Annotated in this window: 47 protein-coding genes and 1 riboswitch (2 of these 48 running past the window's edge); of the genes, 26 read left to right on the plus strand and 21 right to left on the minus strand. The window is 70.8% G+C overall.

The annotated features are described in order from the left end of the window. On the plus strand, positions 1-852 hold the 3' portion of the coding sequence (sucD, locus tag SK224_RS14035) for a succinate--CoA ligase subunit alpha (protein ID WP_320435281.1). Its footprint begins 51 nt before the window's first position; only the last 852 of its 903 coding nucleotides appear in the window; the start codon falls outside the window, past its left edge; it ends in the stop codon at positions 850-852. An 83-nt stretch (positions 853-935) separates the two neighbouring features. Then, positions 936-1,376, plus strand: coding sequence for a nitroreductase family deazaflavin-dependent oxidoreductase (locus SK224_RS14040; RefSeq protein WP_320435282.1), 441 nt, complete (start codon positions 936-938; stop codon positions 1,374-1,376). A gap of 95 nt (positions 1,377-1,471) precedes the next feature. On the opposite strand, the gene SK224_RS14045 is transcribed toward SK224_RS14040, so the two are convergent. Beyond that, positions 1,472-2,920, minus strand: a complete 1,449-nt coding sequence (locus SK224_RS14045) for an NCS2 family permease (protein ID WP_320435283.1) — start codon at positions 2,918-2,920, stop codon at positions 1,472-1,474. A gap of 111 nt (positions 2,921-3,031) precedes the next feature. On the opposite strand from SK224_RS14045, the gene SK224_RS14050 reads away from it, so the two are divergent. The 3 genes from SK224_RS14050 to purH are packed head-to-tail and all read left to right on the plus strand — an operon-like array spanning position 3,032 to position 6,588. Then, a complete protein-coding gene (locus SK224_RS14050; RefSeq protein WP_320435284.1) occupies positions 3,032-4,348 on the plus strand; it encodes a DUF6350 family protein in 1,317 nt (438 codons plus the stop codon). Between the two features lie 9 nt (positions 4,349-4,357). Next, positions 4,358-4,948 carry a phosphoribosylglycinamide formyltransferase gene (purN, locus tag SK224_RS14055; protein WP_320435285.1) on the plus strand — a complete coding sequence of 197 codons (591 nt, stop codon included), beginning with the start codon at positions 4,358-4,360 and terminating at the stop codon, positions 4,946-4,948. A 32-nt stretch (positions 4,949-4,980) separates the two neighbouring features. Further along, positions 4,981-6,588, plus strand: a complete 1,608-nt coding sequence (purH, locus tag SK224_RS14060; protein ID WP_234073492.1) for a bifunctional phosphoribosylaminoimidazolecarboxamide formyltransferase/IMP cyclohydrolase — start codon at positions 4,981-4,983, stop codon at positions 6,586-6,588. A gap of 90 nt (positions 6,589-6,678) precedes the next feature. Here purH and SK224_RS14065 read toward each other — a convergent pair whose 3' ends face one another. After that, positions 6,679-8,103 (minus strand): NAD(P)/FAD-dependent oxidoreductase, encoded by a 1,425-nt coding sequence (locus tag SK224_RS14065; protein ID WP_320435286.1) that lies wholly within the window; start codon positions 8,101-8,103, stop codon positions 6,679-6,681. A 249-nt stretch (positions 8,104-8,352) separates the two neighbouring features. Here SK224_RS14065 and SK224_RS14070 point away from each other — a divergent pair, with 249 nt between their 5' ends. The 4 genes from SK224_RS14070 to SK224_RS14085 all read left to right on the plus strand — a co-directional run bounded on the left by SK224_RS14070 (position 8,353) and on the right by SK224_RS14085 (position 14,241). Beyond that, entirely contained in the window at positions 8,353-9,843 is a 1,491-nt protein-coding gene (locus SK224_RS14070; protein ID WP_320435646.1) for an AlkA N-terminal domain-containing protein, read from the plus strand. Further along, positions 9,840-10,331, plus strand: coding sequence for a methylated-DNA--[protein]-cysteine S-methyltransferase (locus SK224_RS14075; RefSeq protein ID WP_320435287.1), 492 nt, complete (start codon positions 9,840-9,842; stop codon positions 10,329-10,331). Before SK224_RS14070 ends, SK224_RS14075 begins: the two co-directional genes overlap by 4 nt. Before the next feature lie 293 nt (positions 10,332-10,624). Beyond that, positions 10,625-12,433 carry an ABC transporter ATP-binding protein gene (locus tag SK224_RS14080; RefSeq protein WP_320435288.1) on the plus strand — a complete coding sequence of 603 codons (1,809 nt, stop codon included), beginning with the start codon at positions 10,625-10,627 and terminating at the stop codon, positions 12,431-12,433. Further along, on the plus strand, positions 12,430-14,241 hold the full coding sequence (locus SK224_RS14085; protein WP_320435289.1) for an ABC transporter ATP-binding protein: 1,812 nt from the start codon (positions 12,430-12,432) through the stop codon (positions 14,239-14,241). The genes SK224_RS14080 and SK224_RS14085 overlap by 4 nt, the downstream gene beginning before the upstream one ends. A 34-nt stretch (positions 14,242-14,275) precedes the next feature. On the opposite strand, the gene SK224_RS14090 is transcribed toward SK224_RS14085, so the two are convergent. After that, positions 14,276-15,241 (minus strand): acetylxylan esterase, encoded by a 966-nt coding sequence (locus SK224_RS14090; protein ID WP_320435290.1) that lies wholly within the window; start codon positions 15,239-15,241, stop codon positions 14,276-14,278. A gap of 131 nt (positions 15,242-15,372) precedes the next feature. On the opposite strand from SK224_RS14090, the gene SK224_RS14095 reads away from it, so the two are divergent. After that, positions 15,373-18,087 (plus strand): cation-translocating P-type ATPase, encoded by a 2,715-nt coding sequence (locus SK224_RS14095; RefSeq protein WP_320435291.1) that lies wholly within the window; start codon positions 15,373-15,375, stop codon positions 18,085-18,087. A gap of 106 nt (positions 18,088-18,193) precedes the next feature. Here the strand turns inward: SK224_RS14095 and SK224_RS14100 are convergent, their stop codons facing one another. Both SK224_RS14100 and SK224_RS14105 read right to left on the minus strand, forming a co-directional pair. Next, positions 18,194-19,036 carry an endonuclease domain-containing protein gene (locus SK224_RS14100; protein WP_320435292.1) on the minus strand — a complete coding sequence of 281 codons (843 nt, stop codon included), beginning with the start codon at positions 19,034-19,036 and terminating at the stop codon, positions 18,194-18,196. A 247-nt stretch (positions 19,037-19,283) separates the two neighbouring features. Next, positions 19,284-19,736, minus strand: coding sequence for a GNAT family N-acetyltransferase (locus tag SK224_RS14105; protein ID WP_320435293.1), 453 nt, complete (start codon positions 19,734-19,736; stop codon positions 19,284-19,286). 181 nt (positions 19,737-19,917) lie between these two features. On the opposite strand from SK224_RS14105, the gene SK224_RS14110 reads away from it, so the two are divergent. After that, positions 19,918-22,134 (plus strand): NADP-dependent isocitrate dehydrogenase, encoded by a 2,217-nt coding sequence (locus tag SK224_RS14110; protein WP_320435294.1) that lies wholly within the window; start codon positions 19,918-19,920, stop codon positions 22,132-22,134. Between the two features lie 59 nt (positions 22,135-22,193). On the opposite strand, the gene SK224_RS14115 is transcribed toward SK224_RS14110, so the two are convergent. Continuing rightward, positions 22,194-23,645 carry a L,D-transpeptidase family protein gene (locus tag SK224_RS14115; protein ID WP_320435295.1) on the minus strand — a complete coding sequence of 484 codons (1,452 nt, stop codon included), beginning with the start codon at positions 23,643-23,645 and terminating at the stop codon, positions 22,194-22,196. Between the two features lie 176 nt (positions 23,646-23,821). Here SK224_RS14115 and SK224_RS14120 point away from each other — a divergent pair, with 176 nt between their 5' ends. The 6 genes from SK224_RS14120 to nagB all read left to right on the plus strand — a co-directional run bounded on the left by SK224_RS14120 (position 23,822) and on the right by nagB (position 29,970). Then, positions 23,822-25,021 carry an ROK family transcriptional regulator gene (locus tag SK224_RS14120; RefSeq protein ID WP_320435296.1) on the plus strand — a complete coding sequence of 400 codons (1,200 nt, stop codon included), beginning with the start codon at positions 23,822-23,824 and terminating at the stop codon, positions 25,019-25,021. Between the two features lie 63 nt (positions 25,022-25,084). Further along, the gene (locus SK224_RS14125; protein ID WP_320435297.1) at positions 25,085-26,353 is read left to right on the plus strand and encodes an extracellular solute-binding protein; all 1,269 of its coding nucleotides are present in this window, start codon (positions 25,085-25,087) and stop codon (positions 26,351-26,353) included. Positions 26,354-26,476: 123 nt separating this feature from the next. After that, positions 26,477-27,436 (plus strand): sugar ABC transporter permease, encoded by a 960-nt coding sequence (locus SK224_RS14130; protein ID WP_320435298.1) that lies wholly within the window; start codon positions 26,477-26,479, stop codon positions 27,434-27,436. Beyond that, on the plus strand, positions 27,433-28,275 hold the full coding sequence (locus SK224_RS14135) for a carbohydrate ABC transporter permease (RefSeq protein WP_320435299.1): 843 nt from the start codon (positions 27,433-27,435) through the stop codon (positions 28,273-28,275). The genes SK224_RS14130 and SK224_RS14135 overlap by 4 nt, the downstream gene beginning before the upstream one ends. Beyond that, positions 28,272-29,198, plus strand: a complete 927-nt coding sequence (locus SK224_RS14140; protein ID WP_320435300.1) for an ROK family protein — start codon at positions 28,272-28,274, stop codon at positions 29,196-29,198. Before SK224_RS14135 ends, SK224_RS14140 begins: the two co-directional genes overlap by 4 nt. Continuing rightward, entirely contained in the window at positions 29,191-29,970 is a 780-nt protein-coding gene (nagB, locus tag SK224_RS14145; RefSeq protein WP_320435301.1) for a glucosamine-6-phosphate deaminase, read from the plus strand. Before SK224_RS14140 ends, nagB begins: the two co-directional genes overlap by 8 nt. A gap of 108 nt (positions 29,971-30,078) precedes the next feature. Here the strand turns inward: nagB and SK224_RS14150 are convergent, their stop codons facing one another. From SK224_RS14150 to SK224_RS14165, 4 genes are all read right to left on the minus strand, one after another. Beyond that, positions 30,079-31,443: an FAD-binding oxidoreductase gene (locus SK224_RS14150; RefSeq protein ID WP_320435302.1), complete on the minus strand. Its 1,365-nt coding sequence runs from the start codon at positions 31,441-31,443 to the stop codon at positions 30,079-30,081. Then, positions 31,440-31,814, minus strand: a complete 375-nt coding sequence (locus tag SK224_RS14155) for a YrdB family protein (protein ID WP_274287462.1) — start codon at positions 31,812-31,814, stop codon at positions 31,440-31,442. The genes SK224_RS14150 and SK224_RS14155 overlap by 4 nt, the downstream gene beginning before the upstream one ends. Before the next feature lie 75 nt (positions 31,815-31,889). Next, positions 31,890-33,038, minus strand: coding sequence for an N-acetylglucosamine-6-phosphate deacetylase (gene nagA, locus SK224_RS14160; protein ID WP_320435303.1), 1,149 nt, complete (start codon positions 33,036-33,038; stop codon positions 31,890-31,892). Continuing rightward, the gene (locus SK224_RS14165) at positions 33,035-34,528 is read right to left on the minus strand and encodes a beta-N-acetylhexosaminidase (protein ID WP_320435304.1); all 1,494 of its coding nucleotides are present in this window, start codon (positions 34,526-34,528) and stop codon (positions 33,035-33,037) included. Before SK224_RS14165 ends, nagA begins: the two co-directional genes overlap by 4 nt. 96 nt (positions 34,529-34,624) lie before the next feature. Further along, positions 34,625-34,708, plus strand: a riboswitch (ZMP/ZTP riboswitch). Between the two features lie 36 nt (positions 34,709-34,744). Here SK224_RS14165 and glyA point away from each other — a divergent pair. From glyA to SK224_RS14180, 3 genes are all read left to right on the plus strand, one after another. Further along, entirely contained in the window at positions 34,745-36,019 is a 1,275-nt protein-coding gene (glyA, locus tag SK224_RS14170; protein ID WP_320435305.1) for a serine hydroxymethyltransferase, read from the plus strand. 138 nt (positions 36,020-36,157) lie between these two features. Continuing rightward, the gene (locus SK224_RS14175; protein WP_320435306.1) at positions 36,158-37,042 is read left to right on the plus strand and encodes a bifunctional methylenetetrahydrofolate dehydrogenase/methenyltetrahydrofolate cyclohydrolase; all 885 of its coding nucleotides are present in this window, start codon (positions 36,158-36,160) and stop codon (positions 37,040-37,042) included. A gap of 52 nt (positions 37,043-37,094) precedes the next feature. Further along, positions 37,095-38,405, plus strand: a complete 1,311-nt coding sequence (locus SK224_RS14180) for an amidohydrolase family protein (RefSeq protein WP_320435307.1) — start codon at positions 37,095-37,097, stop codon at positions 38,403-38,405. A 15-nt stretch (positions 38,406-38,420) separates the two neighbouring features. Here SK224_RS14180 and SK224_RS14185 read toward each other — a convergent pair whose 3' ends face one another. Then, on the minus strand, positions 38,421-39,398 hold the full coding sequence (locus SK224_RS14185; protein WP_320435308.1) for a PDR/VanB family oxidoreductase: 978 nt from the start codon (positions 39,396-39,398) through the stop codon (positions 38,421-38,423). A 118-nt stretch (positions 39,399-39,516) separates the two neighbouring features. Here SK224_RS14185 and SK224_RS14190 point away from each other — a divergent pair, with 118 nt between their 5' ends. The 4 genes from SK224_RS14190 to SK224_RS14205 all read left to right on the plus strand — a co-directional run bounded on the left by SK224_RS14190 (position 39,517) and on the right by SK224_RS14205 (position 43,616). Continuing rightward, positions 39,517-40,731, plus strand: a complete 1,215-nt coding sequence (locus SK224_RS14190; RefSeq protein WP_320435309.1) for an amidohydrolase family protein — start codon at positions 39,517-39,519, stop codon at positions 40,729-40,731. Positions 40,732-40,867: 136 nt separating this feature from the next. Further along, a complete protein-coding gene (locus SK224_RS14195; protein WP_320435310.1) occupies positions 40,868-42,190 on the plus strand; it encodes an FAD-binding oxidoreductase in 1,323 nt (440 codons plus the stop codon). After that, positions 42,187-42,972 (plus strand): creatininase family protein, encoded by a 786-nt coding sequence (locus SK224_RS14200; RefSeq protein WP_320435311.1) that lies wholly within the window; start codon positions 42,187-42,189, stop codon positions 42,970-42,972. The genes SK224_RS14195 and SK224_RS14200 overlap by 4 nt, the downstream gene beginning before the upstream one ends. Further along, positions 42,969-43,616, plus strand: a complete 648-nt coding sequence (locus SK224_RS14205) for a pyridoxamine 5'-phosphate oxidase family protein (protein WP_320435312.1) — start codon at positions 42,969-42,971, stop codon at positions 43,614-43,616. The genes SK224_RS14200 and SK224_RS14205 overlap by 4 nt, the downstream gene beginning before the upstream one ends. 12 nt (positions 43,617-43,628) lie before the next feature. Here the strand turns inward: SK224_RS14205 and SK224_RS14210 are convergent, their stop codons facing one another. Both SK224_RS14210 and SK224_RS14215 read right to left on the minus strand, forming a co-directional pair. Continuing rightward, the gene (locus SK224_RS14210) at positions 43,629-44,309 is read right to left on the minus strand and encodes an NAD(P)H-dependent oxidoreductase (RefSeq protein WP_320435313.1); all 681 of its coding nucleotides are present in this window, start codon (positions 44,307-44,309) and stop codon (positions 43,629-43,631) included. Then, entirely contained in the window at positions 44,306-44,743 is a 438-nt protein-coding gene (locus SK224_RS14215) for a MarR family winged helix-turn-helix transcriptional regulator (protein WP_320435314.1), read from the minus strand. Before SK224_RS14215 ends, SK224_RS14210 begins: the two co-directional genes overlap by 4 nt. 289 nt (positions 44,744-45,032) lie before the next feature. On the opposite strand from SK224_RS14215, the gene SK224_RS14220 reads away from it, so the two are divergent. Further along, positions 45,033-46,505, plus strand: coding sequence for an NAD-dependent succinate-semialdehyde dehydrogenase (locus SK224_RS14220; protein ID WP_320435315.1), 1,473 nt, complete (start codon positions 45,033-45,035; stop codon positions 46,503-46,505). A gap of 34 nt (positions 46,506-46,539) precedes the next feature. On the opposite strand, the gene SK224_RS14225 is transcribed toward SK224_RS14220, so the two are convergent. Beyond that, on the minus strand, positions 46,540-47,976 hold the full coding sequence (locus SK224_RS14225) for a helix-turn-helix domain-containing protein (RefSeq protein ID WP_320435316.1): 1,437 nt from the start codon (positions 47,974-47,976) through the stop codon (positions 46,540-46,542). A gap of 124 nt (positions 47,977-48,100) precedes the next feature. Between SK224_RS14225 and SK224_RS14230 the strand changes: the two genes are divergently transcribed. Continuing rightward, positions 48,101-49,981: a phosphoenolpyruvate carboxykinase (GTP) gene (locus SK224_RS14230; protein ID WP_320435317.1), complete on the plus strand. Its 1,881-nt coding sequence runs from the start codon at positions 48,101-48,103 to the stop codon at positions 49,979-49,981. A gap of 253 nt (positions 49,982-50,234) precedes the next feature. Here SK224_RS14230 and SK224_RS14235 read toward each other — a convergent pair whose 3' ends face one another. The 7 genes from SK224_RS14235 to ribD form a co-directional block, all read right to left on the minus strand. Beyond that, positions 50,235-52,130 carry an ABC transporter ATP-binding protein gene (locus tag SK224_RS14235; RefSeq protein WP_320435318.1) on the minus strand — a complete coding sequence of 632 codons (1,896 nt, stop codon included), beginning with the start codon at positions 52,128-52,130 and terminating at the stop codon, positions 50,235-50,237. Positions 52,131-52,313: 183 nt separating this feature from the next. Continuing rightward, entirely contained in the window at positions 52,314-53,753 is a 1,440-nt protein-coding gene (locus tag SK224_RS14240; protein WP_320435319.1) for an MFS transporter, read from the minus strand. 196 nt (positions 53,754-53,949) lie between these two features. After that, entirely contained in the window at positions 53,950-54,303 is a 354-nt protein-coding gene (locus SK224_RS14245) for a Fe-S protein (RefSeq protein ID WP_320435320.1), read from the minus strand. A gap of 50 nt (positions 54,304-54,353) precedes the next feature. Continuing rightward, entirely contained in the window at positions 54,354-54,827 is a 474-nt protein-coding gene (gene ribH, locus SK224_RS14250; protein ID WP_320435321.1) for a 6,7-dimethyl-8-ribityllumazine synthase, read from the minus strand. Next, a complete protein-coding gene (gene ribA, locus SK224_RS14255; protein WP_320435322.1) occupies positions 54,824-56,095 on the minus strand; it encodes a GTP cyclohydrolase II in 1,272 nt (423 codons plus the stop codon). Before ribA ends, ribH begins: the two co-directional genes overlap by 4 nt. Continuing rightward, a complete protein-coding gene (locus tag SK224_RS14260) occupies positions 56,092-56,721 on the minus strand; it encodes a riboflavin synthase (RefSeq protein WP_320435323.1) in 630 nt (209 codons plus the stop codon). Before SK224_RS14260 ends, ribA begins: the two co-directional genes overlap by 4 nt. After that, on the minus strand, positions 56,721-57,362 hold the 3' portion of the coding sequence (gene ribD, locus SK224_RS14265; RefSeq protein WP_320435324.1) for a bifunctional diaminohydroxyphosphoribosylaminopyrimidine deaminase/5-amino-6-(5-phosphoribosylamino)uracil reductase RibD. Its footprint extends 414 nt past the window's final position; only the last 642 of its 1,056 coding nucleotides appear in the window; its start codon lies off the right edge, out of view — the gene reads right to left on this strand; its stop codon occupies positions 56,721-56,723. Before ribD ends, SK224_RS14260 begins: the two co-directional genes overlap by 1 nt.

Consider the following 57,362-nt stretch of genomic DNA (forward strand, 5'->3'; position numbering starts at 1 on the left):
GGCGGCGAGGGCACCAAGCACACCGCGTTGATGCTCAAGGCGGGCACCCAGGTCGTCGGCGGCGTCAACGCGCGCAAGGCCGGCACGACCGTCTCGCACACCGACAAGGACGGCAACCCCGTCGAGCTGCCGGTCTTCGCGAGCGTCGCCGAGGCCATCGAGGCGACGGGCGCCGACGTCTCCATCGCCTTCGTGCCGCCGGCGTTCACGAAGGACGCCATGATCGAAGCCATCGACAGCGAGATCCCGCTGCTCGTGGTCATCACCGAGGGCGTGCCGGTCGGCGACTCCGCCGAGGCCTGGGCCTACGCGATCCAGAAGGGCAACAAGACCCGCATCATCGGTCCGAACTGCCCCGGCATCATCACCCCCGGTGAGTCGCTCGTGGGTATCACGCCCGCCAACATCACCGGCAAGGGCCCGATCGGTCTCGTGTCGAAGTCGGGCACGCTGACCTACCAGATGATGTTCGAGCTGCGCGACCTGGGCTTCTCGACCGCCATCGGCATCGGCGGCGACCCGATCATCGGCACGACGCACATCGACGCCCTCGAGGCGTTCGAAGCCGACCCCGAGACCAAGGCGATCGTGATGATCGGCGAGATCGGCGGCGACGCCGAAGAGCGTGCGGCCGACTACATCCGCGCGAACGTGACGAAGCCGGTCGTCGGCTACGTCGCCGGTTTCACCGCGCCCGAGGGCAAGACGATGGGCCACGCCGGCGCCATCGTCTCGGGCTCCGCGGGAACCGCGCAGGCCAAGAAGGAAGCGCTGGAGGCCGCGGGGGTGAAGGTCGGCAAGACGCCGTCCGAGACCGCCGCGCTCATGCGCGAGATCATCCAGGGCCTGTAGGACAACCTCGCGAAGGGCGGATGCGGGCGGCCGGGGCTCCCGCATCCGCCCTTCGTCGTATCTTGCCGCAGTAGCCTGGACGCATGCCGCTGACAGGGGAGTACAAGCCGAGCACGTCCGAGTGGGCCCGGTCGCAAGCCGAGCTCTACGAAGCCACCAACGGAGCCGAGGGCGGTGAGCTGCGCGGGGTGCCGATCATCGTGCTGACCACGGTCGGCGCCAAGAGCGGCGGCCTGCGCAAGACCGCTCTCATGCGTGTCGAGCACGACGGGGACTACCTCGTCGTGGCCTCCAAGGGCGGGGCGCCCGAGGAACCCGCCTGGGGCAACAACATCCGCAAGCATCCGCACGTCGAGCTGCAAGACGGCGCCGTCAAGCGCGACTACACCGCGCGCGAGCTCGAGGGCGACGAACGCCGGCTGTGGTGGGAGCGCGCGGTGGCCGTATGGCCCGACTACGCCGTCTACCAGACCAAGACCGACCGTCAGATCGCGATCTTCGTGCTGGAGCCGCGCGAGGCCTGAGCGCCCGCACACACGCGAACGAGCATCCGTCCGTCGAGCGAGCACGGCATTGCGTGCGCGCCGGATGAACGGATGCTCGTTCGGCGAGCGGTGGATCAGCCGCCGAGGGCCGCCTCGATCGGACCGCGCACGAAGAACACGACGAAGCCGGCCGCGACGATCCACAGCAGCGGGCTGATGCGCCGCGTATGGCCCGACAGCGAGCGGATGACGACCCAGCTGACGAAGCCCGCGCCGATGCCGTTGGCGATCGAGTATGTGAGCGGCATGACCGTGATCGTCAGGAACACCGGGATCAGCACCGAGACGTCGGTGAGATCGACGTGGCGGATCTGGCTCATCATCAGCGCGCCGACGGCGACCAGGGCGGCCGAGGCGACTTCGCTCGGCACGATGGTGGTCAAGGGCGTCACGAACATGGCCAGCAGGAAGAGCCCACCGGTCACGAGGTTCGCGAGGCCCGTGCGAGCGCCCTCGCCGATGCCCGTGCCGGACTCGATGAACACCGTGTTGGACGACGAGGAGGTCAGTCCGCCCGCGACGGCGCCGATGCCCTCGACCACGAGCGCGGAGCGCAGGCGCGGGAAGTTGCCTCGCTCATCGGCGAGGTTCGCTTCGCGCGAGAGGCCCGTCATCGTGCCCATCGCGTCGAAGAAGTTCGTGAACAACAGCGTGAACACGAGCATCGCGGCCGCGAGCACTCCGATGCGGTCGAAGGCGCCGAAGCTGACCTGACCCACGAGGCTCAGGTCGGGCAGGCTGAAGATGGATGCCGGGATCTCCGGCACGCTGAGTCCCCATCCGCCGGCATTGCCGTCGGCGCGCGCGCCGAGGTGCCAGATCGCCTCGACGATGACCGCGACGACGGTGCCGCCCGCGAGGCCGATGAGGATCGCGCCCTTGACCTTGCGGGCGAGAAGGATCGCGATGGTCACGAGCGTCAGGACGAACAGGAGCGTCGGGACGGTGGCGATCGAGCCGTTCACGCCGAGACCCACGGGAGGCGACGCGAGGCCCGTGCTCTGTACGAGTCCGCCGTCGACGAAGCCGATGAAGGCGATGAACAGACCGATGCCTACCGTGATGGCGGTCTTCAGCGCCATCGGCACGGCATCGAAGATGAGCCGTCGCAGGCCGGTCACGGCCAGCAGCACGATGAGCAGGCCGTTGATGAGCACCAGGCCCATGGCTTCGGGCCAGGTGACCTCGCCCACCACGCTGACGGCGAGGAACGAGTTGATGCCGAGGCCCGCCGCGAACGCGAACGGCAGCCGGGCGATCAGCCCGAAGAGGATGGTCATGGCGCCGGCGGTGAGCGCGGTGGTCGCGGCGACCTGGGCGAAGCCGAGGGCGTTGCCGGCCACATCCGTTCCGCCGGACAGGATGATCGGGTTCAGCAGGACGATGTAGGCCATCGCCACGAAGGTGACGACGCCGCCGCGGATCTCGCCGCCGACCGAGGCGCCGCGCGCCGTGATGCCGAAGAAGCGGTCGAGACGGCCGGGGGAGGAGGACGAGACACTGGTGGTACGGGGGTGGTGCACCCGACGAGAGTAGTCGGATGCGGCCCGCTGCGCGACGTGGGGGAGCCGTGGCAGATGCGGGCGGCGTGGGGAACGGCCGTGCAGAGGTCCGCTGGGTAGGGTCAGGAGGCCATGCAACGCGTCCTCGTCCTTCTCCTCTCCGCCCTCGACGCCCTCGTGGCGGCGGCCGTCGGCCTCGCCGTCGCAGGCGCCCCGCTGACGGTGTTCTGGTTCGTCGCGTTCGGCTCAGGGGATCTCTCCGCGATCTGGCAGAGCGCTGCGACCATCTGGCAGTTCGGGCACTCGGTTCCCGTCGCGATCACACTCCCCGACGTCTACGTCGCCGAGTTGGGCGTCGATCCCACCCTCGCGAGCTTCACGCTCTCGCTCGCCCCGCTGGCCTTCGCCGCGTTCACTCTCCTCTTCGGGGGGCGCTCCGGAGCGCGCGCCGGGCGCGCCGGGGCGCCGTGGAGCGGCGCACTCACGGGAACGCTCGTGTTCGCCGCGCTCGCGGCCGGCATCGCCGTCACCTCGCAGGCGCCGTTGGCAGGCACCGATCTGTGGCGCGCCATCTGCTATCCCACCGCCTACTACGCCGCCGGTGTGCTCGCGGGCGCTCTCCACCGTGCCTGGGTCGACGGTGACGACGGACCCGTCGACGCCGTCCGGGCCCGGCTCGATCGCGCCCGAGGCGCCTGGCCCGAGGTACCCGAGCTCGCGGTGCGGGGCGGCGTGATCGCCGTGACGGGGCTGGTCGCCGTGGGCGCAGCCGTGCTCGGGGTCGGCCTCATCGTGCGAGCTCCGAACATCGTCGCGCTCTCGCAGGCGGGCAACCTGGATGCGGGCGGCGCCGCGGTCCTCGCGCTCGCCCAACTGCTGTACCTGCCGACTCTGCTGGTCTGGGCGCTGTCGTTCGTCGCAGGTCCCGGCGTCGGGCTCGGCGCGGGCAGCGTCGTCTCGCCCGCGGGCACGCAGCTCGGCGTCCTGCCGGGCGTTCCCATCCTGGGTGTGCTGCCGGAGGGGGCGAGCAGCTGGTACCTGCTGTTCGCCCTGCTCCCGATCGCGGTCGGAGCCGTCGCGGGGTGGGCGACCCGATCCCGCCTCAGCCCGCGCGGCTCGACGGCGGATGCGGAGAGCACCGGCATCCTCGTGACGCTGACGCTGTCCATCGCCGCCCTGGCCGGGCTCGCCACGGCCCTGATGGCGGTCCTGGCCAGCGGCAGCATGGGGCCCGGCCGGCTGTCGGCCGTCGGGCCGGACGCTGTCGCGGTGGGTGTGGCCGTCGGCGTCGAGGTGGGGCTGGGTGCGGCGATCCTGCTGCTCTCGCCGCGTCGGCGCAGCGACGGGGCCGCCGCGATCGCGTCCGAGTCGGGCGTGTTCGCGCGTCTGACGGGTGCGCGCGGAGGCGCGGATGAGGGCGCCGAGCGGGCGGATGCGGCGCGCGACTAGACTGTGCGGGTGCTCAGGGTCGCCGTTCTCATCTCCGGCACCGGCTCGAATCTCCGAGCCCTGCTCGAGGCCGCGGCGGAAGCCGATTTTCCGGCCCGTGTGATCGTGGTGGGCGCCGACCGCGAAGCCTCCGGTCTCGCACACGCCGAGGAGTTCGGCATCCCGAGCTTCGTCATCCCCTGGCAGGGGGTCGACCAGCGCGAGGCCTGGGGGGAGGAGCTCGATCGGCAGTTGCGCGTCTGGCAGCCCGACCTCGTCGTGCTCTCGGGGCTCATGCGCCTGCTGCCGCCGTCGGTCGTCGCCGCATGGAGTCCGCGCCTGATCAACACACACCCCGCCTACCTGCCGGAGTTCCCCGGCGCCCACGCCGTGCGCGACGCGGTCGCAGCGGGTGTCGCCGAGACCGGAGCGAGCGTCATCGTCGTCGACGACGGCGTCGACACCGGTCCGGTCCTCGCCCAGGAGCGCATCGTGGTGCACCCGGGCGACGACGAGTCGGCGCTTCACGAACGCATCAAGCCCGTCGAACGACGTCTGCTCATCGACGTCGTGCGCCGCATCGCCACCGGCGAGCTCGACCTCGCCGCATCCGCCGTCTGACCCACCGCAACCGCCCCACCCCGAGGAGTCCCATGGCCGGGCCCAGCCACGATCCGTCCCTCTACCGCGACCGCGATGTCGTTCCCGTGCGCCGCGCGCTCGTCTCGGTCAGCGACAAAACCGACCTGCTGCGGCTGGCCGAAGCGCTTGTCGCTGCCGGCGTCGAGATCGTCTCGACCGGGTCCACCGCGCAGACCATCCGCGACGCCGGACACGACGTCGTCGACGTCTCGAGCGTGACCGGGTTCCCCGAGTCGCTCGACGGTCGCGTGAAGACTCTGCATCCGGGCGTCCACGCGGGCCTGCTCGCCGACCTCCGCCTCGCGCACCACGAGGAGCAGCTGACCGATCTCGGCATCTCCCCCTTCGAGCTCGTGGTCGTGAACCTGTACCCGTTCGTCGAGACAGTGGCATCCGGCGCATCCGGCGACGCCGTGGTGGAGCAGATCGACATCGGCGGGCCCGCGATGGTGCGCGCGTCGGCGAAGAACTACGCGAACGTGGCGATCGTCGTCTCGCCCGAGTCGTACCCTGCGATCATCGACGCGATCGCCGCCGGCGGCACCTCGCTCGCCCAGCGCAAGGAGCTCGCGGCGCGCGCGTTCGCACACACCGCGAACTACGACCGCGCGGTGGCGACCTGGTTCGCCGACGAGACCCTCGCCGAGGGCGAGCAGCTGCCCGCGCACCTGACGATCAAGGCCGAGCGGCTCGCGACGCTGCGCTACGGCGAGAACTCCCACCAGCGCGCGGCGATCTACACCCGCACCGGCGGACACGGCATCGCGCAGGCTCTGCAGCTGCAGGGCAAGGAGATGTCGTACAACAACTACGTCGACGCGGATGCGGCGCTGCGCGCCGCCTTCGACATGGTCAAGCCGGCGGTGGCGATCATCAAGCACGCCAATCCGTGCGGCATCGCCGTGTCGGCGCCCAACGCGCTCGACGAGATCGCGAGCGCGCACCTGCGGGCGCACGAGTGCGATCCCGTCTCGGCCTTCGGCGGTGTGATCGCGGCCAACCGCACGGTCACGCTGAAGATGGCGGAGAACCTGCGCGACATCTTCACCGAGGTGATCGTCGCCCCGGCCTTCGAGCCGGAGGCGCTCGAGCTGTTCCGGCTGAAGAAGAACCTGCGCGTGCTGCAGCTGCCGGCCGACTGGCAGCAGGAGCGCATGGACGTGCGCCTCGTCTCGGGCGGTCTGCTGCTCCAGGACGCCGACCGCTTCCCGGACGACATCGAGTCCGTCGCGACCGACTGGGAGCTCGTCGCCGGCGAGCGCCCGGCCGGCGAGGAGATGACGAACCTCATCTTCGCGTGGAAGGCATGCCGCGCCGTCAAGTCCAACGCGATCGTGCTGGCCAAGAACTCCGCCACCGTCGGCATCGGGATGGGCCAGGTCAACCGCGTCGACTCGTGCCGCCTGGCCGTCGAGCGGGCGGGCGACCGGGCGGTCGGCTCCGTCGCCGCATCCGATGCCTTCTTCCCGTTCTCGGACGGACCGCAGGTGCTGCTGGATGCGGGAGTCTCAGCCATCGTGCAGCCCGGCGGCTCCGTGCGCGACGACGAGACGATCGCCCTCGCCCGCGAGCGCGGCGTGACGATGTTCTTCACGGGCGAGCGCCACTTCTACCACTGAGTCCCGGCGCTTCTGCAGGAGATCACCGCCCCGCACGACGATTCCGACCGGATCGTCCTGCGGGGCGGTTGTCCACCTGCGGGAGGGGGCTCAGGCGCTCGGGCGGCCGTACCCTTCGAGCAACCGCAGCCACACCTCGCTGAGCGTCGGGTACGACGGCACGGCGTGCCAGAGGCGCGTGATCGGCACCTGGCCCACGACGGCGATCGTCGCCGAGTGGAGGAGCTCGGCCGCATCCTCGCCGACGAACGTGGCGCCGATGATCGTGCCCGCATCCTCATCGACGATGGCGCGCGCCTGACCCCGGTAGTCGTCGGCGCGGGTGGCGGCGCCGGCGATCCACGAGAGGTCATAGTCGAGGACCCGGATGCGGCGGCCCGCCGCCACCGCCGATGCCTCGGTGAACCCGATCGAGGCGACCTCCGGGTCGGTGAAGGTGACCTGGGGAACGGCCTCGTGGTCGGCCGTTGCGACGTGCGCGCCCCAAGGGGCGTCGTCGACGGCGCTGCCGGTCGCGCGGGCGGCGATGACGTCGCCCGCGGCGCGCGCCTGGTACTTGCCCTGGTGGGTGAGCAGAGCGCGATGGTTGACGTCGCCGACCCCGTACAGCCACTCGGTCCCGGTCACGAGCATCGTGTCGTCGACGGAGAGCCAGTCGCCCGGGGCCAGACCCACCGTGTCCAGCCCGAGATCCGCGGTACGCGGCACGCGTCCGGTCGCGACCAGCACCTCGGCCGCGCGGATGCGGGTGCCGTCCGAGAGCTCCAGCTCTTTCTCGTCGCCGACACGCTGCGCCGACACGACATTCGTGTGGCGGAGGATGCGCACCCCCCGCTCCTCGAGGGCGCGGCCGACGAGCTCACCCGCGAAGGGCTCGTTCGCCGCCAGCAGCGTGCCCCGCACGACGAGCGTGACCTCGGCGCCGAGATCCGCGTAGGCGGTGGCCATCTCCGCGGCGACCACGCCGCCGCCGATGATGGCGAGGGATGCGGGGACCTCCTGCGCGCTGGTCGCCTCGCGGCTTGTCCACGGCGCGATGTCGGCGAGGCCAGGGGTGTCGGGGAGGAGAGCGGCGGTGCCCGTGCAGACGGCGACGGCGTGGCGGGCGGTCAGTCGGGTGACGGCGCCGTCCGCATCCGTGACCTCGACCTGCTTGACTCCGACGAGGCGGCCGTGGCCGCGCACGAGGTCGATGCCCGCGCCCGTGAGCCACTGCACCTGCGAGGAGTCGTTCCAGTCGTGCGTGAGAGTGTCGCGGCGCCTGAGGACTCCGCCGACGTCGAGGGAGCCCGACACGGCCTGCTTCGCGCCGTCGACGTCGCGGGCCTCGCGCAGCACGGCGCCCGCGCGCAGGAGCCCCTTCGACGGCATGCACGCCCAGTATGAGCATTCACCTCCGACGAGTTCGCTTTCGACGATGACGGCGGTGAGGCCGCCCTGCACGGCACGGTCGGCGACGTTCTCGCCCACGGGGCCGGCGCCGATGACGATGAGGTCGTAGGTCTGCTCGCTCATGCTGCGACGCTACTCCGTCATGTCCGACCCGGGCCGCCGCTTGCGCTCCCGGCGCGGGTGGGGTGCGTGTTCGCGTGACCCCGCCCTCTTACGCAGGTGCGCCAGGGAATGACTGGCGCATGTGCGCAACAGTGTGGCACCAACGGGCGGGGCGGGGAGGAGGGGCGTCGACGTGCACGCTGCGGTGTCCGAAACCCGCGAGCCGGCGTCCGGGAGGCGTGACAGGCTGGGGATGTGCCCACCTCCACGATGACCTTCGACGAGCGCTACCGTGCGATCGACGCGCGAGACGCACGCTTCGACGGCCAGTTCGTCACCGCGGTGCACACGACCGGCATCTACTGCCGTCCCAGCTGCCCCGCCCGCACGCCGCGGCCTGAGAATGTCACGTTCTACCCCACGAGCGCCGCCGCCCATGAGGCGGGTTATCGCGCCTGCAAGCGCTGCCTGCCCGAGGCTGCGCCCGGCTCACCGGAGTGGGACCTCCGTGGCGACGTCGCCGGGCGCGCCATGCGCCTCATCGCCGACGGCGTCATCGAGCGCGAGGGCGTGCCTGGGCTCGCCCACCGTCTCGGTTACTCCTCGCGGCAGCTCGGCCGCATCCTCACCGCCGAGCTCGGCGCATCGCCGCTCGCGCTCGCCCGGGCGCATCGCGCGCACACGGCGCGGATGCTCCTCGTCGGAACGGACCTGGCCGCCGCGGACGTCGCCTTCTCCGCGGGTTTCGCGAGCGTGCGGCAGTTCAACGACACGGTCCGCGAGGTGTTCGGGATGACGCCGCTCGCGCTGCGCGCGCGCCGGAAGTCCGAGAATCACGCGACGCCCGGTGAGATCGATCTGCTTCTCGCGCACCGGCGACCGATCGACGACGACGGCATCTTCGCGTGGATGACGGCGCGCGCGCTCCCGGGAGTGGAGACCGTCACGGCGACGACCTTCGCGCGCACCCTGCGCCTGGCCGGCGGCTCCACCTGGTTCGAGGTGCGCCGCGACGGCGACGCGCTCCGCCTGCGCGCCCGCCTCTCGCAGCTGGCCGACCTGCCGCAGCTGGTCACGCGGGTGCGTCGGCTGTTCGATCTGGATGCCGATCCGCTCGCCGTCGATCAGGCGCTCGCAGCGCATCCCGAGCTCGCCGAGCGTGTTGCCGCGCTCCCCGGCATCCGAGTCCCCGGCGCCGCCGACCCGCACGAGATGCTCATCCGTGCGATGGTCGGCCAGCAGATCACTGTCGCCGCGGCGCGCACGGCGCTCGCCGCTCTCGCGCAGCACCTGGGGGAGCGGTTGCCCGCCCACGAAGGCACCGACCTGCTGTTTCCGACGATGGCGGCGATCGCCGAGCGCGGCGCCGAGGTGCTGCGCGGACCCGCCGCCCGCATCCGGGCCATCGTCGGCGCCGCCGCGGCCCTCGCCGACGGCTCGCTCGTGCTCGACGCCGGCGGCGACGCCCGCGAGCAGCGCGCCGCCCTGCTGGCGATGCCCGGGATCGGGCCCTGGACGGCCGACTACGTGCGGATGCGGGTCACGGGTGATCCCGACGTGTTCCTGCCCGGCGACGTCGCCGTGCGCACGGGCGCTGCCCGACTCGGGCTCCCTGCGGAGCCCCGTGCCCTCACGGCGTGGTCGGTCCGCGCCGCACCCTGGCGCAGCTACCTGACCGCACACCTCTGGGCCGCCGTCGCGGCCGTGCCCGCGCAGATCCCCCGTCCCTCCCACGTCCCGAACGAGAGCCGCATCGCATGACCGCGCACATCGCCACCATCGCCACCCCCGACGGGGCCTTCACCGCTCTCGTCGATGATCGGCAGCGCGTCCTCGCGTCCGGCTGGAGCGCGGACCACGAGGTGATCGTCGCCCGCGTGCGTGCCGCGGACCGACCCGCCGAGATCGTCGAGGGGGTGGTCGATGCCCTGGATGCGGTGACGGCCTACTACGGCGGAGATGTCCGGGCCATCGACGAGGTCGAGGTGCACCAGACGGGTACTGCCGGGCAGCTCGCCGGCTGGCGGATGCTGCGACGTATCGAGCCGGGGCAGCCTCTCACGTATGCGGAATTCGCTGCGGCACTGGGGAGTCCCCGCGCGGTGCGCGCCGCGGCATCCGTCTGCGCGCGCAACGCGCCGGCGCTGTTCGTCCCCTGCCACCGCGTGCTCCGCACCGGCGGCGGACTGGGCGGCTTCGCGTGGGGCGTCGAGGTCAAGCGCAGCCTGCTCGCCCGCGAAGCCGCCTGATCGGCACGCGGCGGGAATGCCCGCGCGGAACTGATCGTTGCACTCAGCGAACACACAGCATAAGCTGGAGGGCTGTCGCGTGCACTCGCCGCGGCATCCGTGCACTCGAGGAGGACGATATGACTCAGGCATTCGCCATTGCGGAAACCCCCGCCGTCCTCGCGGTGCCCGCGCGCTTCGCGTAGCTGCCGCCCGCCGCCTCCGCGCGGCCTTCTCCCTCTTCGGGCCGCCGCACCTGCGCGTGCGACCTCATCCTTCTGCGGCACAGCTGTCGCACGCTCTTCTCGAGGATCATGAGTTCCACACCCTCTCGTTCGTCCACCGAACCGTCCACGCTTCGCGCCCTCGCGAGGCTCCTGCCGTTCGTGCGCCCCGTGTTGCGGCCGCTCGTGCTCGGCGCCGTCAGCGCGCTCGCCGCCAGCGTCGTCGCCCTGATGATCCCGCTCGTGCTCGAGGGCGTCGTCGCGGGGCCGATCGCATCCGCGGACCCGACGCAGATCCTCTGGGGCACGCTCGCCGTCATCGGACTCGGGCTCGCCGAGGCCGCCCTCGTCTGGGGCCGGCGCTGGTTCGTGCTCGCGCCCTCGACCAGGGTCGAGTACGCCTTGCGCACCGGCTTCGCCGCGCGCCTGCAGCGGCTGCCTGTCGCCTTCCACGACCGGTGGCAGTCGGGTCAGTTGCTCAGCCGCATGATGCAGGACATCAGCCTCATCCGGCGCTGGCTCGCCTTCGGCGTCATCCTGCTCGTCGTCAACGTGCTGACGATCGCGCTGGGTTCGGTGCTGCTGTTCCAATGGCACTGGGTGCTGGGCACGATCTTCCTGCTATGTTCGGCACCCCTCTGGTACGCCGGGTACCGCTTCGAGAAGCAGTACGGGGTGCTCGCGCGCCAGAGCCAGGACCAGGCGGGCGATCTCGCGACCGCCGTCGAGGAGAGCGTGCACGGCATCCGCGTTCTGAAAGCCTTCGGGCGTGGATCCCACGCGCTGGCGAAGTTCGCGCGTCAGGCCGAGACGCTGCGCCAGACGGAGCTGCGTAAGGCCACGGCGATCGGTGTGATCTGGTTCTGGCTGGTGCTGCTGCCCGAGATCGCCTTCGCGCTGTGTCTGGCGGCGGGGATCGTCCTCGCTCAGCTCGGCCAGCTCTCGGTGGCCCAGCTGTTCGCCTTCTTCGCGATGGCGACGGTGCTGCGTTGGCCCATGGAGTCGATCGGCTTCCTGTTCTCGTTCCTTCTGGATGCGCGCACCGCCACCGACCGCGTGTTCGAGGTGTTCGACGAGCAGGTCACGATCGACGACCCTGCCACGCCGGTCTCGATCGAGAACCCGCGGGGCCGGCTCGTCTTCGAGAACGTCCACTTCCGCTATCAGGACGCACCGGACGCGCAGCGCGACCTGCTGGACGGCATCGACCTGGCCCTGGAGCCGGGCGAGACGATGGCGCTCGTCGGACTCACCGGCTCGGGCAAGACGACCCTGACCACCCTGCCGACCCGTCTCTACGACGTGACCGGCGGACGCGTGACGCTGGACGGCGTCGATGTCAGGGACCTCACCCTGGCCGAGCTGCGCACGCACATCTCGATGGCGTTCGAGGACGCGACGCTGTTCTCCTCCTCCGTGCGGGAGAACGTGCTGCTCGGGCGAGACGACCTGGATGCGGCGTCGCCGGAGGGTGAGCGCGTGCTGCGCGAAGCGCTGAACGTCGCGCAGGCCGAGTTCGTCGAGCATCTGCCCGCCGGCGTCGACACGGTCATCGGGGAGGAGGGACTGAGTCTTTCCGGAGGCCAACGCCAGCGTCTCGCCCTGGCCCGTGCCGTCGCCGCGCGGCCGTCGGTGCTCGTGCTCGACGACCCGCTGTCGGCTCTCGACGTCGACACGGAGGCGCGCGTGGAGGAGGGGCTGCGGCGGGTGCTGGCCGACACGACCGCCCTCATCGTCGCCCACCGGCCCTCGACCGTCGCCCTCGCGGATCGCGTCGCCCTGCTGGAGGACGGCCGCGTCACCGCGGTGGGCACGCACAGCGAGCTGATGCGATCCTCTGCGCACTACCGGCACGTGATCTCGAGTCTGGACGAGCAGGAGAAGGAGGAGGTGCGATGAGTACCGTCACGGGCACCAGCGGCGAAGACCGCTCCGATTACACCCGCGCCGAGAGCCGGGAGATCCGGCGCCGCTCGATGCGGCTGCTCGGCTCGCTCATCGCGCCGCTGCGCGGCAAGCTCATCCTCGCCGCGGTCGTGCTCGTCGTGTCGACGGCGTTGCGGGTGGTCGGTCCCGCGCTCATCGCATTCGGTATCGACAACGCGCTGCCGGCGGTGCTGAACGAGCTGGACTGGCTGCCCACGATCGGTGTCGTGGCCGTCTATCTCGCGTCCGGGCTGTTGGGTGCCGCCCTCATCGGGTGGTATGCGGTGGTCGCGGCACGCCTCACGCAGGCAGTCATGCTGGACCTTCGCACCCGCATCTTCCGCCACACGCAGCGGCTGAGCCTCGAGTTCCACGAGTCGTACACGTCGGGGCGCATCATCTCCCGGCAGACGAGCGACCTCGACACGATCCGGGAGCTCCTCGACGGCGGCCTCAACGAGCTCGTCTCGGGAGTGCTGTTCGGCGCTTTCACGCTCATCGCACTGCTGCTGCTGGACTGGCAGAGCGGGGTCGTGCTCATCGTCATGGGCATCCCGCTCGGCCTGCTCATGCGCTGGTTCTACCGCCGCTCGCAGATGGTCTACCGCGAGTCGCGCGTGATCAGTGCGAAGGTCATCGTGCACTTCGTGGAGACCATGACCGGCATCCGTGCGGTCAAGGCCTTCCGCAAGGAGAAGCGCGGCGACGTCGAGTTCGGCGAGCTGAGCGAGCAGTACCGCGACGTGAACATGCGCTCCATCCGGCTGTTCGGTACGTTCGAGCCCGGGCTGATGGCGATCTCGACACTGAGCCTCGGAGCGGTTCTGCTCCTGGGTGGCATCCGCGTCGCCGGCGGAGCGCTGGAGATCGGTGTGCTGCTGGCCGCCGTGCTGTACGTGCGCAACTTCTTCTCCCCGCTGCAGGAGGTGGCGATGTTCTTGAACTCCTACCAGTCGGCGGCAGCGGCACTGGAGAAGGTGTCGGGCGTCCTGGAGGAGGAGCCCACGGTTCCCGAGCCGGCGCATCCGGTCGCACTCCAGCGCCCGCGCGGGGCCATCCGTTTCGACGACGTGGCGTTCGGTTACGGCGACGGGCGCGTGGTGCTGCCCGACTTCTCGCTCGACGTGCCCGCGGGGCAGACGATCGCGCTGGTCGGCACGACGGGCGCGGGTAAGTCGACGCTGGCCAAGCTGGTCTCGCGCTTCTACGACCCGACCCGCGGTGCCGTGACGCTCGACGGCGTGGACCTGCGGACGCTCGGCTCGGCGGATCTGCGCCGAGCGATCGTCATGGTCACGCAGGAGGCGTACCTGTTCAGCGGCACGGTCGCCGACAACATCGCGCTCGGAAAGCCGGACGCGACCCTCGCCGAGGTGCGGGATGCGGCGATGGCCGTCGGTGCGCACGCGTTCATCGAGGCGCTCCCCGACGGCTACGACACCGACGTGAACAAGCGCGGCGGGCGCGTGTCGGCGGGTCAGCGTCAGCTGATCTCGTTCGCGCGCGCCTTCCTGGCGAACCCGGCGGTGCTGATCCTGGACGAGGCGACGGCCTCGCTCGACATCCCGAGCGAGCGTCAGATCCAATCGGCTCTCGGGACCCTGCTCGCGGACCGCACGGCCATCATCATCGCCCACCGCCTCTCGACGGTCGCGATCGCGGATCGCGTGCTGGTCATGGAGCACGGCCGTATCGTCGAAGACGACGCTCCCGAGGTGCTCATCGGCGGCACCGGCACGTTCGCGCGCCTGCACGCCGCCTGGCGCGACTCGCTCGTGTGACGGTTCGGGATGCGGCGACCGCCGCATCCCGAACTCACACGCGTGCGGCGAGGAACTCCGTCTGAGCGAACCACTGGTACATGAGACCGCCCTCGTGCTGGTTGTGGGGGTAGACCTCGATCTCCGCTTCGCCCGCGTAGTGGTTGCGGGCGGCGAAGACCGTCGAGGGCGGGCATGTCTGATCGTGCAGCGCGGTCGAGAACAGGGCGGGTGCCTCGGACCGGCGCGCCATGTTGACGCCGTCGAAATAGGACAGCGTGGTGAACACCCGCTCCTCGGTGTGGCGGTGCACCGCGAGGTAGCGCACGATCTCCTGGTACGGATCCGCGTCCGTGAGTCCCACAGCCCGTTCGAAGTGGCAGAGGAACGGTACGTCGGGCATGACCGCGACGAGTCCCTCGGACAACGCGCCGGCCGCCAACGCGATCCCGCCGCCCTGGCTGCCGCCGCAGACCGCGACGCGGTCGGCGTCGACGACGTCCAGCGTGCGCGCCGCATCCACCAGGCGCACCGCATCCGTGAACACGCGACGGTAGTAGTACTGGGCGGGATCCTCGATGCCGCGCGTCATGAAGCCGCTGACCGACGGTCCGGTGCCGTGCGGGTCGGGGGTGTCGCCGCCGTTTCCCCACATCGAACCCTGGCCTCGGGTGTCCATCAACAGGTGCGCGTAGCCCGCGTTGGCCCAGCCGAGTCGCTCGCCCGCGAGCCCTCGGCCGCCGCCGTAGCCGTTGTACTCGACGACGGTCGGCAGCGGCTCGTCGGCACCGGCCGGCACGGTCAACCAGGCGCGCACCGGCTCGCCCGCGAAGCCGCTGAAGGTGACGTCGTAGACGTCGACCAGGGTGAACGGCGACGCGACGCGCTGGTAGCGCACCTCCTCGCCCGCGGCACGGGAGGAGGCGATCGTCTCGGCCCAGAAGGCGTCGAAGTCGGCGGGCTCGCGCACCTCGGGCCGGTACTCGCGGAGGGCGTGCGGATCCATGTCGAAGCGCGGCATGAGCATCACGATAGGGGCATCGGGGTTGTCGCCGCGGCATCGTGGCCGGAGAATCGGGTGCTCATCCATCGAGAGCGATGCGGCGGCGGCATCCCGCCCCGTCGCTATGATCGCGATCGGGGAGGTGGGCCATGAGCGGCACACAGGCACCGATGGACGCGCAACCCGAGGCTGCGGCCTGGTGGGCGATGGATGCCGACCGTGTGGCGGCCGAGCTCGGCGCGGACGCCGCCCAGGGGCTGTCGGACGAGCAGGCCGCCAGACGACGGGCCGAGAACGGACCCAACGCGATCGCCGCGCCGCCCTCGCCCCGCGCGGTGACCATCGCGCTGCGTCAGCTCGCCGATCCGATGAACCTCATGCTCATCGGCGTCGTCGTGGTCAGCATCCTCATCGCGCAACCCTCCGTCGCCGTTGTGGTGGCGCTGCTCGTGGGTCTGAACGTGGTGCTCGGCACGCGGCAGGAACTCGCCGCGCGTCGCAGCGTCGACGCCCTCGCCCAGTTGCAGATCCCCCAGGTGCGGGTGATCCGCCAGGGCACGCTGCGTCAGATCGATGCGACAGACGTCGTCGTCGGCGATGTCGTCCAGTTGGAGGCCGGTGACCTCGTCCCGGCGGACGGTCGTCTCCTGCGCAGCGCGACCTGCGAGACGCAGGAGTCGGCGCTGACGGGGGAGAGCGCGCCGGTGCCGAAGGATGCGGTAACGCTCGCCGAGGACGACGTCGCGCTGGGCGACCGCGAGAACATGCTCTTCCAGAACACGAGCCTCACGCGCGGCACCGCCGTGATGGTCGTGACCGAGACCGGTATGCAGACCCAGATGGGCCGCATCGCGGGGATGCTCACGGCGGTCGTCGGCACGCGGAGCCCTCTGCAACGGGAGCTGGACGGGCTCACGAAGGTTCTGGGACTCATCGCGTGGGGCGCCGTCGCGATCATGATCGTGCTGGGATTCGCCCGCGGCGAGTCGGTTCAGACGGTCCTGCTCGTGGGGATCGCCATGGCGGTCTCCGCCATCCCGTCCGGGCTCCCGACCTTCGTGCAGGTGATGCTCTCGTACGGCGCCAAGCAGCTCGCCGAGCACCGGGCGGTCGTCAAGAACCTGAGCGATGTCGAGACGCTCGGCGCCACCTCCGCGATCAACTCCGACAAGACCGGAACGCTGACGCTCAATCAGATGACCGCTCGCCGGCTCTACGCCCGCGGCCAATGGTTCTCGGTCGAGGGTGAGGGCTACCGCAAGGCGGGCGCACTGCGTCATGCCGCCGGCCTCGACGTGCCCGACTTCACGGCGCTCGCGTACGGGCTGTGTCTCAACAGTGACGCGACCGTCTCGGATGCGGGCGCGGTGGTGGGGGACCCGACCGAGGCGGCACTGGTGGTGCTCGCGGCGAAGCTCGGCGCCGATGCGGAGGAGACGCGGCGGCTGTACCCGCGCGTGGCGGAGGTGCCCTTCGACTCGGCGTACAAGTTCATGGTGACCTGCCACGACGTACCGTGGGACGGCGCCAGCGCGTTCGTGGCGACGATCAAGGGCGGACCGGATGTGGTGCTCGAGCGCTGCACGCACGCGCTGAACGCCGACGGCGTCGTGCCCATCGCCGATGCCCGTGATGAGATCCTCGCGGCCAACGCCCGGCTCTCGGGCGAGGGGCTGCGCGTGCTGGCATTCGGCTACCGCATCCTGAACGACGAGCGGGAGGAGGCGATCGCCGATCCGATGGCCTTCGCGGACGGCTTCGTGTTCGTGGCTCTCGTCGGCATCGTCGATCCCCTGCGTCCCGAGGCGATCGAGGCCGTGCGGATCGCTGCGGGCGCCGGCATCGAGGTGCGCATGATCACGGGCGACCACGCCGTCACGGCGGCCGCGATCGGCGACGAGCTGGGCCTCGGTCCCGGCGCCATCAGCGGCCCGGAGCTGCGCGAACTGAGCGATGTGGAGCTGTCGGCCCGTCTGCCCGAGCTGCACGTGTTCGGGCGCGTGACACCGGAGGACAAGCTGCGAGTGGCTCGCCTTCTACAGGAGCGCGGCGAGATCGTCGCGATGACCGGCGACGCGGTGAACGACGCCGCGGCCCTCAAACAGGCCGACATCGGTGTCGCCATGGGCTCCGGGAGCGAGGTGACGAAGCAGGCGGCGCGCATGATTCTGACCGACGACGACTTCGGCACCCTCGTCGAAGCGATCCGGCTGGGCCGCGGGATCTACGAGAAGATCGTCGGCTACGTCCGCTACCAGATGTCGACGCTGTTCTCGCTCGTGCTGCTCTTCCTCGCCGCCAGCGTCTTCGACATCAACAACGGCGTGCCCCTCACGCCGCTCATGGTCATCTTCCTCAGCACCTTCATCACGTTCTTCCCCGTTCTGACCATCACGTTCGGGCCCGACCCGGATGGCATCATGTCGAGGCCGCCCCGCGACGTGCGTCAGACGCTCGCGAATCGAGGCTCCATCACGCAGTGGCTCGTGTACGGCGGCGCCATCTTCGCCACCGCACTCGCGGCGCTGCTGCTCGCGCCCGGCGAGGCGCGCACGACGGAGGCGTCGGTGCCGGTCACGATGGCGTTCGTCGTCATCAGTCTGGGATCCGTGCTGGCGGGGATGGGGATGCGGCGGGACCCCGCATCCGGATTCACGGCGCCGTGGGCGGACGCGCTCAAATGGCTGTGGATCCCTGTCGCGCTGACCGTCGTCTGCGTCGAGGTCGGGTTCGCCCAGAACCTGCTGATGACCACGAGCCTCAGCGGAGGGGAGTGGTTGCTGGCGCTTGCGCTGTCGGTGATCCCCGCGCTCGTGGTGGAGACGGACAAGGCCCTGCGTCGCGCCCGCGCGCGGCGCTCCTGACGCGCCGCGCGGTTACCATGCACCTTTCTCGGAGATCGGCGCGTGTCTCGGAGGATGCGGCTGTAAACCTCCGAGATTCGCGCGCATTTCCGAGATCAGGATGCTGTCAACGGGCGAGGTGGAGGCCGGCGGCGATGGCGCGCGCGATCGTGCGCTCGACGCTCGGCCAGTCGTACACGACCTGCGCATAGTCGAAGCGCAGCACGGTGAACCCGCGCAGGCGCAGTTCGGCATCGTGGGCGATGTCCTTGCCCCGCTGCGCGGACGTACGGTGATGGGTGTAGCCGTCGATCTGCACGACCAGGCGCTCGCCGATCAGGATGTCGACGCGGCGGCCCGCCACGACCGCCTGCTGCGTCATGGGCACGCCCCAAGGACTCAGCCGCACGACGACCTGCGTTTCGAGGCCGGAGTCGGAAAGACCGCGGACCTCGAGCGCGAGCGCGACGGCCTCGGGGGAACGCCAGCGCACCCGTCGCAGCGTGTCCAGGGAGATTCCTTCCGTGCGGACCGCCGACTCCCATACGACCCGCGCGGCCTCGGGGGACAGGCAGCGTGCGATATGGCGCAGCGCGTCCTCGGTCGACTCGAGCAGACTATGCGCCGCCGGTGGGGCGAGTGGAATGCTCCAGTGGGCGACCGCATCCGCGGGCACGCCGTCGGATGCGGCGTGGGGCCGTAGATGCAGGTGGGGCCGATCGACGAGCAGGGGCGGCAGCCACCAGCCGCGATGCCGAGCGACCGACACGCACGCCAGTCGTGCTCCCGCCTGCGCTGCAGCCAACAGGTCCGGCGGTGCGGACGATGTGGCGATCCAGGACCTCCGGACGATGCGGATGCGGCCGGAGGCCGCCTCGGCGCGGACGGCGCGCACGCCGAATCCGGCCTCGGCGGCGACCGCGCGATGGGCGAGCCCGCCCTGTGCGGCGAGCCAGGGAGTGAGGGACATCCCGCCATGCTGCGTCGACGTCCGCATCCCTGCTGTGCCGTGGAGCGACGTCTGTGGCAGACCCGCCGCGCTGCTCGGGCGGGGGAGGAGGTGCCACTGTTCTCGGAGATCGGCGCCGAACTCGGAGGCTTCGGGCCGAAACCTCCGAGAAGTGCGCGGAGCTCCGAGAACCGCGCGACGCGCGTGCAGCGCCCACCAGCAGCGCCGACGCGCGTGCAGCGGCGACCCGGATGCGGCGGCTGCCGCGTCAGAGCGCGATGCGGGCGACGACCTCGCCGAATTCGGTCTCGCCGACGGGCTCGAAGCCGACGCGGCGGAAGAACGCCTCGGGGCCGCCTTCGCCCGCCTCGTAGATGACGTCGACGTGGTCCATGCCGCGCTCGCGGGCCTCGTTCACGAGACTCTCGATGGCGAAGCGTCCGATGCCCTGGCCCTGATCGTCCGCGTCGACGTTGATGCGCCACAGGACGGAGCGGAACCACTCCTGCGTCTCGTGCTCGTCGAAGTTCGCGCTGACGAACCCGACGACGTCCTCGCCCGAGAGGACGACACGCTGCCAGCTGGTGCGCGGGTCGATCACGGTCGCCGCGACTCCGTAGCTGACCGGCGCGAGGAACTGTTCCTGCCCGGGTTTGAGCGACATGTTGTTCACGGCGACGATCGTCGCGGCCGACAGCTCTTCGAGGCGCAGTTCGGTCATGGTCACAGGCTAATGCCTGGCGCCCGCCCGCGGGGAGGGATGCGCGCCGTGTGAACTCCGTGGTCCGGATGCGGCGTGAACCGGACCGTGCGGCGGGCGAGATATCTCGACATCGAGATAATCGGACCGGGTGCGATAGGCTGGCGGCTGACCCTCGACGCCTCTATGGAGAGACAAATCCGTGCCTGATTCCACGATCATCTACACGCACACCGACGAGGCTCCGGCGCTCGCCACCGCATCCTTCCTTCCCATCGTCCGTGCCGTCGCCGGCCAGGCGGGGGTCGAGATCGCGACGCGCGACATCTCGCTCGCCGGTCGCATCCTCGCATCCTTCCCGCAGCGGCTCGCCCCCGAGCAGCTCGTCGGCGATGCGCTCGCCGAACTCGGCGCGCTCGCGACGCTGCCGGAGGCCAACATCATCAAGCTGCCGAACATCTCGGCATCGATCCCGCAGCTCAAGGCGGCCATCGCCGAGCTGCAGGCGCAGGGCTACGACATCCCGAACTACCCCGACGAGCCGAACGGTGTCGAGGAGGAGAGCGTCCGCGCGCGCTACGACAAGATCAAGGGCTCCGCGGTCAACCCGGTGCTCCGCGAGGGCAACAGCGATCGCCGTGCCCCGGGCGCGGTGAAGAACTACGCGCGCAAGCACCCGCACCGCAACAAGGCGTTCGCCGAGGGCTCGAAGACCCGCGTCGCGACCCTGGGACACGATGACTTCCGCTCGAACGAAATCTCCTGGGTCTCGCCCGACGACGACACCCTCACCATCCGCCACGTGGATACGGCGGGCGCCGAGACCGTGCTGAAGTCTGGGCTCAAGGTGCTGCCGGGCGAGATCGTCGACGCCACGTTCCTGTCGGCGGCTGCGCTGGACGCTTTCCTCGCCGAGACGCTGGCCACGGCCAAGGCCGACGACGTGCTGTACTCGGTGCACCTCAAGGCGACCATGATGAAGGTCAGTGACCCGATCATCTTCGGCCACGTCGTGAAGGCGTTCTTCGCCGATGTGTTCGCCCGCTACGGTGACCAGCTCGCGGCCGCAGGGCTCACGCCCAACGACGGTCTCGGTGCGATCCTGTCCGGCCTCTCGGGTCTGGAGCAGGGCGACGAGATCGCGGCCGCGTTCGAGCAGGCGATCGCCTCGGGTCCGCGCCTGTCGTACGTCAACTCGGACAAGGGCATCACGAACCTGCACGTGCCCTCCGACGTGATCGTCGACGCGTCCATGCCGGCGCTCATCCGCAACGGCGGGAAGCTGTGGGGCGCCGACGGCGGCGAAGACGACACGCTCGCCGTCATTCCCGACTCGTCCTACGCCGGCGTCTACCAGGCCGTGATCGAGGATGTCATCGCGCACGGCCCGCTCGATCCCGCCACGATCGGCACCGTCCCGAACGTGGGACTGATGGCGCAGGCGGCCGAGGAGTACGGCAGCCACGACAAGACGTTCGAGATCGCCTCCGCCGGCGTCGTCCAGGTCGTCACCTCGGCGGGTGAGGTCGTGCTCCAGAGTGCGGTGGAGCCCGGCGACATCTGGCGGGCCACCCAGACCAAGGACATCGCCGTGCGCGACTGGGTGAAGCTTGCCGTCACCCGCGCGCGCGCCACCGGCGTGCCCGCCGTGTTCTGGCTCGACGAGGGGCGCGCGCACGACGCGCAACTCATCGCCAAGGTGCGCACCTACCTGGCCGACCACGACACCGAGGGTCTGCAGATCGAGATCCTCGCGCCGGCCGAGGCGACGCTGTTCTCGCTCGAGCGCCTGCGCGCAGGGCAGGACACCATCTCGGTGACGGGCAACGTCCTGCGCGACTACCTGACGGATCTGTTCCCCATCCTCGAGGTCGGCACGAGCGCCAAGATGCTCTCGATCGTTCCGTTGCTCGCCGGCGGTGGACTCTTCGAGACGGGTGCCGGCGGCTCCGCGCCCAAGCACGTGCAGCAGCTGCTCGCCGAGGACTACCTGCGCTGGGACTCGCTGGGCGAGTTCTTCGCACTCGCCGCATCCTTCGAGCACTTCGCGACCTTCACCGGCAACGTCCGCGCGCAGGTGCTCGCGGACACGCTGGATGCCGCGACCGGCACCTTCCTCGAGAACGACAGGTCGCCGGGTCGTTCCCTCGGCACGATCGACAACCGCGGCAGCCACTTCTACCTCGCGCTCTACTGGGTGCAGGAGCTCGCCGCGCAGTCGACGGATGCGGAGCTGGCCCGCGCGTTCGCGCCGATCGCCCAGGAGCTCGCGGCGGCCGAGGAGACGATCGTCGCCGAGCTGCTGGCGGTGCAGGGAAAGCCCGTCGATATCGGCGGCTACTACCACCCGAGCCCGCGTCTGGTCGAGGAGGTCATGCGTCCGTCCGCGACGCTGAACCGCATCATCGACGCGATCTGACATCGCACGAAGAAGGGGCCGGATGCGGATGCATCCGGCCCCTTCTTCGTGCGTGCGACTCAGTAGTGGACCGAGACCTCGGATCCCTTGGACAGGAACTCGTAGGCCCAGGCCGCCTGATCGATCGGCATGTTGATGCAGCCGTGGCTCATCGGGCTGCCGAAGTTGTTGTGCCAGTAGGTGCCGTGGAAGCCGATGTCCGGGGCGAAGTATGTGACCCACGGGACGTCCTTCGTGCAGTACGTCGAGGTGGGGGTGCAGCCCATGTCCTGCATGCGCACGTGGGCGAACACGGTGAACTCGCCCGTCGGGGTGGCGTTCGCACCGAGGCCCGAGGAGATCGGCCAGCTGTTCACGACCTGACCGTTCTCGTAGAAGGTCGCCCGCTGCGTGCTGAGGTTGACATCGGAGTAGCGGTGGAGGGCTGTCGTCGTGAACGGAGCCTCGGTCACCGGCAGCTGGTACGCGGCGTCTCCCGCGGCGAGCTGCGCGGCGAAGTCGTCGGCCACCTGAGAGGTGTCGCCGAGCGTGCGCCCCACCGCGCCCGGAGTGAGGTCGCGGAGCACGTCGCCCGCGGCGTTCGTGACGACGGTGGCGTCGACGGGTGCGCGGTCGACGAGCGGAGCTAGCGTGTCGACGGTCTTCTGGATGGCGTCGGCATCGGCCGAGAGGGTCAGCTTGCCGTCCTCGGTTCCGAGTTTCAGCCAGGATGCGGCCAGCGTGCGGTCCACGGGAACGGTGCGCTCGTCGCCGACGTAGAAGCCGATCGTGTCGAGGATCCCGTTCAACCTGGTGACCGACGTCTCGGCATCCGCGGTCGTGATGGCGGCGTCCACCGGCACGATGGAGGCGTCGATCGTGGTGCGTCCCCCGCCCGAGGAGAAGGCCTCGGTCAGGGCCGAGCGCACCTGGTCGAGGTCGATGCCTTCTCCGGCCACCGCGGGGGTGGAGACGTAGGAGGCCGACGCCGCATCGAACGTCACCGTGGCGTCGGTGGGGTCGGTGTAGGCGCCGGGGGCCACCTCGCGCAGCGCGTCGGTGGCGACCGCCGGATCGAGCGTCACGTCGGCGACGAGCGGCTCGGAATTCCACTGGGTCACGTTCCACAGGGGGTGGGAGTCGAAGGCCTGTTCGGCGAGCGTGCGCGCGTCGATCGATGCGCCCAGCTCGGAACCGGTGACCGTGACGTCGCCGTCGGGGGTGTTCAGCACCACAGTGGCGCCCGCGAGGCGGGAGGACAGCGCGTCGGCCGCGCCGCCCACGGTCATGCCGCCGATCGGAACGCCGGCGACGGCCGTGCCGGGCGCGATGAGGACGAGAGACGCCGTGACGGCGGCCACCGCGAGAACGGCGGAGGGGATGCCGATCCAGAGCCCGAGGTGACGCTTGCGGGGCTTCGGCTCTTCGGGAGCCCACGCATACACGGGCGTCGCGCCGTCGCCGGACGCGGCGTCGGTGTCGTCCGCCGCCGTGTCGTTCTGTGCGTGCGGTCCGGTTGCCAGATCCGTCACACCATCACCCCCGTGCATCGTGTGCTGTGTCCTCCCAGGGTACGCGAGCAAGTCTGATAAAGGCGTGGTCAGAGTCCGATCTCCGACAACGTTCCGATTACGGCGTCGTGTAACAGTCGTGTGACGAGCACGCAGAATGCTTGCGTCATGTTTGTTCGTAAGGTGTACTAACAAACATGACTGCATCGGAAGTGCAGCGCGGCCCTTCCCTCTCAGAGCCCGCGCACACCCACACGACCTCTCGCGGCGGCGCCTTCGCGCCCGGTCGCGCGCTCCGCGCGGGAGTGAAGGTCCTGCCCGAGCACGCGCGCGGCCACAACCGCTCGCTCGTGCTGCAGACGCTCTTCCACCGGGGAGCGATGAGCCGCGCCGATCTGTCGCGGGAGACCGGCCTCACCCGTGTCACGATCTCCGACCTTGTGGCCGAGCTGATCGGCGACGGATTCGTGGTCGAGAAGGGGATGCGCGAGGGCAGCCGCCCCGGCAAGCCGGCCATGCTCGTCGACGTCGACCGCGCCGGTCACCGCATCATCGGTCTGGACCTGTCCGGCAGCGACGTCTTCATCGGCGCGGTCCTGACCCTCGACGGCGACATCGTCGCGCGCGCCGAGACGCCGCATCCCGCCGCCGCATCCGAGGTCCTGGCGGCCGTCATCTCCCTTGCCGAGCGGCTCATGGCCGAGGCGAAGGCCCCCGTGCTCGGCGTTGGGGTCGGCACCCCCGGCGTGATCGACGACCGCGGCATCGTGCTCACGGCGCCCAACATGGGGTGGGCGGGATTCGACCTCGAGGGTGTGCTGAGCGAGGCGCTCGGGCTCGAGGTGCTCGTCGCAAACGATGCGAACGCCGCCGTGCTGGCGGAGTACACGTTCGGCGGCTCCGGTGACGACGTGCTGTTGGTGAAGGTCGGCAGCGGTGTCGGATCTGGCCTGCTCGCGGGCGGCCAACCGATGCGGGGCAGCCGCTTCGCGGCAGGCGAGATCGGTCACGTCACCGTCGGCACCGACGGCGGTCCGCTCTGCGCGTGCGGCAAGGTCGGCTGCCTCGAGGCGTGGCTGTCCGTGCCGGCGCTGACAGCCAGAGCCGATGCAGCCGCCCCCGGCGAGCGCGACACGGTCCTGCGGGACGCGGGGGAGCGGCTCGGTATCGCGCTCGCCCCCGTCGTGGGCGCGCTCGATCTGTCGGAGATCGTTCTCTCCGGCCCCCCTGAACTCCTCGGCGGTGTGCTTGCGCAGGCCACCGCCGAGGCCCTCCGCACGCGGACACTCGCCCCCTTCCACGAGGGCGTCCGGGTGCGGATGACGGAGCAGGGCCAGGACATCGTCCTGCGCGGTGCGGCCGTCATGGTGCTGTCGGCGACGCTCGGCGTCTCCTGACAGCACCTCCCCGTCAGCGCCGCCGGTGCTCACGGTCTCATCATCAAGAACAGAGGACAGCACATGAAGAAGTTCCTCCCAGCCGTCGCCCTGATGGGCGCATCGGCGATTGCGCTTGCCGGATGCGCGGGGACAGGAGGCGGCTCGTCGAGCGGCGACAGCGCCCAGATCCGTGTCTGGCTCGTCGGCACCGACACCCCTCAGGATGCCCGCGACTATCTCGTGAAGACGTTCGAGGATCAGAATCCCGGTTCCACGCTGGTCATCGAGGAGCAGCAGTGGACCGGGCTCGTCGACAAGCTCACCACGAGCCTGTCATCCAACGACAGCCCCGACGTGGTCGAGATGGGCAACACCCAGGCTCCGGCGTTCACCTCGAGCGGAGCGCTGCTGAGCCTGGGCGACATCAAAGACGACCTCGGCGGCTCGGACCTGCTGCCCGGATTCGTCGAGGCGGGCAGCTGGGACGGCGATCTGTACGCCGCCCCCTACTACTCGGGCTCCCGCGTCGTGTTCTACAACACGGCGCAGTACGCGCAAGCGGGTGTCTCGGTGCCCACGACCCTCGACGAGTACGTGTCGAACGGCGTGACCCTCGCGGCGGCCCTCCCTGGTGTCTCGGGCGTCTACTTCCCCGGCAAGGACTGGTACAACGGACTGCCCTTCATCTGGGAGAACGGCGGCGAGGTGGCCGTGCAGGCGAGCGACGGCAGCTGGGACGCCCAGCTGTCCAGCCCGGAATCGATCGCCGGGCTCGAGCAGGTCCAGGAGCTGATGACGAAGGCGTCTCTCGCGCCCAAGGACGGCGACGAGACCGAGGGGTGGGTGCCCTTCCGTACTCAGCAGGCCGCGACCTACTCCGCGCCCAGCTGGGCGTACTGGTCGATCGTCGCCGACGAGGACAAGCAGCCGACCGCGGTCGCCGACACGACCGGCGAGTTCGCTCTGCCCGGCGCCAAGGGCGGAGCGGCCCAGGTCTTCGCCGGCGGCTCGAACGTCGGCATCGCCGCCAAGTCGAAGAACCCGGAGCTGGCGAAGTCGGCGCTGGAGATCATGCTGAGCGACGAGTACCAGACGATCCTGGCAGAGGCGGGTCTCGTGCCCGCAAAGACATCGCTGGGTGACAAGGTCGCCGCCGCTACGCCGGAGCTGGCCTCGGTCATCGCGTCGGCTGCGGCGAACGCCAAGCTCACGCCGGCATCGCCGAACTGGGCGGATGTGGAGGCGAAGGGCATCATGCAGGACCTGTTCGTCAACATCGCCGGCGGGGGCGACGTCGCCTCGCTCGCGGCTGCCGCCGACGAGCAGATCGAGTCCATCCTCAACGGCTGATCCACCCCTCCAGCGACGGGCCGAGACTCGTCTGCCGTCTCGGCCCGTCGCTGCGGTCCGCACGGGTGCCCGGTAACGGGTATCCGGCCGCGGAGCACCCCGCATCCGTTCTAAGGAGTCACCGTGGCTGTCGCCACCGAGCTGCCCGTCGGCGCCGTCGCCGTGACCGGGCCCCCGCCCGCCCCCCGGCGCCGCCGGCGCCCGGCGCTCGCCCCTCTTCTGCTGCTGTCGCCCGCTCTCGTCATGCTCGCCGTGTTCATCGGCTGGCCGCTCGTGCAGATGGTCGTCATGTCCTTCCAGGAGTTCGGACGTGCGCAGATCTTCGGCGCGCCGCCGTCCTTCGTGGGCCTCGACAACTACATCGCCGTCCTGACGGATTCGGGATTCTGGCAGGTGCTCGCCCGCAGCGTGGCGCTGTGCGTGGTCTGTGTCGCGGCGACGATGGTGCTCGGAGTGCTCGTCGCGCTGCTCATGACGAAGCTCGGCCGCGTCATGCGCACCGCTGTCTCGGTCGCGCTGCTGCTGGCATGGGCGATGCCCGCGCTGACCGCCACGATCGTCTGGGGCTGGATCTTCGACACCCAGTACGGCCTCGTCAACTACGCGCTCACCCAGCTGACCGGCACCGACTGGACCGGCCACAGCTGGCTCATCGACCCGCTGAGCTTCTTCGCCGTGGCGGCCATCATCATCACGTGGGGCGCGATCCCCTTCGTCGCCTTCTCCGTCTACGCCGGGCTCGGACAGGTGCCCGACGAAGTGCTCGAGGCCGCGCAACTGGACGGAGCGGGCGCCTTCTCGCGCTTCCGGCTCATCGTCTTCCCGTACCTGCGCTCCATCCTCGTCGTGCTCCTGATCCTCCAGGTCATCTGGGATCTGCGCGTGTTCGCGCAGATCTACGCGCTGCAGTCGATCGGAGGCGTCCGCGCGGACACCAACACCATCGGCGTCTACATCTACAGCGTTTCGATGGCCTCGGGCGACCTCGGCTCCGGGGGCGCGATCTCGGTCATCCTCGTGGTGATCATGCTCGTGATCTCCGGCTACTACATCCGCTCCATGCTGCGTCAGGAGGAGGCATGACCACGCGCGCACGCACCCGTACCGGTCGGGTCCTGCTGAACCTCTGCGCCCTGGTGGTGATCGTGTGCGCGGTGTTCCCCGTGTACTGGATGATCAACACCTCACTGCTGCCCGCATCCGCGGTGCGCGGTGCGACGCCGCACTTCTGGCCCGACCAGTTCACGCTGCGCAACTACGCGACGGCGCTCGGCGAGGGCGGCTTCCTCGGCGCGCTCGGCACGTCGGTGACGGTGACGGGCATCACCCTCGTCGCCGCTCTGCTGTTCGCGTTCCTCGCGGCCGTCGCGCTCTCGCGCTTCCGGTTCCGAAGCCGCAAGAGCATCGTCGTCGCGATCCTCGTCGTGCAGATGATCCCCGCGGAAGCCATGATCATCTCCACCTTCCGCGTGCTGGACGGCTGGGCCCTGGTCAACACGATCGCCGGGCTGAGCCTCGTCTACATCGCGATCGTGCTTCCGTTCACAATCTGGACCCTGCGCGGCTTCGTCCAAGGCGTACCGGCGGAGCTGGAGGAGGCGGCGATGATCGACGGCTGCAGCCGCACGGGAGCCTTCTGGCGGGTCACCTTTCCCCTGCTCGCCCCGGGCCTCGTCGCCACCGGCGTGTTCGCGTTCATCCAGGCCTGGAACGAGTTCGTGTTCGCGCTCGTCATCCTCACCCGTCCCGACCCGCAGACCCTGCCCATCTGGCTGCGTGCGTTCGTGCAGGTGACGAAGGCGACCGACTGGTCCGTGGTCATGGCCGCCTCCACCCTGATGGCACTGCCCGTCGTCGCGTTCTTCCTCATCGTGCAGCACCGCATGACCGGGGGACTGGTCTCGGGCGCGGTGAAGGGATGAGGGTCGGACTCGACGTCGGTGGCACCAAGACCGATGCGGTGGTCGTCGACGCCGAGGATCGGGTGCTCGCCTCCGTGCGGCTCGCGACCCTCTGGGGGCCGGTGGGCGTGGTGGAGACCGTCGCCGACGCCGTCGCCGCGCTCGGCACCGTGACGGGCATCGACGCCACGCAGTTCTCGTCGGTCGGGATCGGGATGCCGGGTCAGGTGCGTTCGGGGTCCGGTCGTGTGACGCACGCGCTCAACCTCGGCGTCGCGGACCTCGATGTCGCCGCCGCCGTGGGGCCCCGGCTCGGACTGCCCGTGCATGTCGAGAACGACGTGAAAGCGGCGGCGCTCGGAGCCGCGGCGCTGGAGCGGCCCGGAGCGAGCCTGGCGTTCTTGAACCTCGGCACCGGCGTCGCAGCCGGCATCGTCCTCGGTGGGCGGCTGTGGCGCGGCGCCGGCGGATCCGCCGGTGAGGTGGGACACATCAGCATCGACCCCACCGGGCCGCTGTGCCGCTGCGGGGGTCGCGGATGCATCGAGGCGCTCGCCGGGGGAGCGGCGATCGCCGACCGCTGGGGACGCCCCGCGGCCCTCCCGGTGCGCGACGTGTTCGACGCCGCGGACGCGGGCGACGCGCTCGCCACCGTCATCCGCCTCGATCTGGCCCGCGCGGTCGCGGCGGCCGTGCGCATCCTGGTGCTGACGGCCGACGTGGAACGGGTCGTCATCGGGGGAGGTCTCACCGCGCTCGCCGATCGGATGCTGCCGGAGGTGCGCATCGAGCTGGAGCACAGTGCCGCCGCATCCCCGTTCCTGCGATCGCTGCGGCTCGCGGATCGGATGCGGGTGCTGCCGACAGGGTCGCCGGTCGCGGCGGTCGGGGCGGCGATCGTGGGAGGAACAGCAATCGAGCAGGAGGTGAGCGCACATGGCTGAAGTGGTCATCGTCGCATCGGAGCAGGAGGGCGGCGCGATCGTCGCCGATGAGATCGTGCGGCTGATCCGGAAGCGGGAGGACACCGTTCTGGGACTCGCCACGGGCTCGACGCCGCTCCCCGTGTACGAGGCGTTGCAGGAGCGCATCGGCGATCTCGACGTCTCACGGGTGCGCGGGTTCGCGCTCGACGAGTACGTCGGGCTGGATCCTTCGCACCCCGAGAGCTACCGCTCGGTCATCGCCCGCGAGGTGGTCGGGCCGTTGGGCCTGGACCCCACCCGCATCCACGTGCCGGACGGGCGCCAGGAGGGTATCGCCACGGCGGGCGAGGATTATGAACGCGCGATCAGGGAAGCGGGCGGCATCGACCTGCAGATCCTGGGTATCGGCACCGACGGGCACATCGGGTTCAACGAACCCGGGTCGTCGTTCGCCTCGCGCACGCGCGTGAAGACCCTGACCGCGCAGACGCGTGAGGACAACGCCCGCTTCTTCGCCGACGCCTCCGAGGTGCCCCGTCACTGCATCACGCAGGGTCTCGGCACCATCCTCGAGGCCCGGCATCTCGTGCTCCTCGCCTTCGGGCAGGAGAAGGCGGATGCGGTCGCCGGGGCTCTCGAGGGCCCCGTCACCGCGATGCTCCCCGGCTCCGCGGTGCAGCTGCATCCGCACGTGACCGTCGTGGTGGACGAGGCCGCCGCATCCCGCCTGCGCCTGGCGGACTACTACCGCGCCAGCTGGGAGGGAAAACCCGACTGGCAGGGACTCTGAGCGCGCCGTGTCCCACGTGCCGCACTGTGTGTCCCACTTCCCGCATCGCATGTCCCACTTGCCGCAGAAAAGCGGGGTCAACGTTGCGGCAAGTGGGACATGGCCGCCTCAGTCGGCGAAGACGACGCCGGGATTCAGGATGCCGGTGGGATCGAAGACCCGTTTGATGTCGCGCTGCAGCGACCACTGGCGTGCGCCGAGCTCGTCGCGCAGCCATCGCCGCTTGAGCACACCGATCCCGTGCTCGCCGGTGAGTGTGCCGCCGAGCCGCAGCGCGGAACGGAACAGGTCGTCGGCCGCGCGCCAGACGACGTCCGGCACCTGCGGGCCCTGAAAGACGAAGTTGGGGTGGAAATTCCCGTCGCCCGCGTGCGCCACCGTGGGAATCGTGAGTCCGTAGTCGCGCTCGATCCGCACGATCTCGTCGAACATCGCCGGCAGCGCGGATCGCGGCACTGAGACGTCCTCGATGAGCGTCGTGCCGAGGCGTTCCATGGCCGGATGCAGCGACCGCCGCATCTGCAGCAGTGCCTCGCCCTCCGCGTCGTCCGCGGCCAGGCGCACCCGGCCGGCCGCGCCCTCGAGCACCTGTGCGATCTGCGCGGCGTCGTCGGCCGCTGTGGGCCCGTCGGTCTGCACGGTGAGCAGGCTCTCGCGGCCGGTGGGCGCGGGGAGGGAGAGGAGAGCGTGCACGGCGGCGAGGCTCGCCGCATCCATGAGCTCCATGATCGCCGGCTGCACGCCCGATGCGGTGACGGCGGCCGCGCCCGCGGCTGCGGCGCGCACGTCGGCGAAGGATGCGGTGAGCGTGCGCGTCTGCCCGGCGACCAGGCGTCGCAGTTTGATCGTCGCACCCACGACGACGCCGAGCGTTCCCTCGGACCCGATCATGAGCGAGGTCAGATCGAGGCCGGTGACGCCCTTGACGCTGCGATGGCCGAGGCGCACGAGCTCGCCGTCGGCGAGGACGACATCGACGCCGAGGATCGCGTCGCGCACGACGCCGTACTTGGCGCACAGCAGCCCGCCCGCACCGGTCGCGATGTTGCCGCCCACGGTCGAGATCGCGCGGCTCGCGGGGTCGGGCGCCCACCACACCCCGTGGCGGGCGAGCTCGGCGTTGAGGTCGGCGTTGACGATGCCGGGCTCCACGACGGCGAGGAGGTCGTCGGGACGGATCTCGAGGATGCGGTTCATCCGAGCGAGCGACAGGGCGATACTGCCGTCGCCCGCATTCGCGCCGCCCGCGAGGCCGGTACCGGCACCGCGCGGCACGACCGAGGTGCCGGTGGCGTGTGCGATGCGCAGCACGGCCTGTACGTCCTCGATGCGCTCGGCGTGAACGACGGCGAGGGCGCGGCCTTGGGCTGCGTGCCCGGACTTGTCGGCGCGGACCGCCTCGAGGGCGGCCTCTGTCGTGTCGACCCGGTCGCCGAGCGCCTCGCGCAGCAGGTCGACGACCGTTGCGGTCATGCGAAGCGGCGGCGTCCGACGACGAGGCCCACCGTGACCGCGACGACCGCGTACGCGATGCCGATCCAGGTGAGGCCGAGCGACCACAGGGCGGCAGTCGCGGCGGCGTAGACGAGCAGCTCCGCGATGGCGCGCACGAAGGGGTGCACCGCGAACACCGCGCGCGGCGAGACGAACAGCGCCCACAGCACGATGGCTGCGGCCGGGGTGAGGATGCCCACCACGAGGTTCCAGGGGAACTCCCACGTCGCGAAGCCCCAAATCGCCAGGGCGACGATGCCGCCGATCTCGCACAGGAACGCCACCACGTCGAGGGCGGACAGTGCGGGGCGCGTGCCGGCGGGCAGGGGCGCGGACGAAGGGGTGCTCACTCCGCCATTCTACGCGGGCGTCCGGGCGCGGCCCGGGCACCATCACTCTGCCCGCGTGAGGCGCGCCCGGCGGTCTCAGACGGGTTCGCCGGCCAGCCACACCCCGGCGACGCGGAGGTCGGCGGTCAGCAGAACCGCGTCGGCGAGGTGGCCGGGCTCCAGTGCTCCCAGGCGATCCAGCCCCAGCACGCGCGCGGGCGTCTCGGTGAGCGCGCGCACGGCGGCGGGCAGCGCCACCCCCGCCGTCACCGCGACGCGCAGCGCCGCATCCTGCGTCAGCGTGGAACCGGCGATCGTGTCGGTGCCGGCCACATGGGCGACGCCGCCCGCGACCTCCACATCGAGCGCGCCGAGGCGGTACGCGCCGTCGCTGGCCCCTGCGGCGGCCATCGCGTCGGTCACGAGCGCGACGCGGCCCGCGGCGGCGGATGCGGCGATCCGCACGATGTCCGGATGCAGGTGCACGCCGTCGGCGATGATCTCCAGCACGACGCGGTCGTCCGCGAGCGCCGCTCCGACCGGCCCGGGAAAGCGGTGGTGGAGCCCGGGCATCGCGTTGAACGCGTGAGTGAGCACGCTCGCCCCCGCATCGAACGCCGCGGTGGCGAGGGCGGCGTCGGCTGCGGTGTGACCGACGGCCGCGACGACGCCCGCGTCCACGATGCGGCGGACGGCGTCCATGCCGCCGGGGAGCTCCGGGGCCAGCGTCACCTGGCGCACGGTGCCCCCGCCGGCGGCCAGCAGGGCGTCCAGCGTCTCGGCGTCGGGGTCGTGCAGCAGGTCCTCGGAGTGCGCTCCCCGGTGACTCGGTGCGAGGAAGGGCCCCTCCAGATGCGAGCCGAGGATGTCGGGGTCGGTGCGGGTCAGCTCCGCGATCGTCTCCAGCCGGTCCGCGAGGTCGGCGAGCGTCGCGGTCGCGAGCGAGAGGACGGCGCGAGTCGTGCCGTGCGCGCGGTGCAGCGCCCGGGCGGCGCGGGCCGCATCCGGTCCGTCTTCGTAAGAGTGGCCGCCGCCGCCATGACCGTGCAGGTCGATGAATCCGGGTGTGAGCACCGCGTCGGGGCCCGCCTCGGCACGCGCATCGACCACCATGTCTCCCGAGTGTTCGCGCCAGCCGTCGCCCGTGCCCCGATGCGTGATGCGGCCCGCCTCCCACCGCACCCAGCCGTCCGGCGTCTCGCGGCCGCCGTCGACGATCCGCACCGAGTGGACGATCACGCTCATGGTCGCCGCCACGGAACGTCGTCGATCCGGCGATAGGCGAGCCCGTCGGCATCCCACCGGGTCGCGAGATCCGCCAGGCGCTCGCGGAAGCTCTCCCACGACCGGGATGCACCCGTCGACCACGCCCCCTCGGCGGCCGCGGCGAGGCGCGGGAACACCATCTGCTGGATGTCCTCCTCCGTGCGGATCGTCTCGGTCCACAGCGCCGCCTCGACGCCGAGGATCTGGTCCTCGCGGACGCCGGGAACGACCTCGATCGGCTCCCAGTCGTAGGCGCGGCGCAGCGGCGTCGGCCCGTTCGCCCAGGTCAGGCCCAGTGGGCAGTCGGCGCTGTCCTTCATGTCGAGGTACACCGCGTCGGCGGGGGAGAGGATGAGGCGTCCGCCGCGATCGACGAAGCCGCGGGCCTTCTCGTCGGCACCGTCCACGGGGTGCAGGAAGCCCCAGTACTGGCCGATCGTGCCGGCCGCGAGGTGCGTGGCGCTGCCCGCTTCGTGCCAGGCGACGGGGGTCTTCTCCAGCGACGCCACGAGCGCGGTGACCTCAGCGATCGCGTGGTCGTAGTCGTCGCGCGAGGTGCCGAGGGCCTCGTCGCCGCCGATGTGCAGGAAGGGTCCCGGCGTCAGCGCGGCCAGTTCGGTGAACACATCGCGCAGGAACGCGCTCGTCTCCGCGTCGCCGATCCGCAGCGACGAGAAGCCCACGCCGAAGCCGGTGTACGCCTGCCCCGCGACGGGCAGACCGCCGCCGAACTGCGCGGCCGTGTCCTCCAGCTCGGCGCTGACGACGGGAGTGTGGGCGATCTCGGGGTACGCGAGCCCCACGGCGTGCGTGTGTCCCGGCACGTCGAACTCGGGGATCACCGTGATGTGACGCGAGGCCGCCGCATCCAGGATCCGCTGCCAATCGGCGCGCGAGTAGCAGCCGCCCGCATCGCCCAGGGCCGCCGAATCCGAGGCGTGCTCGGCCAGCCGCGGTCGCGAATCGAGCGCGAGCCGCCACCCCTGGTCGTCGCTGAGGTGCAGGTGCAGCACGTTGAGCTTGAGCTCCGCCATCCGATCGAGGAGGCGCTCGACGACGTCGACGGCGAAGAAGTGCCGGGCGACGTCGAGCATCAGCCCGCGGTGGGCGAACCGCGGTGCGTCGTCGATCACCACGGCCGGCCACACCCAGCCCTGCCGGGTCGGTGCCAGCAACTGCAGCAGCGTGTGGACGCCGTGCTGCAGGCCCGCGGCATCGGATGCGGTGAGCTCCACCGCGTCCGCATCGATCCGAAGCCGGTACGACTCCGCCGCGCCGTCGCGATCGATGCGCAGGCGGATGGGGGCATCCGAGGCGGTGACCGGTGACAGTCCCGTGCGCCGGTGCAGCCGCGCGATCAGGAGAGCGACCGCATCCGCCTCGCCGGTGATCGAGACCGCGTCCGTCAGGGCGAAGACGCCCTCGCCGAGGGTCACGGACATCGGTCGCGGGACCAGGCCGGTTGACATGTAAGGAACCTTAACAAACCGGGTCCCGGCGCACCACGTGTCCACCCGCGCGGCACCGGGCGTTCAGGTGTGCCCGGGGTCCGCTTCGGGTATGCTCAAAGCCGTCGCGACTGGCGTTGAGGTGGATGACCACCGGGGAGCGACCGACACGGTATTCGGCCGTACGCCTGGGCCGATACGGAACCCTTCTGTCCGAAACCGTCGTCAGGGAGAGTCATGACCGACCCGTACTTCAACGCCCCCCTCGCAGAGGTCGACCCCGAGATCGCCCAGGTGCTCGAGCGCGAACTCGAGCGTCAGCGCGGGTATCTCGAGATGATCGCGTCCGAGAACTTCGTGCCGGTCTCGGTACTGCAGTCGCAGGGCTCCGTGCTCACGAACAAATACGCCGAGGGCTACCCCGGTCGCCGCTACTACGGTGGCTGCGAAGAGGTTGACGTCGCCGAGGAGCTCGCGATCGCCCGAGCCAAGTCGCTGTTCGGCGCCGGCTTCGCCAACGTCCAGCCGCACTCCGGTGCGTCCGCCAACGCGGCCGTCCTGCACGCGATCGCCCGCCCCGGCGACACGCTGCTCGGCCTCTCGCTCGACCAGGGCGGTCACCTGACGCACGGCATGAAGATCAACTTCTCCGGCCGGCTCTACAACATCGTCGCGTACGGCGTCGACCCGGAGACGAGCGTCATCGACATGGACGAGGTCCACCGCCTCGCCGTCGAGCACAAGCCCAAGGTCATCATCGCCGGCTGGTCCGCGTACCCCCGCCAGCTCGACTTCGCGCGCTTCCGCGAGATCGCCGACGAGGTGGGCGCCTACCTCTGGGTCGACATGGCGCACTTCGCCGGTCTGGTCGCCGCCGGTGTGCACCCGAACCCGGTCCCGCACGCGCACGTCGTCTCCTCGACCGTGCACAAGACGATCGGCGGCCCCCGCTCGGGCTTCATCCTCACGAACGACGAGGACCTCGCGAAGAAGATCAACACCGCGGTCTTCCCGGGCCAGCAGGGCGGTCCGCTCATGCACGTGATCGCCGCCAAGGCGACCGCGTTCAAGCTCGCGGCGACCCCCGAGTTCAAGGAGCGCCAGGAGCGCACGGTCCGCGGCGCGGCGATCCTCGCCGACCGGCTCGCGCAGCAGGACGTGAAGGATGCGGGCATCGCGGTGCGCTCGGGCGGCACCGACGTGCACCTGGTTCTCGTCGATCTCCGCGAGGCGGCCATCGACGGCAAGCAGGCCGAGGACCTCCTGCACGACATCCACATCACGGTCAACCGCAACGCGGTGCCCAACGACCCGCGTCCGCCGATGGTCACCTCGGGTCTGCGCATCGGCACGCCGGCGCTCGCGACCCGCGGTTTCGGCGACGCCGAGTTCACCGAGGTCGCCGACATCATCGCGCTCGCGCTGCTGCCCGGCGCCGACGTCGCCGCGCTGCGCACGCGCGTCGCCGCGCTGACCGCCGCGTTCCCGCTGTACCCCGACCTGCAGCAGTGATCGGAACGGATGCGGCAGCACCGGGTGTTGCCGCATCCGTATCCCTACGTGCATAGTGATTGAGTACCCTCGGTCGCGACGCTGCGCTCATCGCGCAGATCGGCGCGTGCTCGGGGCGGGCTCGAAGAGGAGACGACAATGACCGCGATCACACTCGACGGCGTCCGCACGGCGGCCGCGATCAAGGAAGAACTCACCGCGCGCGTGGCGGCACTCGCCGAGCGGGGAGTGATTCCCGGCATCGCCACGGTGCTGGTGGGGGCGGACCCCGCCTCGCAGCTGTATGTGGGAATGAAGCACAAGCAGTCCGTCGCGATCGGGATGAACTCGATCCAGCGTGAGCTGCCCGCGGACGCCACGCAGGAGGACGTCGAGGCGCTGATCGACGAGCTCAACGCCGACCCGACCTGCCACGGGTACATCGTGCAGCTCCCGCTGCCGAAGCACCTCGACACGGATCGCATCCTCGAGCGGATCGACCCCGACAAGGACGCCGACGGTCTGCACCCCACCAACCTCGGCCGTCTCGTGCTGAACGTGAACACCCCGATCACTTCGCCGCTGCCGTGCACGCCGCGCGGTGTGATCGAGCTGCTGCAGCGCAACGGCTACGACCTGGCCGGCAAGCACGTCGTGGTCGTCGGCCGCGGTGTCACGATCGGCCGCTCGATCGGGCTGCTGCTGACGCGCCGCGACATCAACGCCACGGTGACCCTGACACACACCGGTACCGCGGACCTTCCGTTCCACCTCGCTCAAGCGGACGTCGTGGTCGCGGCCGCCGGCGTCAAGCACCTCGTGCGCGCCGAGCACCTGCGTGCGGGTGTCGCCGTGCTGGATGTCGGCGTCACGCGCGAGACGCATCCGGAGACGGGTAAGAGCATCGTCTACGGCGACGTGCACCCCGACGTCGTAGAGGTCGCCGGTTACGTGTCGCCGAACCCCGGCGGTGTGGGGCCCATGACCGTGGCCCTGCTGCTCACGAACGTCGTCGAGGCCGCGGAGCGCGCCGCCGGGCTCTGACCCACCGCGCCGCGGTAACGTGCCGGTGATCTCGGGCTGAGACGATCGGGCCATGCTGACCCTGCGCGGCGCGCGCCGCATCCTCGTCGACCGTCACACCGAGCGCGACGGCGAGCTCGTGCTCGACGGCACCGTGGTGTCGTCGTCGGACGCGGCATCGGGCGAGCAGCTCGATGTGTCCGGCTGCATCGTGACGCCGGGGCTCGTCAACGCGCACCACCACCTCCTGCAGACCGGCTTCCGCACGCTGCCGGCAACCCGCGGCGTGCCGATGCGGGACTGGCTGCCGGCGATGGCCGCCGCCTACGCGGACGCCGGCATCGACGCCTCGCTCACCGGAGCCACGGCCGCCGCCGGCATCGCGGAGTCGCTGCTGAGCGGGGTGACGACGGTGGCCGACCACCACCTGAACTGGCCGGATCCGGCGCGCTCGCCGCATGCCGTCGACGACACGGTCGCGATCGCGCGTTCCGTGGCGGATGCGGCCGCCGAGCTCGGTGCCAGGCTCGTCTTCGTCCGCGGTTCGGCGAGGGACGCTCCCGAGACCGCCGAGGCGAGCGCGCGTGCCATCGCCGCCGCGTTCCTCGCGCCGGATGCGGGCGGGGTGAGCGCGGACGGGATGGTGCAGCTCGCGGTGGGGCCGGCGGGCGTGCACTCCGACGGCGAGGAGACCTTCCGCGCGCTCGGAGCCGTCGCGCGCGAGTACGGGCTGCGCCGTCGCACGCAGGCGAACGAGCAGGTCGATACGCAGATCGCGCTCGATCGCTACGGGCGGCGGCCCCTGGACCTGCTGGAGGAGTGGGGGTGGCTCGCGCCCGATGTCACGATCGCGCACCTCTGCGATGTGACGGATGCCGAGATCGAGCGGCTGGCCGCGGCGGGGGTCACCGCGACGCATGCCCCCGGGTGCGATGTGCCGATGGGGTGGGGGATCGCGCCGGTCGCACGGATGCGGCAAGCCGGCATCGAAGTGGGACTCGGCACGTCCGGCGGGGGCTCCAACGACGCCGGGCACCTGCTGGCCGACGCGCGGCTGGCCCTCCAGGTGTCGGCGCTCGCGGGTCCGCAGCTCGACGCGCGCGACGTGCTGGAGATGGCGACCGCCGGGTCGGCGGCCGGGCTCGGGCGGTCCGAACTCGGTCACCTGAGGCCCGGAGCGGCCGCGGACGTATGTGTGTGGGACGTGGACTCGGTGGCGGATGCGGGTGTCGCGGACCCCGTGGCGGGGCTGCTCTGGACCACTCCCGGGCGCAGGCCCCGGCACGTGATCGTCGCGGGGCGCGTGGTCGTGCGCGACTACCGTCTCGTGCAGGGCGACGAGCGCGAGATCGTCGAACGGCTGCGCACGCGGGTCGGCCGCTGACCGGCGCTCACGCCCTCAGAGATCGAGCACGATCCGCTCGCACGCGGCGCGCGAGACGCAGACCATCATGACGGTCGAATCGCGCTGCTCGATCGGGGTGAGCACCGAGTCGCGGTGCTCGATGTCGCCCTCGAGCACGGGCACTTCGCACGTGCCGCACGTGCCACGGCGGCAGCTCGAGAGCACGAGCGTGTCGGGCGACTGCTCACGGATCGCGTCGAGCACCGACTGCTCGGGCGAGACGACGACGACATCGCCGCTCATCGCCAGCTCCACCTCGAACGGGCCCGGCCACACCGGCTCCCCGAACTCCTTCGCCTCGAAACGCTCCACGTGCAGCGCACGCTCGTCCACGCCCGCATCCAGCGCGTCCAGCATCCGCTTCGGGCCGCACGCGAACACGGCCGTGCGCTCGTCGAGGGCCGCGGTCAGCGCGTCGATGTCGAGGCGAGCGCCCTCGTCGGCGGCATGGATGCGCACGCGCTCGCCGAAGGCCTCGGCGAGCTCCGCCGCGAAGGCCATGCGCGACCGTGAGCGCCCGGCGTAGTCCAGCTCCCACTCCGCGCCGGCGGCCTCGGCGGCTGCTGCCATCGCCCGGATCGCCGTGATGCCGATCCCACCCGCCACGAACCGGTAGCGCGTACCCGGGGAGACCTCGAACGGGAAGTGGTTCCGGGGGCCGCGGACGCGCACGCGCGCCCCGATCGCGAGCTCGTCGTGCACGCGTACCGATCCACCTCGCCCGCCGCCCTCGCCCAGCACCGCGATGCGCCACCGGCCGCGTTCCGCGGTGTCGCCGCACAGCGAATACTGGCGCTCCACCGGGCCGGTGCCGTCGGCATCCGGGAGGATCACGTCGAGGTGGGAACCGGGGGTCCACGCCGGCAGATCGCGCCCGTTCGGAGACGCCAGGTCGAAGGCGACGATGTCGTCAGCGAGCGCGGTGCGCTCCACAACCACGAGATCGCGTTCGACGTCGCTGAAGTAACTCACAGCGCGCCACGCTAATCGGCCTGTATGACGAGCAGATGACGACCGGCGCGTTACCGGCGGGAAACGCGCGCCGGATACGGTCGGCGATGGCGCCGGATGGCGCCGGAGAGGCAGCACCATGACCGAGTCGCCGCAGTCCACGATGATCGATCGGATCACGGGGGCCACACTCGCGGACGGGTCCCGCGTCGATGTCGCGTTCGACGACGGGCGGATCGTCGCCGTGACGCCCGCGGCGCCCGGGCCCGCAGCCGATGCGCGCGACCTCTCGGGCTACATGCTCCTTCCCGCGGCCGCAGAGCCCCACGCGCACCTCGACAAGGCGCTGAGCTGGGACGCCATCCGCTCGCCCATGGGGGATCTCCGCGCGGCGATCGCCGCCTGGCGCGTCTACGCCGAGACGATGACCGCCGCCGACGTCACCGAACGGGCTCGCACGCAGGCGCTCCGGATGCTGCGCAACGGCACCACCGCCATCCGCACGCACGTCGACGTGCTGCTGGGCGATGCGCCCCTCCGCGGGGTCGAGGCGCTCGTGTCGCTCCGGGAGGAGCTGGCCGCACTCGTCGACATCGAGATCGTCGCCCTCGCCGGGCCCGACGTCCCGACCGCGCACCTGGAGGCGGCGCTGGACGCGGGTGCCGATGCCGTCGGAGGGGCCTCGCATCTCGCCGATGATCCGATCGCGGATCTGCACCGCCTGCTCGATGTCGCCGAGCGCCGGGGCGTTCCCGTCGACCTGCACACGGATGAGGGGCTCGCGGCCGCCGTGACACTCGACGCCTACGCGCGCCGCACCCGCGGCTGGTCGCAGAACCGCTCCGCGGGGCACTGCGTGCGACTGGGCACCCTCGACGCGCCCGCGCGTGATGCGGTGATCGCGGAGGTCGTGGCGTCGGGGGTGGGCATCATCGCCAACCCGATCACGAATCTCTCGCTGCAGGGGTGGGGCGCACCCGTCGCGACACCCCGCGGCATCGCTCCGGCCCGGGCGCTCCTCACGGCGGGCGCGCGGTTCGCCGCCGGTGCCGACAACGTGCGCGACCCGTTCAATCCGCTCGGCCGCGGCGATGCGCTCGAGACCGCGATGCTGCTCGTCGTGGCCGCGCACCTCACGGCGGATGAGGCGTACACCGCGGTCTCCACCGGCGCGCGCGAGGTCATGGGACTGCCGGAAGCGGGCGTCGTCGTCGGTGCGCGCGCCGACCTGCTCGCCGTGCGGGCGGACTCGCTGGTTCAGGCGATCGCTGAGGCCCCGGCGGACCGTCTGGTGATCCGGGGCGGGCGGGTCGTGGCGGCCACCACGACCGAGGGCTGGGTCGCCGCCCCCTGATCGCAAACCGCGTGTTGCGTGCGCGAAACATGAGCGGCGCATGATGATCGCGGGCCACGGCCTCTGCGCGGCGAGTGACTCATCACCCGGCTCGTCGCGCTCCTTCGTCGGGAGATGCACGCGAAGGAGGATTCCCATGACCGCACCCGACTACGCCGCCCTCGAGGACGAACTGCGCGACCTGCTCGGACCCCGCGGCGTCTCCAGTGACATGCGCCAGCGCGAGAAGGCATCCGTCGACGGTGCGCGGATGTCGCCGATCATCGCCGAGATGCTGCCGCTGGGGATCGCCGACCTCGTCGCGTTCCCCACGACCGCGCAGGAGATCGCGGGCGTCGTCGGCCTCGCCGCGCGTCACGGCGTGGCCATCACGCCGCGCGGCAAAGGGACGGGAAACTACGGGCAGGCGATCCCCATGCCGGGCGGACTCGTGCTCGACACCTCGCGCGCCCGCACGATCGTGGAGGTGGGCGACGGCTGGATCACGGCGGATGCGGGTGCTCCGATGAACGCCCTCGAGGCCGCCGCCCGCGCCACCGGTCAGCAGCTGTGGATGTACCCGTCGACCGTGCACACCACGGTCGGCGGGTTCCTCGCGGGCGGCTCCGGCGGAACGGGAACGATCGCGCACGGCTCGAACGATGCCGGTTTCGTCGTCGCTCTCGACGTCGCGACGCCGGCGTCCGAGGGTGCGCTGCGGCACGTGGCGGACGATGAGGCGCAGGGCTACGTGCACAACTACGGCACGGCGGGCATCATCGCGCGGGCCACCGTGCGTCTCGAACCGCTGCAGGACTGGCGAGGTCTCTACGCATCGTTCCCCGACTTCTCCGGGGCCCTGTCCGTGCTGCGAACGCTCGGCCGGATGACCCCCGCGCCGCGACTCGTGTCGGCCGACACCCCGCACATCACCGCGCAGCTGCCGCCGGACGAGGCGTTCCCCGCGGGGCGCAGCTCGCTGCGCATGATCGCCGACATCCGCATCCTCGAGGAGGCGATCGCCGTCATCGAGCAGGCCGGCGGCAGGATCGAGGACGTGCGGGAGGGGCCGGGCGTCAGCACCGCGATCTCCGTGCTCAGCTACAACCACCCGATCGAGTGGCTGCAGAAGTCGGAGCCGGGCGTGTACTTCCACGTCGAGGTCTCCGGTGACGCGCTGGTGGAGCGTATCGACGAGGTCCACGCGGTCTACCCTGGCGGCCAGCTGCACATCGAGGCGGGCCACAGCGTCCCGATCGGGATGCTGGCGGGTGTGTACGAGAGCCCGGAAGCCGTCTACGCCGGCATCGAACGGCTCGGCGAGCTGGGCGTCGGCGTGCACAACCCGCACCAGTGGAACGTCGACTTCCGCCTGGGCGAGACGGTCGAGCTGGCGCGGCGCACCGATCCGCACGGGCTGCTGAATCCGGGCAAGCTCAACCCCGACTACGCCGGCCCGACCAAGGGGGCGATCCGATGACGGCGTCCACGAGGCGATGGGACGATCTGTCGGGACCCGCGCTGATCGCGGCCACGAGCGAGCGGTCGATCGCCGTGGTGCCGATCGGGGCGATCGAACACCACGGTCCGCACTTGCCGCTGCGCACCGACACGCTGATCGCGGAGGCGGTCGCCACCGCGGCCGTCGAGCGTGTCGCGGCGCGGGGCGTGGATGCGTGGCTTCTCCCGACGCTCGCCTACGCCAAGTCCGACGAGCATCACTGGGCCCCGGGAACGCTCTGGATCGAGGGAACGACCCTGCTCCAGCAGCTCATCGAGATCGGCCGCGCGATCGCGCAGACACCCGTCCGTACCGTCGCCTTCGTCAATGGCCACGGCGGCAACGTCATGCTCCTCGGCTGGGTCAACCGGGAGCTCCGGCGCCGATTCGGGCTGCGCTCGTTCTCAATGGGCTCGGGCGCAGGAGTCGCGGGCGACGGACGCGACGGCCGGCCTGACGAGCTCGGACAGGGCATCCACGCCGGATGGGGTGAGACCTCGGTGGTCATGCACCTGGCGCCGCACTTGGTGGCGCAGGAGCTGCCGCCGCGCAACGTGCCCGAGCGGATCGCCGGGCTGACGCACATCGGTTTCAACGCGAAGCCCGTGATGTTCGGCTGGACGAGCGACGACTTCGGCCCCGACGGCGTGATCGGGGATCCCACCGGCGCCAATGCCGAGGACGGGCGGCGCATCTTCGAGGCCGGCGTCGGCTTCGTGGCCGAGGCTCTGACCGAGATCGACGGATTCGAGTTCGCATGACCGGCTCTCCCGCATCCGACGTCGTCGCCCTCCGGGTGCCGCGCATCGACGTGACCACCGACCCGGTGCACGCCGAAGATCCGCCGCGCGATCCCCTCGCGCTCGCGGCCTCCTGGCTGCCCGGCGCGGGGGAGGAGCGCGCCCTCATGACGCTTTCCACCGTCGATGAGGAGGGCTTCCCCCGCGCCCGCACCGTCATGCTGACCGAGTTCGACGGGGAACGTTTCTTCTTCCACACGGATGCGGCGAGCCGGAAAGTGCGAGAGCTGAGCCTCAATCCGCGCGTCGCGCTGACCGTGCTCTGGCCCGGGTTCACGCACCAGCTCGTCGTGCAGGGGACCGCGGCCGTGGCGGAGGAAGAGGAGATCGCTCGCGCCTACGCGGGGCGCTCCGACTACCTGCGCCAGCTCGCCTGGCTGAACACCGCCGAGTACGCCCGCCAGCCGCGTGCACGCCGGGAGCGGCAATGGGCGGCGTTCGCCGCGGCGAACCCGCATCCGGCGCAGCCCGACGGCTGGATCGGCTACGCGGTACGGCCGCGGCGCATGCTCTTCTGGACGTCGCATCCCGCCGCCGCCAGCCGCCGCCTCGAGTACGTGCGCGAGGAGGGCGGCGGCTGGATCTGCCGGCACCTGCCGGGCTGAGTCAGCCGCGTGTCAGACGCCGGCTCCGGCGCCGGCTCCCGCGCCTGCCCCGGCTCCGGCACCGATCGGCACGCGGTGCCGGATGGGGCGCCCCGCATCCCTCGCGCCCCGTCGGGCCGTCTCGGCGATCCACGCCCGCCGCGACTCGTCACTGCGGTGGCGCACCTGATCGAAACGGGTCACGCCGATCGTGCGCACACCGCAGTAGCCGAGCACCGCGTGGCGCAGACTCGTCTCCGCTGCGTGGCGATACACGACCGCGTTCCACACGCGCGGCGAGTCCATCGTCATGACGATGCGGGCCGTGCGGCCGGTGAGGAGCTTGTCCCACAGGGGCCCGGTCGGGCGGTAGCGGAACGCGAATCCCGACAGGAACACGCGGTCGATGAAGACCTTGAGGGCCCCGGGGTAGGTGCCCCACCACTGCGGGAAGAAGAACACGACATGCTCCGCCCACGCGATGTCCTCGATCGCTCGCGCCGCGACCGCATCCAGGGGCGCGTCGTCGGCGGTGCGGGGCATCCGCACCTCGCCCGCCGTGCGCGGGTGAGCGGGGGCCTCTTCGGTCGCAAGGTCGATCACGCGAACCTCGGCACCGGCGGCGCGGGCCGCGTCCGTGTACGACGCGGCGAGAGCGTGGTTGAGGGTGTCGGGCAGGGGGGTGCCGACGATGACGACGATCCTGGTGCTCACGGGGTCTCCTTCTCTCGGACGAGCTCCGTCAGCACCTCCAGCTGACGGGCGAGCACGGCGCGATCGACGCCGGTGTCGATCAGGCGAGGATCGTCGAAGAGGCCCATGAATTCGGCGTCGAGTTCGCCGCCGGCGCGCTCGACGAGGCTCGCGCCCGCATCCGTCAGCCCGACGAGGATGCGGCGCCCCGGACCGTTCGAGGTGCGCACCCACCCCGCCTGGGCGAGATGCGGCATCCGCTTGCTGACGGCGGCCTTCGTGACCATGAGGCACCGCGCCAGCGAGGTCAGATCGAGCGGTTGCTGATCAGCGATCGTGGCGAGGTAGATGAAGTCGCCGATCGAGATCCCGTAGGTGCCGCGCAGGCGGGCATCCGCGAACGCGTCGACGGTCGCGACGAGCTCGTGCAGGGTGAAGGAGATCCGTTCGGCCACACCATGAGTCAACCAGTTGACACGTCATGAGTCAACTGGTTGACACGTGATCTGCGCGCGAGCGTCGGAGAATCCGCGCGCCGTCGGAGGATGCGCGGCGAATCTCCGACGGCGGCGCGAATCTCCGTCCGGCGGCCCAGGGGCGGGCGCGCTGCAGCGGCACCACATGCTGTACACGGCGGCGAGGCCGGATGCGGGGGCGCGCCGCGCGGGCGAATGCCCGGGCCTCCGCCGCGCACGAGAATGGGCAGGTCCCGACGGCGGGACGACCTGACCGAGGAGAGCCGAGATGACCGCACTCACCGAGACCGACCTGCTCGCCCGCGTCCGCTCGCAGCTGTTCATCGGCGGCGAGTGGCGCGATGCATCCGATGCTCAGACGTTGGACGTGCGCGACCCCGCCACGAACGCGGTGGTGAAGACGATCGCGAGCGCGACGGTCGCCGACGGTGCCGCCGCGCTGGATGCGGCCGTCGACGCGTTCGAGTCGTGGTCGCGCACTCCGGCGCGCGAGCGGGCGGAGCTGCTGCGGCGTGCCTTCGATCTGCTGCAGGAGCGCAAGGAGGAGTTCGCGCTGCTCATGACGATCGAGATGGGCAAGCCGCTCGCCGAGGCCCGCGGCGAAGTCGTGTACGGCGGCGAATTCCTGCGGTGGTTCAGCGAAGAGGCGGCCCACGTGCAGGGACGCTACGGCGCCAACCCCGAGGGCACCGGTCGCATGATCGTCTCGCAGCACCCCGTCGGCCCGTGCTACCTCATCACCCCCTGGAACTTCCCGCTCGCGATGGCGACGCGCAAGATCGCCCCCGCGCTCGCCGCGGGTTGCACGGTGGTCATCAAGCCGGCCGAGCTCACCCCGCTGACGACGCTCTACTTCGCCCAGCTGCTGCAGGATGCGGGGCTGCCGGACGGCGTGGTCAACGTCATCACCACGTCGCACTCCGGCGCCGTGTCGGAACCGATCATCCGTGACCCGCGCCTGCGCAAGCTGTCGTTCACGGGCTCGACGCCCGTCGGCGTGAAGCTGCTGGAGCAGGCTGCCGGCGGCGTACTGCGCACGTCGATGGAGCTCGGCGGCAACGCGCCCTTCCTCGTCTTCGACGACGCCGACCTCGACAAGGCCGTGGAGGGGGCGCTGCTGGCGAAGTTCCGCAACATCGGTCAGGCGTGCACCGCCGCCAACCGCTTCCTCGTGCACCGCAGCGTCGCGGAGGAGTTCACGCGTCGCGTCACCGAACGGGTGCAGGCGATGCGGGTCGGTCGCGGCACCGAAGACGGCGTGGCGATCGGTCCGCTCATCGACGACCGCGCGGTGGCGAAGGCGAAGGCGCTCGTCTCGGATGCGGTCTCGCGCGGCGCGAGCGTGCGCACGGGCGGCGCGGCGATCCCGCGCGAGGGCACGTTCTTCGAGCCCACGGTCGTCTCCGACGTCGCGGCGGGAAGCGACATCCTGCGCGAGGAGATCTTCGGCCCGGTTCTGGCGATCGTCCCCTTCGACGACGAGGACGAGGCGGTCGCCCTCGCCAACGCCACCGAGTACGGACTGGTGTCGTACGTCTTCACCGAGAACCTCGCGCGGGGTCAGCGCATGATCGAGTGCCTCGAGACCGGGATGATGGGGCTCAACATGGGCGTCGTCTCCAACGCGGCCGGCCCGTTCGGCGGGTGGAAGTCCTCCGGTCTCGGCCGCGAGGGCGGCGCGGAGGGCATCCACGAGTACCTGCAGACCAAGTACACGCTGACGCCCAACCCCTTCGCCTGAGGCTCGGTGCACCGCGCCCCGTCTCGAACGGGGGTCAGGCGTGCCGGTCGAGGAAGTCGTAGACCTCGCTGTCGTCGACGCCGGGAAAGGCGCCGCGCGGCAGCGGGGTGAACATCTGCATGTGCACGCGCGCGCTCGGCCACGCGCGTCCCTGCCAGCGTTCGGCAGCCTGGCTCGACGGGCGGCGGCAGCACGACTCGTCGGGGCACTGCGAACTCGCCCGCTTGGCCGTCTCGCGGCCGCGGAACCACTTCGCATCGTCGAACGGCACGCCCACCGTGATCGAGAACTCGCCGTCGTGGGTCGTGCCGGTCTGCGTCGAGCACCAGAACGTGCCGGATGGGGTGTCGGTGTACTGGTAGTGCTCGGTCGTGCGGTTCTGCTCCGCGAACGCCGCACGGGCGGCGAACTTGCGGCACACGATCTGTCCCTCGACCGCGCCCGTCACGTCCATCGGCAGGGGAAGGTCGTCGTTCTCGTAGACGCGTGAGATGGCACCGTCGCCGGCGACCCGCAGGAAGTGCAGACGGATGCCGATGTGCTCGGTCAGCAGGTTCGTCATCCGCATCCCGGCCGCCTCGTGCGTGACCCCGAACGCGTCGCGGAAGTCCTCCACGGCGAGGTTGCGGTCCTTCTTCGCCTGTTGCAGGAAGGCCACAGCGGGTGCCGGCGGCATGAGGCAGGCGGCTGCGTAGTAGTTGATCTCCAGTCGCTGCTGCAGGAATTCGGCGTAGTCCCGGGGCGGCTGGTGCCCCAACAGTCGGTGCGCCATCGCCTGCAGCGCCATCGAGCGCAGGCCGTGGCCGCCGGGAATGGAAGCCGGCGGCAGGTAGATGCGCCCGTTCTCCAGGTCGGTGATCGACCGGGTGGATGCGGGCAGGTCGCCCGCGTAGATCAACTCGAAGCCCAGCTGCTCGGCCATGATGCTCACCGTTCGGTGCGTGAGGGCGCCGGAGGTGTGACCCGCCGACTTGAGCTGTTTCTCGGCGAGCTTCTCGATGTCGGGGAGGTAGTTGTTCATCTCCCGCATCCGCAGTCGCATGTCCGTGTTGGCGCGGCGAGCCTCCTCGGGCGTCGCGATGGCCTCGCGTTCGCGGCGCTGCAGCTCGCGATGCAGGCCCAGCACGGTCTCGATCGTCTCGTCGCTCAACGCCTTCGTGACCCGGATCGGCGGCAGCCCCAGCTGCCGGAACGCGTGCGAGGTCTGGGCGCGCTCGAGCTCGATCTCCAGCGCCGCCCGCCGGTTCGGCGGTTCGGTCGACAGCAGTTCGGCCAGCTGGGTACCCGTGGCCGCCGCGATCTCCTGGAGCAGCGAGAGCTTCGGCTCGCGCTTGCCGTTCTCGATGAGGCTGAGGTGGCTGCCGGCCACCCCCACGGCAGCGCCGAGCTCGTCGAGGGTGAGCCCCGCCGCCGTGCGGAAGTGACGGATGCGGTGACCGAGCGTGGCCAGCTCGATGGTCGTCGAAGGCATGTTTTGAGAATAGCGAAAGAACTCAGACTCTTTCGAGCACTTGGTTCTGAAAAGGGGGAGCCTGGGGCGTCATTGTTGCAGGGAACCCACGTTCTGAACGCCGCTGATGCCGACTGGAGTGATCATGGCCCTTGCTGAGAGCTACACCTCGAGCGCCCCCACGCGCCCCACCGCCGCCCGCACGGCGACGACCTACGGTGATCGCCCGACCGCCTCCGGGCCCGGCATGGCCGCGCTGACCCGATGGGTCGACGAGATCGCCGCACTCACCCAGCCCGACCGCATCCACTGGGTCGACGGATCGCAGGCCGAGAACGACATGCTGCTGCGTTCGATGGTGGATGCGGGTTCTCTCATCAAGCTCAACCCCGAGTGGCGTCCGGGGTCGTACCTCGCGCGCTCCCACCCCAGCGACGTCGCGCGCACCGAGGGGCGCACCTTCATCGCCTCCGAGAAGGAGGAGGACGCGGGCCCCACCAACAACTGGGCGGACCCCGCCGCGATGCGCAACAAGCTCGATGCGCTGTTCGCCGGCTCCATGCGCGGCCGGACGATGTACGTCGTGCCGTTCTCGATGGGAACCGTCGGCGGCCCACTCTCGCACATCGGCGTGCAGGTGACGGACTCGCCGTACGCGGTCGTGTCGATCAACATCATGACGCGCGTCGGATCCGCCGTGCTGCAGCAGATCGCGGACGGCGCCGACTGGGTGCGCACCGTGCACTCCGTCGGGGCTCCGCTGGCGCCCGGACAGGCGGACGTCGCGTGGCCGTGCAACGACGACAAGTACATCGTCCACTTCCCGGACACGCTCGAGGTCTACTCGTACGGGTCGGGCTACGGCGGCAACGCGATCCTCGCGAAGAAGTGCTTCGCGCTGCGCATCGCCTCGGTGATCGGGCGAAACGAGGGCTGGCTCGCCGAGCACATGCTGCTCATCCGGGTCATCAGCCCCGAGGGCAAGCGCTACCACGTCGCCGCGGCGTTCCCGTCGGCGTGCGGCAAGACGAACCTCGCGATGCTGCGCCCCACCATCCCGGGATGGCGCGTCGAGACGCTCGGCGACGACATCGCGTGGCTGCGGCCGGGTGAGGACGGGCGCCTGTGGGCGATCAACCCGGAGGCGGGCTTCTTCGGCGTCGCGCCGGGCACGGGCGAGTCGACCAACGCCACGGCAGTGGAGACGCTGTGGGGCAACACGATCTTCACGAACGTGGCGCTGCGCCCCGACGGTGACGTGTGGTGGGAGGGCCTGACCGACGAGGCCCCCGCCGAGCTCATCGACTGGGAGGGAAACCCCTGGACTCCCACCTCGGGGCGCCCCGCCGCGCATCCGAACTCGCGTTTCACGGTCGCCGCCGCGCAGTGCCCGCAGGTCGCGGATGACTGGGAGACGCCGGAGGGCGTGCCGCTGGACGCCATCCTGTTCGGCGGTCGCCGTGCCACCAACGTGCCGCTCGTGGTCGAAGCCACGGACTGGGCGCACGGCGTGTTCCTGGGGGCGACGATCTCGTCCGAGCGGACGGCCGCGGCCGAGGGGACCGTCGGGGAGCTGCGCCGCGACCCGTTCGCGATGCTCCCGTTCTGCGGCTACAACATGGCCGATTACTTCGCGCACTGGATCAAGGTCGGCGGTTCGCTGCGGTTCGACCGCGCGCCCCGCGTGTTCCAGGTGAACTGGTTCCGCCGCGGCGCCGACGGTCGGTTCCTCTGGCCGGGCTTCGGTGACAACGTGCGGGTGCTGGAGTGGATCGTGCGCCGCCTCGAGTCCGAGGTGCCGGCCGAGCCCAGCCCGATCGGGCGGCTGCCGCGCCCCGAGGACCTCAACCTGGAGGGGACCGCCGTCACGGACGCCGATCTGGCGGAGCTGTTCGCGATCGACCCGGAGTCGTGGCTGGCGGAGGCGGAGCTGACGGAGGAGTTCTTCGACACCTTCGGCGACCGCATCCCTTCGGCTCTGCGTGCCGAGCTCGCCTCCCTGCGCTACCGCCTCGCGCGCGCCTGACCGCTCTCCGGCGGGCGCCGGCGGGATTTCGAGGGACCCGAGACGCGGGCACACACAACGTGCGCCCGCGTTTCGGGTCTCTCGAACGGGTGCGTGGTGTGTTCGAGGGACGCGGGTTGCGGCGCGAACGCCGCGGGGACCGCGTTTCGGGTCCCTTGAACGGGTGCGTGGGTTGTTGGAGGGACGCGGGATGTCGCGCGCCGACGCGAGCAGGGGCGTTTCGCGTCCCTCGAGCGATGGCCGGGTGCGGGCGTCAGACGAGGAGCTGGTGCTTGGCGAGGTCGCGGTACAGCGGCACCTCGGCGACGAGCTCGGAATGCGTACCCGCGCCGACGACCCGGCCGTGATCCATCACGACGATGAGGTCGCTGTCGACGACGGTCGACAGCCGGTGGGCGATCACGATGAGGGTGCGCCCCTCGGCGACCGCGTCGATCGCCTCCCGCATCCGCTGCTCGTTCAATCCGTCCAGCGATGAGGTCGATTCGTCCAGGAGCAGGATGGGGGGAGCCGCCAGCAGCGCGCGGGCGATCGCCAGGCGCTGACGCTCGCCGCCGGAGAGCATCACGCCGCCCTCGCCGACGGGTGCGGCGAGTCCTTCGGGCGAGCGGTCCAGCACCTCGCCGAGGTTCACCGCGCGCAGGACGGCCTCGCACGCCCCGTCGCTCGCGTCGGGGGAGGCCAGACGCAGGTTGTCGCCGAGGGTGCCCGCGAGCGTCGGGGCGTCCTGTTCCACATACCCCAGCTGTGCGCGCAGCTCTCCACGGTCGACGGTCCGGATGTCGCGGCCGCCGAGCAGGATGGCGCCCGCTGTCGGATCGTAGAACCGCTCGATGAGGGCGAGGGTCGTGCTCTTGCCCGCGCCCGACGGACCCACCAGCGCGACCCGCGAGCCTCGCGGCACGCGCAGCGAGACGCCGCGCAGCACGTCACCGGCGTCGTCCGCGACCGCCTCCAGCGCCGACGTGTCCACTCGGGCCACCTCGAGAAGCGCGCGCGCCTCCGCCTCGGTCTTGGCGCGGGCGGCCGCGACGGCCGCCGGATAGCGGAAGTGCACGTCGCGGAACTCCACCGCGATGTCGGCGGCATCCGCATCCGTCACCGGCACGGCCTGCGCCGCGATCTGCGCGTCGTCCTGCGTCTCGGTCGGCAGGTCCAGGACCTCCTGGATGCGGCCGAGCGCGCCCAGCGCCTGGCTCACCGACGTGATCGCGCCGAAGAAGGAGCCCAGCGGCTGGACCAGGAAGAAGAGGAACATCACGAACGTGACGAGACTCGCGATCGTGATCGCACCCGAGGCGACGCGGAAGCCGCCGACACCCAGGACCACGAGAAGCGAGAGCTGCAGCGCGACACCGGCGACGGGAACCACCAGAGCCGAGGCCTTCGCCACCCGCACGCCGCTGCCGTACGCGCGCTCGGCGACGCCCTCGAGGCTCGCCTGCTCGCGGTCACCGGCACCGGCGGCGCGCACGGTGCGGATCGATCCGACGGCCCGCTCCACGCCGGAGGCGAGCTCGCCCACCGTCTCCTGCTGCTCGCGGGTCGCGCGGCGGATGCGTCCGCTGAGGACGCCGACCACCGCGATCGAGGCGCCGATCACGACGAGGATGAGCAGGAGCAGCAGCGGATCGATCAGGAGCATGGCGATGACCGCGCCGACGAAGATCAGCACGTTGCCCACCGAGTCGGCGAGTCCCTGCGTGAGCACCGCGTAGAGCAGCGTCGTGTCGGTTCCGACCCGCGAGACCAGGTCGCCGGTGCGCCGGGCGTCGAACTCGCGGATCGGGAGGTGGAGGATGCGGGCGATGAGCCGGCGCCGGCTCGAGAAGACGACCGCGGTACCGGTGCGCTGCAGCAGGTAATGCTGATAGCCGGACACCAGCGACGAGCCGACGACGAGAGCGACCAGCCCCCACACGAGCAGCCCGAGTCCCTCGTTCGCCTGCACGCGGGCGATCAGCTCGCCCACCAGCAGCGGCTGACCGAGCGTCGTGACCGCGGCCACGATGCTGAGCACGGTGACCACCACGAGCACCCGTTTGTGCTCGAAGAGGAACGGGAGCAGTTGGCGCAGGCTGGCGCGCGGTCCGTCGTCCTTCTTGAGGCGTGCGAACGGACTGCGACGGGCGGGAGCGGGGCTGGACATGGGCGACCTCGATCGGCGGGATGTGCTCCCTCGACCGTACCTCCGCTCGCGCACCGCCGTCGCCGCTTCGGCATACACACCGCGAGACTGCATTTCGAGCACGAGATCACGGGTAAAGGCCGTGATCTCGTGGAGAAAGTGCAGTCTCGCGTGGGAAGGGAAGACGGACCCGGGATGCGGCGGCTACAGCGAAGCGGTCTCTCCGAGACCGAGGTTCTCGTCGTAGTCGATGTCGCGCGTCTCCTTGGACAGGATCAGGGCGATCAGTGTCAGCACGGCCGACCCCGACAGGTACAGGCCCACGAGCCAGGGTTGACCCCCGGCGGCGGTCCACAGCCCGAGCGCGATCGACGGCGCGACGGCCGCACCGAGGATCGAGGCGACGTTGTACGAGATCGCCGAGCCGGTGTAGCGCACGTTCGTCGGGAACAGCTCCGGCAGCAGTGCCCCCATGGGCCCGAATGTGGCGCCCATGAGCATGAACCCGAACACGAGGAAGGCCTGCGTGAGTGCGCCCGTGAACTTCGGGTCGGTCATGGGAAGCAGGAACAGGTTGAACGTGAGTCCGAACACGATGATGGCCGCCGTGATCCAGATGAGGAGCTTGCGGCGTCCGATGGCGTCGGCGACCGGCCCGGACAGCAGCGTGAAGATGCCGAAGAACACCACTCCGATGATCTGCATGATCACGAAGTCGATGTACCCGAAGCCCTGACCCGCGACGTACACCCCGGCGTCGAACGCGGTGCCCGATGCCTGTGCGGCCGCCTCCGCCCCCGCGAGGGTCGGCTTGGTGCCGTAGGTGAGGGTGAAGTTCGTCATCAGATAGAACAGCACGTAGGTCGCGAGCATGATGAACGTGCCCAGGATGAGGGGACGCCAGTGCCCGCGGATGACCTCGCCGAGGGGGAACTTGCGCAGCGCCCCCTTCTTCTCCGCCTTCTGGAACGTATCGGACTCGACCAGGCGCAGACGCACCCAGAGGCCGATGATCACCATGACGGCCGAGAAGAGGAACGGCACGCGCCATCCCCAGGCCAGGAACGCCTCGGAGCGCTGCGCGGTGCCGTCGGGATGCGGGAGGGCGAAGTTGATCGCGAGGAAGATGGTGTTGGCGATGATGAAGCCGATCGGCGCACCGAGCTGCGGGAAAGTGCCGTACCAGGCCCGCTTGCCCTTCGGGGCGTTCTCGGTCGCGACCAGCGCCGCGCCCGACCACTCGCCACCGAGCGCGAAGCCCTGCGCCAGACGCAGCACGAGCAACAGCAGTGCCGCCCACCAGCCGACCACCTGATACGTGGGCAGGCATCCGATGAGGAAGGTCGCCACGCCCATCGTGAGCAGTGAGACGACGAGCGTCGCCTTGCGGCCGAAGCGGTCGCCGAAGTGCCCGAAGACGAACGCCCCGATCGGGCGTGCGATCATCGCGGCGCCGAAGACGCCGAACGAGGCCAGCAGCGAGGTGGTGTCGTCTCCGGTCGGAAAGAAGAGGATCGGGAAGACGAGGACAGCAGCGGTCGCGTAGGCGTAGAAGTCGTAGAACTCGATGGTTGTTCCCACGAGGCTCGCGGTGATGACGCGGGCGCGGGAGTTCGCGGGAGCCGTTGCGGTGGCAGAAGACATGGGGGAGGACAGACCTGTCGGAAGAGCGAGAGGCGTCCTCGTGGGAACGCGCCGGCGGCGAGTGCTCGGGCGGGGGTGGTGCACCGGGCGTCACATCGCTGGGTCACCGGGGCGTCGGCGGTGTGGCCGGCGCACGGACACACAGTTTACGCCCAGGTTCGCGTCCCGGCGCCGTGACGGCCGGGACGCGAACCTCTCAGCGCCAGATGACGGCGATGGCGGCGTTGGCGAGGGTGAGGATGCCGATCGGCCAGAAGATCGCCGCGGGCAGCGACCCGGTGCGGCGCTGACGGGCCGAACCGATGCCCAGAAGCGCGGCGATGACCAGCAGCACGACGAGCTTCACGCCGATCTTGACGTAGTTCAGTTCGTACTCGATGCCCCACGGTGCGGCGAGGGCGAGACCGGCGACCGCGGCGATGGTCATGCCCAGGCTCATGAGCCGGGTGACGCGGATGCGGCGGCTCGCGGCCTCCACGACCCATGCTCCGAAGAGGATGGCGAAGCCGACGAGGTGCACGAGGACGACGATGTGACGCAGGATCTCCATGCCCGCCACCATACCTTATGTATTACTGAAGGTTGGCCCTCCGAGGCCGTTCAGCCGCGGAGCTCGCGCAGCGTGAGGGCGGTGCGCAGCGCGGCATCCGCCGCCTCCGCGCCCTTGTCCTCCTTCGAGCCCGCGAGCCCCGCGCGATCGAGACCCTGCTTCTCGTCGTCGAGGGTCAGCACCCCGAAGCCGACCGGTTTGCCGGTGTCGAGGGCGACGCGGGTCAGGCCGTCGGTCGCGGCGGAGGAGACGAACTCGAAGTGAGGCGTGCCGCCGCGGATGATCACGCCGAGGGCGATGACCGCGTCGGCGCCGGACTCCAGCGCTGCCTTGGCCACGACGGGGAGCTCGAAGGAACCCGCGACGCGCACGAGCGAGTAGTCGGCGCCGGATGCGGTGAGCACCCGCTCCGCCCCGGCGATGAGTCCATCGCTGATCGTGTCGTGCCAGGTGCCGGCGACGATGACGACACGAAGGCCGTGGGCGTCGATCTCGGTCTGCTGGGGGGCGCCGTGGCCGCTCATCGGTTCTCCTTCATCTGCGCGAGCGCTTCGGTGAGGTCCTCGTCCGCGATGATGTGTCCCATCCGGTCGCGCTTGGTGGCGAGGTACTGGTGGTTGTTGGGGCCGACGCCCACGAGCAGCGGAACCTGCTCGACGACGTCGAGGCCGAGGGCACGCAGCTGCGTGACCTTGTCGGTGTTGTTGGTCAGCAGCCGCACCCGCTCGACGCCGAGATCGGCGAGGATGCCGGCGGCCGCGGCGTAGTCGCGTGCATCGGCGGGAAGGCCGAGCGCCAGGTTGGCATCGACCGTGTCCAGACCCCGCTCCTGCAGGTTGTAGGCGCGCAGCTTGTTGATGAGGCCGATGCCACGGCCCTCGTGACCGCGCATGTACACCACGACGCCGCCGTCCTTCTCGATGCGGTCGAGCGCCGCATCCAGCTGGGGGCCGCACTCGCACTTCAGCGAACCGAACGCCTCGCCGGTCAGGCACTCGGAGTGCACCCTCACGAGCGGCGCATCGTTCAGCTCGCCCTTGACGACGGCCAGATGGTCGGTGCCCGTCACGCGGTCCTTGTAGGCGAGGAAACGGAACTCGCCGTGCGAGGTGGGGACCGTCGCCTCGGCGCGCAGGCTCACGCGTCGACGGTGCGACGACGCGGCCGAGGGCGCCTCGCGCGGGTCCACCTCGTCCAGGTATCCCACGAGCTGCTCGATCGTGATGACGGGGATGCCATCGCGCTCGCCGAGCGCCATGAGGCCGGGAAGGCGCATCATGCTGCCGTCCTCGTCGACGATCTCGGCGATCGCTCCCACAGGCTCGAGATGCGCCAGACGCATGAGGTCGACGGCCGCCTCCGTGTGGCCGCCGCGCTCGCGTACGCCGCCGTCCACCGCGCGCAGGGGCAGGATGTGGCCCGGCCGGTTCACCGAGGACGGTGCGGATGCGGGATCCGCCAGCACATTCAGCGTGTGCGCCCGGTCCGCGGCGCTGATGCCGGTCGTGACGCCGGATGCGGCGTCGACGCTCACCGTGTACGCGGTGCCGCGCGCATCCTGATTCACCTCCACCATGGGAGGAAGATCCAGGCGGTCCGCCCAATCCGCTGGCATGGGTGCGCAGATGAAGCCGCTCGACCAGCGCACCGTCCACGCGATCCATTCGGGGGTCGCGAGCTGGGCGGAGAGGATCACATCGCCCTCGTTCTCACGGTTCTCGTCATCGGCGACGATCACCGGACGACCGGCGGCGAGGGCCTTGAGGGCCTCGGGAATGGAACTCAGACTCATCGCGAGCCACCTTCCGTTGCGGGGGCGAAGGCCAGCAGTCGCTGTACATGGCGCGCCAGGATGTCGGTCTCCAGATTGACGATGTCGCCGACGATGCGCTCGCCGAGAGTGGTGGCGGCGAGTGTCTCGGGGATCAGCGACACCTCGAACCAGGCCTCGTCGGACGACGGGTCGCTCGCCCCGCTCACCGTGAGGGAGACGCCGTCGAGCGCGATCGAACCCTTGTCGACCACGAGCGGTGCGAGCTCTGCCGGCAGCGAGATGCGGATGACCCGCCACTGGGTGCCGGGGCGCACCTCGAGCACGCGGCCCGTGCCGTCGACATGGCCCTGCACGATGTGGCCGCCCAGGCGCCCGCCGGCGGCCGTCGCCCGCTCGATGTTGACGGGCGTTCCCGCGGTGACACCGCCGATCGCGGTGACATCGAGCGTCTGGCGCATGACGTCGGCGGTGAACCAGTCCTCGCCCTGATCGACCACGGTGAGGCACACGCCCGAGACCGAGATCGAGTCGCCGTGCGCCGCATCCGATACCGCTCGGGGGGCGGCGACCGTCAGTCGCACGCCGTCGCCCGAGGGCTCGGTGTGCGTGACGGTGCCGATCTCTTCCACGATCCCGGTGAACATCAGTGGGCTCCTTCTCGATCGGAGGGGGGTTCTTCTGCGGATGCGGCGGGCCGCGAGATGAGCAGCAGGTCGTCGCCGAGCCGGCGCGTCTCGATCAGCTGCAGGCGACGTGCGTGGGAGATGTCGGTCACACCGAGGTCGTTGAGGGCGACACGGTCGCCGCCCAGCAGCACCGGAGCGACGTAGGTCAGCAGCTCGTCGACGAGGCCCTCGCGCAGCAGAGCGCTCTGCAGGTGAGGGCCGCCTTCCACGAAGACCCGCTGGATGCCGCGCTCGTGCAGGGTGGCCAGGGCCTCATGCAGATCGTGCGTTCGCAGGTGCCAGGGCTCTTTCGGGTGGCGCCGCACGGCGGCCTGGGCGGGGATGTCGCGTTCGCCGACAACGACGGGGCGCGGCTGCGTCGGCCGCAGCTCGCCATCGGGCGTGCGGGCGGTCAGAGCGGGATCGTCCGCGAGAACGGTGCCGGTGCCCGCCATGATCGCGTCGGCGCCGGCGCGTCGGCGGTGCACGTCTTCGCGAGCCTCGGAGCCGGTGATCCACTGGCTGGATCCGTCGGCTGCCGCCGCGCGGCCGTCGAGGCTCTGCGCCCACTTAACGGTGACGTGCGGGCGCCCCAGGCGCTGCGCCTCGGCCCACGAGGC

The sequence above is a fragment of the Microbacterium sp. BG28 genome (genome assembly GCF_034044005.1).
Taxonomy (GTDB): domain Bacteria; phylum Actinomycetota; class Actinomycetes; order Actinomycetales; family Microbacteriaceae; genus Microbacterium.

Coding starts and splice junctions, on each gene's coding strand:
- SK224_RS14040 (WP_320435282.1), top strand. CDS start 936: ATGCCGCTGACAGGGGAGTACAAGCCGAGCACGTCCGAGTGGGCCCGG.
- SK224_RS14050 (WP_320435284.1), top strand. CDS start 3,032: ATGCAACGCGTCCTCGTCCTTCTCCTCTCCGCCCTCGACGCCCTCGTG.
- purH (WP_234073492.1), top strand. CDS start 4,981: ATGGCCGGGCCCAGCCACGATCCGTCCCTCTACCGCGACCGCGATGTC.
- SK224_RS14065 (WP_320435286.1), bottom strand. CDS start 8,103: ATGAGCGAGCAGACCTACGACCTCATCGTCATCGGCGCCGGCCCCGTG.
- SK224_RS14070 (WP_320435646.1), top strand. CDS start 8,353: ATGACCTTCGACGAGCGCTACCGTGCGATCGACGCGCGAGACGCACGC.
- SK224_RS14075 (WP_320435287.1), top strand. CDS start 9,840: ATGACCGCGCACATCGCCACCATCGCCACCCCCGACGGGGCCTTCACC.
- SK224_RS14080 (WP_320435288.1), top strand. CDS start 10,625: ATGAGTTCCACACCCTCTCGTTCGTCCACCGAACCGTCCACGCTTCGC.
- SK224_RS14085 (WP_320435289.1), top strand. CDS start 12,430: ATGAGTACCGTCACGGGCACCAGCGGCGAAGACCGCTCCGATTACACC.
- SK224_RS14090 (WP_320435290.1), bottom strand. CDS start 15,241: ATGCCGCGCTTCGACATGGATCCGCACGCCCTCCGCGAGTACCGGCCC.
- SK224_RS14095 (WP_320435291.1), top strand. CDS start 15,373: ATGAGCGGCACACAGGCACCGATGGACGCGCAACCCGAGGCTGCGGCC.
- SK224_RS14100 (WP_320435292.1), bottom strand. CDS start 19,036: ATGTCCCTCACTCCCTGGCTCGCCGCACAGGGCGGGCTCGCCCATCGC.
- SK224_RS14105 (WP_320435293.1), bottom strand. CDS start 19,736: ATGACCGAACTGCGCCTCGAAGAGCTGTCGGCCGCGACGATCGTCGCC.
- SK224_RS14120 (WP_320435296.1), top strand. CDS start 23,822: ATGACTGCATCGGAAGTGCAGCGCGGCCCTTCCCTCTCAGAGCCCGCG.
- SK224_RS14125 (WP_320435297.1), top strand. CDS start 25,085: ATGAAGAAGTTCCTCCCAGCCGTCGCCCTGATGGGCGCATCGGCGATT.
- SK224_RS14135 (WP_320435299.1), top strand. CDS start 27,433: ATGACCACGCGCGCACGCACCCGTACCGGTCGGGTCCTGCTGAACCTC.
- SK224_RS14140 (WP_320435300.1), top strand. CDS start 28,272: ATGAGGGTCGGACTCGACGTCGGTGGCACCAAGACCGATGCGGTGGTC.
- nagB (WP_320435301.1), top strand. CDS start 29,191: ATGGCTGAAGTGGTCATCGTCGCATCGGAGCAGGAGGGCGGCGCGATC.
- SK224_RS14150 (WP_320435302.1), bottom strand. CDS start 31,443: ATGACCGCAACGGTCGTCGACCTGCTGCGCGAGGCGCTCGGCGACCGG.
- nagA (WP_320435303.1), bottom strand. CDS start 33,038: ATGAGCGTGATCGTCCACTCGGTGCGGATCGTCGACGGCGGCCGCGAG.
- SK224_RS14165 (WP_320435304.1), bottom strand. CDS start 34,528: ATGTCAACCGGCCTGGTCCCGCGACCGATGTCCGTGACCCTCGGCGAG.
- glyA (WP_320435305.1), top strand. CDS start 34,745: ATGACCGACCCGTACTTCAACGCCCCCCTCGCAGAGGTCGACCCCGAG.
- SK224_RS14175 (WP_320435306.1), top strand. CDS start 36,158: ATGACCGCGATCACACTCGACGGCGTCCGCACGGCGGCCGCGATCAAG.
- SK224_RS14180 (WP_320435307.1), top strand. CDS start 37,095: ATGCTGACCCTGCGCGGCGCGCGCCGCATCCTCGTCGACCGTCACACC.
- SK224_RS14190 (WP_320435309.1), top strand. CDS start 39,517: ATGACCGAGTCGCCGCAGTCCACGATGATCGATCGGATCACGGGGGCC.
- SK224_RS14195 (WP_320435310.1), top strand. CDS start 40,868: ATGACCGCACCCGACTACGCCGCCCTCGAGGACGAACTGCGCGACCTG.
- SK224_RS14200 (WP_320435311.1), top strand. CDS start 42,187: ATGACGGCGTCCACGAGGCGATGGGACGATCTGTCGGGACCCGCGCTG.
- SK224_RS14205 (WP_320435312.1), top strand. CDS start 42,969: ATGACCGGCTCTCCCGCATCCGACGTCGTCGCCCTCCGGGTGCCGCGC.
- SK224_RS14220 (WP_320435315.1), top strand. CDS start 45,033: ATGACCGCACTCACCGAGACCGACCTGCTCGCCCGCGTCCGCTCGCAG.
- SK224_RS14225 (WP_320435316.1), bottom strand. CDS start 47,976: ATGCCTTCGACGACCATCGAGCTGGCCACGCTCGGTCACCGCATCCGT.
- SK224_RS14230 (WP_320435317.1), top strand. CDS start 48,101: ATGGCCCTTGCTGAGAGCTACACCTCGAGCGCCCCCACGCGCCCCACC.
- SK224_RS14235 (WP_320435318.1), bottom strand. CDS start 52,130: ATGTCCAGCCCCGCTCCCGCCCGTCGCAGTCCGTTCGCACGCCTCAAG.
- SK224_RS14240 (WP_320435319.1), bottom strand. CDS start 53,753: ATGTCTTCTGCCACCGCAACGGCTCCCGCGAACTCCCGCGCCCGCGTC.
- SK224_RS14245 (WP_320435320.1), bottom strand. CDS start 54,303: ATGGAGATCCTGCGTCACATCGTCGTCCTCGTGCACCTCGTCGGCTTC.
- ribH (WP_320435321.1), bottom strand. CDS start 54,827: ATGAGCGGCCACGGCGCCCCCCAGCAGACCGAGATCGACGCCCACGGC.
- ribA (WP_320435322.1), bottom strand. CDS start 56,095: ATGAGTCTGAGTTCCATTCCCGAGGCCCTCAAGGCCCTCGCCGCCGGT.
- SK224_RS14260 (WP_320435323.1), bottom strand. CDS start 56,721: ATGTTCACCGGGATCGTGGAAGAGATCGGCACCGTCACGCACACCGAG.